A 56,917-nucleotide genomic window follows, 5' to 3' on the forward strand; every position below is an offset into this window, starting at 1 on the left:
TTCCAGTGAATGTTTGTTGTAGAAACAAAATTCTCCACTCCCCACTCATGGGGATTAAGCGATCTTACTGTTTTGTGGAATTACCAGGTGATTTACTTTTTATCGTCATCCGGTATGGGAAGATAGCGAAAAATGTCTCCAGTCTCAAAACTGTCAACAAGCGTTTCAAGCCAATAATAATACTTCTTTGACTCGTGGATCAGCTCAAAATGGCGCTCTGCTTCGGCACGGATGGCTTTATCCACCTTTGTATGCTGAATCACGGTCTGTAAATCCTTCTCCGACATTTCAATGGCTTCCAGATTAAGTCTCAATTCACGCATCCATTTAATACAGAAAAAGTGAATCAGTGATTTGAAAAAGTTTTTTTCCGCTACAAAAACATCCTTGCGTGAACCTTTTTGCCATGTTTTATGAACCACATTAATCTCTTGAAGTGTCCGTACAGCCGTGCTCATACTCGGCTTGCTCATCTTCAGTTCTTCCTTCATTTCATCAAGCGTCATTGCGTTTTCAAAATACATGGTTCCATAAAGTCTCCCTGTTGAAGGAGTAACTCCATAAAGATCCATCGTTTCTGCAATGGAATGGACAATGTTTCCCTTCGCTCGTTCAATAGCTTCCCGAGCCATCTCATTATGATCTTGCATTCCAACCATCCTTATTAGAAAAATTTAATTCGTTAAAAATTTTCCTTACATTACCCTGTGTTACATGAATAAATTCTTATGTCAAATGCTCATAAAAAAATCAGATGTAAATATAGATTACCTACATTATAGGGGGATTTTCATTTTTTATTTCACGAAATCGAGCGAGGCTTGGGGTTTACAAATGAAAAAAGGGACGTTAAATTATATAATGTTCAAAACATTAAATTAAAATTTAATAAACTAAACTTCTTTGTGCAAATCCTAACAACCTGTTTGGAAATGATGAGTGCACTTATAATGTAAAAAACTCCAGTCCGCTTGGACCGGAGTTTTTTATTTTTTACTATAAATATGGGATAATAGATAAAGAAACAAAAAAGTGATCCTTCCTCTTATTAAAAGGGTACCTGTATTTCATAATAGGAAGGAAAGCATTTTTAGGTATTGGACAATGTATGCTTCCTTATTTACAATAGAATTAACCTAGTGATTTGGAGTAACTAAACAATGGAACCCATTACTTTTAAAGATTATTATGATAATACTGTTAAGCTTTCCTTTGATGACCATCCTTTTTCCACTGACCCAAAGCATGTCTGGGTACTGTGCCGTTTTCGCGGGCAATGGCTCCTGACAGAGCATCCGCGGCGGGGAATTGAATTTCCCGGCGGAAAAGTTGAACCGGGAGAAAATGCAGATCAGGCTGCTGTCCGTGAAGTTTTTGAAGAAACAGGGGGACATGTTTCATCCCTTCATTATTTGGGACAGTATAAGGTTGATGGCAAAGGCGGCATCATCATTAAAAACATATATTATGCTACAGTTGATAAATTATTGTTGAAAGATCGTTATTATGAAACTAACGGACCTGTCTTTTTTGAGGAATTGCCGGAATCCTTTGAAGGACAACAAAAGTTCAGCTTCATGATGAAGGATCAGGTGCTCATACAAAGTCTCCAGCATACGAAAGAAAGGTTTTTGTAGAGCCTTCATTGCACAGCCGCATCCCATGGATGTTGGCTGTTTTTTTATTCTGCAAGATTTGTATAGAAATACCACGCGTTGCTAAAGCTGAATTGGGGTACGTGTCCTATAGTGAAAAAAAGGAGGCTTTGACAGTGGATAGTAACAAACAAGAACAGCGTGAAGAAGTAACCAAAATGGTAAAACAGCTGGATCCAAAAAAATTTGAAGTGATCAAACAGACACTTCCGGTTGTTAAAGAACATGGTGAGGCCATTACCAAGAAATTTTATCAGCGGTTATTCGAAAGTCATCCCGAATTGAAAAATATGTTTAATATGACCCACCAGATTACCGGCCATCAGCCAAAAGCACTGGCGGACGCCGTGTATGGAGCTGCAGCAAACATAGAAGACCTCAGTCAGATCATGCCTATCCTGGAGAGGATTGGCCAAAAGCACCGAAGTCTGCAGGTAAAACCAGAGCATTACCCCATTGTAGGTGAACATTTGCTGGGGGCAATCAAGGAAATTCTGGGCGATGCAGCGACTGACGAGATTCTTGATGCATGGGCCGATGCTTACCAGATTATTTCAAGTGCATTTATTAAAATGGAAGAAGGATTTTATAAAAGCGCAGAGACCCAGTCAGGCGGGTGGGCAGGATTTAAGAATTTTATCATTGACCGGAAAGTCAGGGAAAGCGAAGTCATTACTTCGTTTTACCTTAAGCCTGAAGATGGACAAGCATTGCCATCATTCCTTCCGGGACAATATATTACAGTGAAAGTTGAAATCCCCCAGGAGGAATATACCCACCTGAGACAGTACAGCCTGTCTGACCGGCCGGGTCTGGATTATTTCCGGATCAGTGTAAAGCGGGAAGGACCAAAAGGCGAAGACATAGGGCCCGGTGTGGTATCCACGGATTTGCATCAGTTATACAATGAAGGGGATGTACTTCCCATTTCTGCTCCTGCCGGCGATTTTTATTTGGATGTTGACAGTAACAGGCCGGTTGTGCTCATTAGCGGAGGGGTTGGTCTGACTCCGGTTACAAGCATGCTGCATACCATCAATGCCAATCAGCCCGATCGAAAGGTTGTCTATATTGAAGCGGCGCAAAATGGAAGCGTCCATGCTTTCAGGGAAGAAGTCCGCAAGGTAAGTGAACAAAATCCAAATATCACATCCTATTTTATTTATACACAGCCCTCAAACGAGGACCGAGAAAAAGAGTATTTTGACCGTGAAGGCTACATTACCCTTGAATGGCTGCAGGAGGTATTGCCCTCAAAAGATGCCCAATTTTACTTTTGCGGTCCATTGCCGTTCATGCAGGTGGTCAACTCTGCACTGAACCAATGGGAAGTGCCCGAAGAGGATATTCACTATGAATTCTTTGGATCATTCGGGAACCTGGAAGAGGCGTAAATACTTGAACCCCTCCGATCAATGAGGAGGGGTTTTGGTCATGTCCGTAATTTAGTTTAAGCGTAAGGGTTACAGTGTCCGGTTCTTGATCAGCTTTTTTTCGAGAGCTTCCACAAGCTGATACATAAGGGTTGCCAGCAAAGCGATAATCAGAAGGCTCATCAATACGAGGGTAAAATTGAATACCTGAAAACCGTAAATAATCAGATAGCCCAGTCCTTGTTTGGAAACAAGGAACTCTCCAACAATGACCCCAACCCAGGAAAGGCCGACATTTACTTTCAATGCCGAGATAATCGCCGGAAAACAGGCGGGGAGGATCACCTCTTTAAAACATTGATACTTTGAACCTCCGAACGACCGGATGACTTTTACATAGTTGGGTTCTACATTTCTAAATGACGTATAGATTACGATGGTTGTAATAATGACAGAAATTAAGATCCCCATTGCCACAATGGATGTTAGATTGGGCCCGAGAGCTACGATAAGGATAGGGCCAATGGCGACTTTGGGCATGGCGTTTAGAATGACAAGGTACGGATCAAGAACTCTGGAGAGAAAGGGGAACCACCAGATCAGGGCAGCGAGCAGGGTTCCGAATAACGTTCCAAGCAAAAACCCAATCGCTGTTTCTGAAAGGGTCATACCAATATGACCGAAAATACTTCCATCCGCTATTTTCTCAGCAAGCAATGCAAGGATTTTCTGTGGTGAACTAAAGAGAAGGGGATCGATCCATTTTTGGTCTGAGCTGTACTGCCAAAGACCGAAAAAAAGAATGAAAATCAAAAGCTGAGAGAGTCTGACTTTGATTGTTTGTTTGCGCAGGTTCAACAAGTAGTCGGAGTGGGTTTTACTCGGTGTCGTTTTGTTCAATTTGTTCCAACTCCTCCCAAATTTGCTGAAACATCACAGAATAATCAGGATGCTGGCGCGCTTCAAACGGCAGACGCTTTCTCAGATGGCCTGATACCGGAAACGTCCGGAAGATTCTTCCCGGCTTTGTGGAAAATAAAATGATCCGGTCGCTCATGGCAATCGCTTCTCCAATATCGTGGGTGACCAGAATTGCGGTTTTGCCATGTTCACGCAGAGTAGTAGAGACTAAATCTTCAAGTTTTAGTTTGGTTTGATAGTCAAGTGCGGAAAACGGTTCATCCAGCAGGAGGATCTGCGGGTTGGTTGCGAGTGTGCGGACCAATGCCACACGCTGTCTCATGCCGCCGGACAATTCATTTGGGTATTTATCCAGTGTGTCGTATAAGCCAATTTCGCTCATCAGGGATAGGGCATATGAGGTCCGCTCATCGTTCAGACAACCTTGCAGTTTTAATCCTACCAAAATATTGTCTTTGATTGTCTTCCAGGGAAACAGGTAGTCTTGCTGAAGCATATATCCAATTTTCGCATGGGGTTGTGTAATTAACTGATTTTTCAAGGAAACTGTGCCGTTCGTTGGCTGTATTAGACCCGAGATGATGGAAAGCAGGGTGGACTTTCCGCATCCACTCGGTCCAAGAAAGGAAACAAACTCTCCCTCGGAGACAGAGAGTGTAATGTCTTCTAATGCAGTCGTGGCCGTTTGCTTGGAAAAGTACGTTTGACCGATCGATTTTAATTGTAAGAAGGCCACTATGATCCCTCCATCGTAATTTTATGATTTATTTTGTGGCATCACGGGAAAAGGTGGTGTTAACCAGTTTCTTGTAATCGGCTTTTTTCGGAAGCTCTCCCGCTGCTTTCATGACCGACTGCAGGTTATTCCAGGAATCTTGTTCGAGGATCGGATTTACCGCATAGCTGTGCTGACCTTTGTAGCGGTCCACAACCTTTTCAATAAGATCAACGGGTGTGTCTTCAAAATACGGAGCGATCAGTTCCGCCGTTTCCTTTGCCGTATGTGTTTCTACATAAAGCTGCGCCTTATAGATCGCTTTGGTAAAGCGTTTGAGCACATCCCCATTCTTTTTCATATAGCTTTGTTTGGACATATAGGATGTATATGGCAGCTTTCCGGATGCTTCACCGAAGGAGGCCACCACATGGCCGATGCCTTTTTGTTCAAACAGGCTTGCCTGTGGTTCAAACAACTGCACATAGTCCCCGGTACCGGAAGCGAAGGCGTTTGGAATGTTGGCATAGTCGATGTTCTGGATCAGCTTCATGTCTTTATGAGGATCAATTCCGTGCTTCTTCAAGCTGAACTCACCTGCCATCTGTGGCATTCCGCCTTTGCGCTGTCCGAGGAAGGTGCTGCCTTTGAGCTGATTCCAGGAAAAATAATCCGGCTTTTTTCGGGCCACTAGGAAGGTTCCATCCGTTTGGGTAAGCTGTGCAAAGTTAATGACAGGATCGCTCGTTCCCTGGGCACCTACATAAATGGACGTTTCAGAGCCGACTAGGGCAATATCTGCTCCGTTGGACAAAAGCGTGGTCATGGTTTTATCTCCGCCCCATGTGGTCTTTAAGTCCACATCAATGCCCTCGTCTTTAAAGAAGCCTTTTTCAATCGCAACATATTGGGGTGCATAGAAAATGGAACGGGTTACTTCAGCCACCCGAACCTTATCACGCTTTTGTTTTTCCGAGGTATCGGAAGAACATGCCGACAACAGCAGGCATGCCGTCAAGATCAGTGAAAAGAAAAGCATAAGCTGGGCTTTTATACGTTTCAAATGGTTAGCCTCCTTTATATTCGAATGAAGGATAAAGTTTCATGTAATACTTTATATGTGAATGGTAAAATTGTGTGTTGGCCTAAATAAAAAAAGGAGGAATTTATGTGCTGGACAGCAGCCTGATCACTCATGCCCAACGGTATCCTTCTCCACATCCACAGATTACGTTATTCAGAATCTCTTATAAGAGTGAAGGGTTGACCGTAAAAGGGCTTCTGGCCATTCCCAAGAACAGCGGGAAAGACATGCTGCCTGGATTTTTGTATTTGCGGGGCGGCATAAAAAAAGTGGGAATGGTACGGGTTCCGCGGATTATTCAGCTTGCTTCCCAGGGGTTTGTTGTGATAGCTCCTTTTTATCGTGGAAATGAAGGGGGAGAGGGCAGAGAAGACTTTTGCGGAGAAGACCGGCAGGATGCGTTCCATGCCTTTCAAGTTCTTCGTTCTTTATCCATCGTTGATCATGATCAGCTTCATATTTTTGGATTCTCCCGTGGCGGGCCGATGGCCTTCTTTACGGCACTGAAGTATCCAGAAGCACGATCTGTAGTCATTTGGGGAGGGGTTTCAGACATGGCCCTGACCTATGAAGAGCGGGTAGATTTGAGAAAAATGATGAAGCGTGTCATCGGGGGAACACCATCGAAAGTTCCGGAAGGCTACAGGACAAGATCGCCTGTTCATTATTGTGAAGGACTTACTGTCCCGCTTCTTTTGATACATGGCTGCAAGGATGAGAATGTCAGCATTACACATTCGTTAGTGTTAAAAGAATGCCTGGATCCGAAGGGAATGGTGGAAACCTGGTTTTATCCCCAGTATACCCACCACTTCCCGCCCCAGGAAAACAGGAAGATTACCTTTGCGTTTTGTGAGTGGATGAAAACCCGAAATAAAGAAAAGCCGGAGCTGTCACCGTTGTGACAAATCCGGCTCATTTACGTACAGCATGGATTTCAAGCTATTTTCAAAAAGGTCGATCTGCTTGCCTGTTTGCATAAATCCATGAGTCAGAGTAACCGCAGAAATCGCAATTCCGTCCTGAAAGCTAATCATGAACCGGCTGATGTCATCGACGGATACAACAGGATCAAAATATAAGCGACAAAGGTGTCGTTTGCAACCTTTTTATGGAAAATAAAAACCGCTCCCTTAAAGGAAGCGGTACAATCAGATATATTCTTATTAGACGAGCGGGCCTGCACCTTTAATTTCAGCAGGAACATTATTGAACTTTGAAAAATTATCATTGAACTGAGCAGCAAGCTCTTTGGCTTTCAGGTCATATTCTTCCGGGTTGCTCCATGTTTTCTTTGGCTGGAGCACCTGATCAGGAACACCTGGGCAGTGAATGGGGATGTTTAATCCAAAGATCGGGTCGGTTACCGTTTCCACAGATTTTAACTCACCCTGAAGCGCTGCCTGGACCATGGCTCTTGTATAGGAAAGGTTCATGCGCTTACCTGCGCCGTATGCCCCTCCGGACCAGCCGGTGTTCACAAGGTAAACTTCTACTTCATGGTGATCGATTTTTTCGCCGAGCATTTCTGCATAAACCGTTGCCTCAAGCGGCAGGAATGGAGCACCAAAGCAAGTGGAGAAGGTGGCCTGAGGAGACGTAATTCCACGCTCTGTGCCAGCAAGCTTACTTGTGTACCCGGACAGGAAGTGGTACATTGCCTGTTCCTTCGTCAGTTTGCTGATCGGAGGCAATACTCCGAATGCATCAGCTGTCAGAAATATGATGGTGTTCGGGTGTCCGGCAACACTTGGCTGTATGATGTTTGGAATCGCCTGGATCGGATAAGCTGCTCTTGTATTTTCGGTCAATGAGCCGTCATCATAGTTTCCTTCACGTGTCAAATCATCCAGGACGACGTTTTCGAGAACGCTTCCAAATCGGATAGCATCCCAGATTTGCGGCTCTTTTTCCTGAGAGAGGTTGATGGTTTTGGCATAGCATCCGCCTTCGATATTAAAGACGCCTGTATTGGCCCAGCCGTGTTCATCATCTCCGATCAGCGAGCGGTGAGGATCAGCGGAAAGAGTCGTTTTACCGGTTCCGGATAAGCCGAAGAAAAGGGCGACATCGCCTTCCTGTCCGACATTTGCCGAGCAGTGCATGGAAAGTATCCCTTTTTCGGGAAGGATATAGTTCATAACTGAAAAGATCGATTTTTTGATTTCACCGGCATATTCTGTGCCGCCGATCAAAACAATCCTTCTCTCAAATGATATAATAATGAAAGTTTCTGAATTTGTGCCGTCTACCTCAGGATCAGCCTGGAACCCGGGAGCGGAGACCACGGTAAATTCCGCATCCAGTCCCTTTAGCTCTTGAGCTGTAGGGCGGATAAACATTTGCCGGGCGAACAGATTATGCCAGGCGAATTCGTTCACGACCTGAATGGGTAGGCGATAAGCATGATCAGCGCCAGCAAAGCCTTTAAACACAAAAAGTTCTTCTTGCTGGCCTAAGTAATGAAGTACTTTTTTGTAAAGCTTATCAAACTTTTCTTCATTAAAAGGCTTATTGATTTTGCCCCAGTCTATTTTTCCGCTTGAACTGGCTTCGTCCACGATAAACTTGTCTTCTGGAGAGCGTCCAGTGTATTTTCCAGTTGTGGCTCTGAGAGCACCTGTCGAAGATAAAATCGCTTCGTTGCGGAGCAGTGCTTTTTCAACAAGCATAGGTACTGGGAGATTTTCATGAGTAGCTGCGCTGTTTAGAATATCATCTAAAGTCGTCGTTGAATCAACCGTATTCATGTTCGCAAAACCGTCCTTTTAAAGAATATATTAATCACCGTCAACATGACTAAATTTGAAATTAGTATAGCACATTAAAATAAATAATGTATACTATTTTATTTAACATTTTACGATTTGGTTCGAAAATCAGGCATTATCCTCTGATCAGCTCTGGCAAACATTATTATCAGACATAGTGACGCTGAAAATTCCTATCTGGATGAGGAAGGGATGCCATTTCAAGTTGACAGGTTTGTCGAACTGCGCTATTATATTTCGGGAACGGCTACTCTTATTCCGAGTAGGTGGAGGGACAGGCCCTATGAAACCCAGCAACCGACACTTCGTGCCAAAAAATGAAGTGAAAAGGTGCTAACCTGCAAGGTGAACAAGCCTTGAAAATAAGAGGTGAAGGCGTAGATATAAGACCTTTTCCCTCGTGTATGATGATTTAGGGAAAGGCTTTTTTTATGTCTCAAAATGGTTTGAACCTGAATATTTTACAAAAACAAAGTATCCATATAGGAATGAGTACCGTATCTTATAAAAATATTGCTCTATGCGTTAAATAGAGAAGGAGGATCTCAATTGTCTAAAAGTCGTCGTCTTTTTACATCTGAATCAGTTACAGAAGGGCATCCGGACAAAATTTGTGACCAAATTTCCGATGCGATCCTGGATGAAATCCTGGCTAACGATCCAAATGCCCGTGTAGCTTGTGAAACTTCCGTAACAACCGGACTTGTGCTGGTTGCAGGGGAAATTACTACATCCACATATGTTGATATTCCGAAAGTGGTTCGGGAAACCATCAAAGAAATCGGTTACGACCGCGCGAAATATGGTTTTGACTCCGAAACGTGTGCGGTTCTGACATCCATCGATGAGCAGTCTGCTGATATCGCGATGGGGGTTGACCAGGCGCTTGAAGCTCGTGAAGGTTCGATGACGGATGAAGAAATTGAAGCAATCGGTGCTGGTGACCAGGGTCTTATGTTTGGCTATGCCAACAACGAAACACCTGAACTCATGCCGCTTCCGATTTCATTGGCACATCGCTTGTCCCGCCGACTGGCTGAAGTGCGCAAAACGGAAGAAGTGCCATACCTTCGTCCAGATGGTAAAACTCAAGTAACGGTTGAATATGATGAGGATGACAAGCCGGTTCGTATTGATACGATTGTCATTTCAACTCAGCATCACCCTGAAATTTCACTTGAACAAATTCAGGCGGATATTAAAGAACAAGTAATCAAGCCTGTTGTACCTGCAGAATTGATTGACGAAAATACAAAGTACTTCATCAACCCGACAGGCCGTTTTGTAATTGGCGGACCACAAGGGGACGCCGGTTTGACTGGCCGTAAGATTATTGTTGATACGTATGGCGGATATGCCCGTCACGGTGGCGGAGCATTCTCCGGGAAAGACGCGACCAAAGTAGACCGTTCTGCAGCATATGCAGCACGTTATGTTGCGAAAAACATTGTTGCATCCGGTCTTGCTGACAAAGTTGAAGTTCAGCTTGCCTACGCTATTGGTGTAGCTCAGCCTGTATCCATTGCTGTAAACACGTTTGAAACAGGAAAAGTTTCTGAAGAGGTATTGGTTGATCTTGTGCGCAAGAACTTTGACCTTCGCCCGGCAGGAATCATCAAAATGCTCGATCTTCGCCGTCCGATTTACAAGCAGACAGCTGCTTATGGACATTTCGGCCGTACAGACGTTGAGCTTCCTTGGGAAAAAACAGATAAAGCAGAAGCACTTAAAGAACAAGCAAACGCATAATAAAAAAGCCGGTCTTCCATTGGGATTCCCACTGGAAGGGCCGGCTTTATTTTTTGAGCGGCAGATCAGGAGGCTTATGCTCCAGGGATTTTATGAATACAGGAAATTTGAGGATTGTTGGCAGATTGAATCCTGACTGGAAAGTGGGATTTATTTCTTTTACAATCATCAAATCGTGTTCCTGTAGCGCTTTTTTCATGTAACCCCTCCTGAACATTATAAATGGTTGGTAACGAGATAAGAATTAACCAAGAAAACGGAAAAGATTCCTGAACTGATTCCCAGCATCATGCCTGCGAGGACATCTGTGGGATAATGCAAGCCAAGGTACATCCGGGAGATTCCGACAGAGAAGCCCAGCGGAACAAGAATCCAGAGCAGACCGGGGTGGATCAGGGACAACGGGATAATGACGGAGAAGACCGCTGTTGTATGCCCGGACGGAAAGGAATGGTCTTTCAGCGGATGACTGAAGGTTTTTGTACCCGGTATCATGAGGTATGGGCGCTTGCGGGGATAGCATTTCTTGGAGATGGCCACAGGGATATGGCTGAGTACGAGAGACAGGAAACCTGCGGCAGCAAATATTCTTGCATTATCAGGTGCAAAGAGCAGTACGAGAAGAGTGGTAATGATCGTGGCAGTTGCACCTCCAAAGTGGGTAATGGCGTTAAAGTACTTGTCCAACAAACGATGCTGCAGCCTGCTGTTTACCCATTTGAATAACCTGCATTCTTTTTCATAAATCCACCCGGTCACTCTCGCCATAAACATCCTCCTGTCTTAATGCTGATTTCTCCTTAAGCATACAATTGGATGTTTGTCCCGATTTTAAGGAAGTATGAAGAGTTTGTAAAAATAAAAAACCACTGATGAATCAGCGGTTTTAAGAAAGACTGTCAAAAAACGGTTTTTCGGTCGCGTTCTTCTTTCAGAATTTCCACAGCCTCCCGGAACCTCATGGAATGGATAATTTCACGTTCCCTCAAGAAACGGAGACCGTCATTGAGATCCGGATCGTCCGACATGTCAATCAGCCACTGATAGGTGGCGCGCGCCTTTTCTTCAGCTGCTATGTCTTCATAAAGGTCTGCAATCGGATCTCCTTTGGCCTGAATGTAAGAGGCGGTCCATGGAACACCTGCTGCATTATGATAAAAAAGAGCACTGTCATGGTTCGCATAATGGGCATCCAGTCCGGCGTCACGCATCTGTTGAGGCGTGGCGTCTTTGGTAAGTTTTACAACCATTGTGGCAATCATTTCAAGGTGAGCAAATTCTTCTGTGCCTATATCGGTCAACAGCCCGATGACCTTATCGGGAATGCTGTACCGCTGATTCAAGTAACGCAGAGCCGCCGCAAGCTCTCCATCGGCTCCGCCGTATTGTTCAATCAAAAATTTAGCGATTCTCGGATTACAGGTGCTGACTCTAACCGGGTACTGAAGTTTTTTTTCATAAATCCACATGGTCACCCTCCAATAAAATTACATTTACACTTGCCACGGCCAAGGCCCTTTGTTCCAGTCCCATGGTGTACCTGAATAGCTGTTTCCGTACTGCTGCATGGGACCATATTGGGATTCAATGGCTTTTTTCAGTTTTTTTCGCTCCCGTGCATAATGATTAAACTGATTAATGCTTGCGGTGTCATTTGGATGGGTATCAAGGTACAGCGTTAATTCTACCAGAACAAAATCCACAGCCTGCAATTCTTCCAGGAGTCTGTAATAGTCGGCAGGAAGGCTATTTTCCATATGCATTAACTCCTCCGATCATAAGGGTTTTCATAATAATCGTAGAACGCCGGCCAAAGGGTTCCTTTCTGTAATGCTTCCCTTGGGGAAAACTGCGGCAGGTTCGGCGGCTGGAACGTCATATACAGTTGCGGTGGAGTGCGGTAGTACTTTTTGCCGATGGGAGGACAAGGGTCAAACGGACTGTGGTAAGGGGTATAGGATTTTATCGGTTTCAATAAGTTCACCTCCAAAAAAAGGGCTCTTACTACTTTATTGAACAAGAGTAGGAAATATGACTTTAAGGTAAAAGCGGCTTCTGGGGTTTATCCATTTAAATAGGAAATCATCTTGTGGTATGATTTATCCAGAACATGCAATATGTACGGAAAAAATTTTGGGATGAATGGAAGGGGAAGCCATGTACGAAGGAATCCATCACGTTTCACTAGTGGTAACTGATTTGAAGAAAGCGTTGTATTTTTATGAAGGCATATTGGGGTTCAAAGCAGACAAAGAGCGCCCGCAGTTTGGTTTTCCGGGCGTATGGTACAATTTTGGCGCAACTCAGCTTCATTTGATCGTAAACCCGCAGGGAAAAGCATTAAGAGGAACGGATGACCTGGATAGCAGGGATGGCCATTTTGCCATACGGGTGACCGATATTCCGGGGTTATTGAAAAAACTGGATCACTTCAAGGTGCCATATCATAATAAACCCGAGAATAAGACTCCATGGCACCAGGTATATGTATGTGATCCGGACGGCAACTTAATCGAGTTTAACGGCGATCGTCAATCGGATTCGGAAAGCGACTTGTAATACTGCCCTTTTTCCTGATATTCACGGCGAATGCGGTTCATATCGGCGATGTCGTCAGCATTTAATTCCCGAATCACTTTGGCTGGACGGCCAAACGCCAGGGAATTTGGCGGTATCTTTTTTCCTGGGGGAACGAGGCTGCCGGCTCCGATAAATGCGCCTTCGCCAATTTCAGCACCATCAAGGACCAGTGAGCCCATTCCGATGAGCGCATTTTTCCGGATGAGACTGCTATGTAAAATAACACTGTGTCCAACCGTCACTCCATCTTCAAGGATCAGGGGGCGGTTGGGGCTTTGGTGAAGAACCGAGTTATCCTGAACATTTACGCCATTGCCGATAATCGTGGGGGAAACATCTCCGCGTATGACAGTGTTAAACCAGATGGAACTGTTTTCTCCGATGGTCACATCGCCGGTAATGGTTACATAATCTGCAATATAGGCGCTTTTTGCAATGACTGGATTTTTTCCATTGTAAGGGTAAATCAAACGTATCACATCCTGTTTTCAAATAAAATCGGGTTTTTAAACTGTTTTTAGCTTTTCATTCTATTCTATCAAAGGATAATTATTTCGAGAAGGGGATGCTGTTATGTGGAAGTGGGAAACTAAGGATGTAGTTAAAGGTGCCGTTATCATAGTCCATGGCGCGGGGGAATATCACGGCCGCTATGAATGGCTGATTCAGCAGTTTAACGCCACAGGCTTTCATGTCTTAATGGGAGACCTTCCCGGACAGGGAACGACCACCCGCCGCCGCGGGCACATTGATTCTTTTGATGAATATATCCTCACGATAGAAGAATGGATTACAGAAGCTGAGTTGTATTCCCTTCCTGTATTCCTTTTTGGCCACAGCATGGGAGGACTTGCCGCTATCCGTGCGGCAACGGAGAGGAACTTTACCTTAAAAGGCATCATTCTTTCATCACCATGCCTGGGGCTTGCGAGTCCACCAAAGAAGGGAATTGAAACACTTTCCAGGGTCCTGAACACAGTGGCTCCTTCCATCAAATTTTCTGCCAATCTGGATCCTGTCAACAAAACAAGAAATGAACAGGTTCTTCGGCGGGATGCTTCTGATCCGCTGCTGGTGGAGAAGGTGTCGGTAAGATGGTACCGTGAGCTTGTAAGCGCCATGAAAAAGGCTCATCAGGAGACGGACCGCTTTCCGAACGTGCCGCTTTTGGTCATACAGGGAGGAGACGACCGGATTGTGGATAAACGTGCGGTCCGCAGCTGGTTTAACCGGCTTGAACTCCATGATAAAATGTATAAAGAATACCCGGGCTTGTATCATGAAGTGCTGAACGAGCCGGAACGGGATGATGTTTTTAAATTTATGAAATCGTATTTAAATCTTTATTTTTGATTTTGGATGATTGCAAGGGGTGGAAAATTGAAATGAGTGTACCGAATCAACCTTGGGCATTAATGTATCGCATCTATCGCAATGTTCTGCCCGATGTAGCACTTTTTTTAGAGAAATGGCGGGAAAAGGCAGAGACCATCTCCAATGACGAACTTAGAAAACAGGCTCTGATGAGCATTGATACAAAGGAATTCCATTGCCAGGGAGGAGCCATACTGGCTCTTCTGGCAGGTGAACAGCGGCAAAAGGTTATTGAATTTGTGGTAGCCTATCAGACAATCAGCGACTATTTGGATAATCTCTGTGACCGAAGCACTTCACTTGATCCCAAGGATTTTGAAGCGCTGCATGAATCAATGATTCATGCGCTGACACCGGGGGCTGAAAGGAAAAATTACTATCGTATGAGAGAAGACCAAAATGATGGGGATTACCTTTGGAGCCTGGTACAAACGTGTCAGCGCATTCTTTCGGAAATTCCGCATTATTCTTCCATCGCGGATTCACTGCTTGATCTCGCACATTATTATTGTGATTTGCAAATACATAAGCATGTGATGATTGAGGAACGGGTACCGAGGCTGCAGGCCTGGTACCGCAGCCACAAGGATTCGCTGCCTGCCATGAGCTGGTACGAATTCTCGGCCTGTACAGGCTCGACTCTAGGTATTTTTTGCCTCGTCTCCTACGCTTCGCAGGAAAGTTTGACTGCTGAACAGGTTCAGGTCATTAAAAACGGCTACTTTCCCTGGGTTCAAGGTTTGCATATTCTGCTCGATTATTTTGTGGATCAGCAGGAAGATGAAGAGGGGGGCGACCTCAATTTTTGCTCGTATTATGAAAACGGAAATCAGCTTCTGGAGCGGTTTGGCCATTTTGTTGAACAGGCCGACCACAGCATTCAGCGGCTGCCGGACAGCAAATTTCACAAACTCATCAACAGAGGACTGCTTGGTATCTATCTTGCCGATCAGAAGGTTGACCGCCACCCTGGGATAAAGAAGGCGGCCGGCAAGATCATGAAGATGGGCGGAGGAATAACCTATTTCTTTTATATGAACCGAAGATTGATGCAGCGACTCAAGCCTTCTGTATAAAAAGAGCGGATACTGCACATGCAGTTTCCGCTCTTTATCTTTTTTCAATCGCCACAATAAAAGGAGGATTGTTTTTTTGATTAATAAATCCATATTGCAGGACATGGGCTTTTTGCTGATCCAACTGACTGGCATACTCTAAAACAGCATCCCGTTCTTTCTTTCCTTGTTCATGGCCGTGGTAGATGACCAGTACGGCGATTCCCCCGGGAGCAAGCAGCTCATAAAGCTGTTCCAGTGCCTCTATTGTGGAATCGCTTTGTGTAACAATCTCTTTATTTCCACCGGGCAAATAGCCGAGATTAAAGATAGCAGCTTTAATCGACCCGTGGTATTCCGCCGGAATGGCAGATTTCATCGTATGGTGGCCGGCGTGAAAAAGGGTTACATTGTCAAATGCCTGTTCTTCCAACAGACGGCGGGTGGTGTTTTGAATCGCCAGTTCCTGAATGTCAAATCCAAACACACGGCCTCTCTTACCGACCAATCGGGAAAGATAAAGCGTATCATTCCCGTTTCCGCATGTGGCATCGATAACAGCACTTCCATCTGACGCAGCGGCTTCGAGCAATGTTCTTGCAAATGGCAATATTCCTTGTAGATTCATAGCGGCCTCACCGTTTCTTCAGAATAATATTTTCCCTGGTAACTGTTTCTTCGTTCAAGTTCGCTTTCGATCGAGTTGAGGACTTTCCATTTATTCATGCTCCACATCGGGCCAATCATTAATTCAGGGGGCCCATCACCCGTAAGGCGGTGTATCATCATTTCAGGGGGGAGAATCTCAAGCTGGTCACATACGAGATTAACGTAGGTATCAAAGTCCAGAAACTGAAGCATTCCCTTATCGTATTGCTTGACCATCGGCGTTTTTTTTAACAGGTGAAGCAAATGGATCTTGATGCCCTGTACATCCAGCTTGGCTACTTCTCTTGCCGTTTCCATCATCATTTCTGGCGTTTCCAGTGGAAGTCCGTTAATAATATGGGAGCACACCCGAATATTATGTTGACGGAGCTTTTGCACACCTTCTACATAGGTTGGGTAGTCGTGGGCACGGTTGATGAGAAGGGCAGTCCGTTCATGGACCGTTTGAAGACCCAGTTCGACCCACAGGTAGGTTCGTTCATTGAGTTCGGCAAGATATTCAACCACATCGTCAGGCAAACAGTCGGGACGGGTGGCAATGGCCAGTCCGACGACATCCTTTTGCTCCAGGATGGATTCAAACATTTCCCGCAGTTTTTCCACGGGGGCATAAGTATTGGAAAAAGCCTGAAAATAGCCAAGGTATTTCCCTTTTTTCCATTTTCGGTGCATACGTTCTTTTACCGTATGAAACTGGGTGATCAAATCATCACGACGGTCCCCGGCAAAATCCCCGGATCCGCTCTGCGAGCAGAAGGTACAGCCGCCGTATGCTGCTTTTCCGTCACGATTTGGACAGTCAAAGCCGCCATCAAGAGGGACTTTGATAATTTTTTCATCAAAACGGTTTCGTAGATGGGTATTCCATGTATAAAAACGCTTGTCGCCAAAATGGGCGGGAACGCTTAGGTCTGGCAATTAGATTCACTCCTTAACTTAACGAAAATGCTCACTATCGCACTATATGCCATTTTAGCATGGGAGAGTCCATTCTCCAACATTCGGTGAGAGGGGAGGAGGAGGCAGGTTTACAATTGTCAGCACGCAGAAAAAGCACTACAATACTTAGAGGTATTCTTTTGCTGAAATGGGGGGCAAGGTATGCCAAAGTCCTTTGGCTGCTGATTATCGGCATGGTCCTGAATGAACAGGATCAACTTTTTTGTGGCAGGTGAATACGATTTACATACATGGCATCTCGGAAAGTCGCTGACTGCTGCGGGAATTGTGCTCATGATCAATTCGGGCGCCGTGGTGCTGGGCAATCTGGCTGGCGGCCTGCTGTTTGACAGGCTTGGTGGTTACCGTGCCATTCTTGCCCTTGTTCTGTTAGTGTTTTTCTTATTAGCATGGCACTTACGCAATTGTACGACAGAAAGATTGCTGTCCTCGAGCTTTCGCAGAAAAAGACCGTTTGAAATAAGGAGAGTTGAATGGAAAATTTCATGGCTTTTAATTTTCAGGAACTGCCGTTTGTCATCATTTCATTGGTTATTGCATTTACCATTCATGAATTTGCCCACGCATTTACCGCTTATCTATGCGGTGATCCGACAGCAAAGAACCAGGGCCGGCTTACCCTTTCGCCGATTGCCCATCTTGATCCCATCGGCACCATTCTCTTGCTGATTGCCGGCTTTGGATGGGCGAGGCCTGTTCCGGTTGACCGCCGGAACTTCAAGCGCCCTCACTTATATGGAATTCTTGTTTCGATTGCCGGGCCGCTGAGCAATATATTGATCGCTGTTATTGGCATCATTGTTTTTTATTCACTTTTTACAACGGGTGTCGTGGATGGTGTGTCGGAAAAGGGAATTGATTTTATCGACCGGCTGATCAACATGCTTGTCTATTTAAATGTCTTGCTGTTTGTATTTAACTTGCTTCCGGTTCCGCCGCTTGACGGCTATCGCGTTCTCGAGGACCTTGCACCGGATAGAGTCCGGGCGAAAATGATGAAATATGAGCATTTTGGGGTCATCATTTTCCTGGTTCTCGTTTTAACACCGCTCGACCGTTACACCATCTATCCGATTTTCAATACCATCGTGCCTGCTGTCGCCAATACGGTGGATAACTGGATTCGTCCTTTCTTTGAATCTGGTATATAACTAGGAAAATAGGGCTAAGCTACACTTGACAATTTGCTTTGGTATTCATACAATACAAGTTAAATATGGTAAATTACGATGATAAGGACTAGTAAAAAAGCAGAAGGAAGCAGAGAGTTGACGGATGGTGCAAGTCAACCCCAAACCTTTTTGAACTCGCCTTGTAGTTGCGGAAGTGAACATTTGTAGCTTCTGTCGTGCAACCCGCGTTAAGGGTCCAATGAGAGAGCGTGGCACGTTTGCACGCTAATGTGGGTGGTACCGCGGCAGGTTAATAAGTATACACAACCTTTCGTCCCTGAATGTGTTTTAGGGGCGGAAGGTTTTTTATTTTGTCTTTATTACTTTAAAGGGTGAATGATAGTAACAGGGAGGAAAAGACAGTATGCATTACGATCATCGAAATATCGAGCCGAAATGGCAGAAATATTGGGAAAACAAAAAAACATTTAAGACCGAAGAGGATTACTCAAAAAAGAAATTTTACGCCCTGGATATGTTTCCTTATCCGTCCGGTGCCGGACTTCACGTTGGCCATCCGGAAGGCTATACAGCCACTGACATCCTTTCACGCATGAAGCGTATGCAGGATTACAATGTACTGCACCCTATGGGGTGGGACGCATTCGGCTTGCCGGCCGAGCAGTATGCACTTGATACAGGAAATGATCCGGCTGAGTTCACCGAAAAGAACATAAATACCTTCCGCAGACAGATCAAAGAACTGGGCTTCTCCTATGACTGGGACCGTGAAGTCAACACGACTGATCCAGAGTATTACAAGTGGACCCAATGGATTTTTATCCAGCTGTATAAAAAAGGTTTGGCGTATGTTGACGAAGTACCTGTGAACTGGTGTGAGGCGCTGGGGACAGTCCTTGCGAACGAAGAAGTCATCGATGGAAAAAGTGAACGCGGAGGCCATCCGGTTGTCAGGAAACCGATGAGACAGTGGATGCTGAAGATTACAGCCTATGCCGATCGCCTTCTTGAAGATTTGGAAGAGCTCGATTGGCCGGAAAGTCTGAAAGAAATGCAGCGCAACTGGATCGGCCGTTCGGAAGGTGCTGAAGTTCATTTTGACATTAACGGATATGACAAGCAAGTAACCGTGTTTACAACACGTCCGGACACCCTGTTCGGAGCGACCTATCTTGTGCTTGCTCCTGAGCATGCATATGTCAATGAGATTACTACAGAAGCCCAAAAGCAGGCTGTCGAGCAATACAAAAATGAAGTGGCTACTAAGTCTGATCTTGAACGCACCGAGCTTTCCAAGGAAAAAACAGGTGTCTTTACCGGTGCTTATGCGGTCAATCCGGTTAATGGCAAGCGAGTGCCAATCTGGATCGCCGACTATGTGCTGGCGACTTATGGCACGGGTGCCATTATGGCCGTACCGGGACATGACGAGCGCGATCATGAATTTGCGATGAAATTTGAATTGCCGATCATCGAGGTTGTAGAAGGCGGAGATGTGAGCAAAGAAGCTTATGCCGGCGACGGAAAGCATGTGAATTCCGACTTCCTGGACGGCCTTGATAAAGAGGAAGCCATCAATAAAATCAACAGCTGGCTCGAAGAAAATAAAAACGGCGAAAAGAAAATCACGTACCGTTTGCGTGACTGGCTGTTCTCCCGTCAGCGCTATTGGGGTGAGCCGATCCCGATCATTCTGTGGGAAGACGGAACAATGACTCACGTTCCTGAAGAAGAACTTCCTTTGCAACTGCCTGTGGTGGAAGAAATCAAGCCATCAGGTACAGGAGAATCCCCGCTCGCGAACGTATCAGAATGGTTGAATGTAGTGGATCCCGAAACCGGCAAAAAAGGACGCCGCGAAACCAATACAATGCCGCAATGGGCAGGAAGCTGCTGGTACTATTTACGGTACATCGATCCAAAAAACAGCGAAATGATTGCCGATCCTAAGAAAATTCAGCACTGGCTGCCGGTTGATATTTATATCGGCGGTGCAGAACATGCGGTTCTTCACTTGCTCTATGCCCGTTTTTGGCATAAGGTGCTTTATGATCTTGGGATTGTTTCGACAAAAGAGCCGTTTCAGCGGTTGTTCAACCAGGGAATGATTCTTGGCGAGAACAATGAAAAAATGAGCAAATCCAAAGGCAATGTGGTAAACCCGGATGAAATCGTAGCTTCGCACGGTGCAGATACTCTCCGTATGTACGAGATGTTCATGGGACCGCTCGATGCCTCTATCGCATGGAGCACGACGGGGCTTGACGGATCCCGCCGTTTCCTTGACCGTGTGTGGCGCCTGTTTGTCGCAGATAACGGAGAGCTTAATCCTGCAATCACAGATGAGCAGGGAACAGATACCTTTGAGCGGGTTTATCATCAGACCGTGAAAAAAATAACGGAGGACTTTGAGGGACTTCGGTTTAACACTGGTATTTCTCAATTGATGGTGTTCGTGAACGAAGCCAACAAGCAAAAGGTTCTTCCGAAGTACGCGATGGAAGGCTTTGTGAAGCTTCTTTCTCCAATTGCTCCACACATCACGGAAGAGCTTTGGGAAAAGCTTGGCCACAGCGGAACGATTGCCTATGAAGCTTGGCCGGTATGGGATGAAGCCAAATTGGTGGATAAAGAGGTCGAGATTGTAGTACAGATCAACGGTAAAGTAAAAGCTAAGCTCAGCGTACCAGCTGACATTACACGGGAAGACATGGAGCAGGCAGCAATGGACAGTGACGCGGTTCAAAGCAGCATTGAAGGAAAAACAGTCCGCAAAGTCATTGCAGTTCCAGGCAAGCTCGTGAATATCGTTGCCAATTAATCCGCAAAGAGGTGAAATGAATTGACAGAGCATATTGAAACGATTACTCCTGAAGAGGTGAAAGCTAAGCTGAAAAAGGGTGAGGCCATCTCCCTCATTGATGTTCGCGAGGATGCGGAAATTGCTGCGGGAAAGATTCCTGAAGCGAAACACATCAAGATGATGGAGATCCCTGATCGATTGGATGAGATAAATCAGGACGAAGAGCATATTATCATCTGCCGTTCCGGGAGTCGAAGTGAGAACGTATCTTACTTCCTTCAGGATCATGGATATAAAGTTAAAAACATGGTCGGCGGCATGCTGGCTTATGAAAGAGATTCCGAATAAATTAAGACCCGGTTGTCAAAAAATGCGCAGCCGGGTTTTTTTATGGATTGTTTTAAACTGCAAAACTAGTGGGATTTTTACAAAGGATTCGACGAAACCGGGAGGGAATTACTTAGACAGGAGGTGGGGTATGTTAAAGATCAAATTATTTGATGAAGAACATGAAGAAGACCTGGAAGAAGCGGTTAATGCTTTTCTGGAGAATATTCCTGAATCCAAAATCAAAGATGTTAAGTACCAGGTTTCTATCAGTGACAGTTTGAGAGCAAAAGAGGAACCGACCATATACTCCTATTCCATCCTGGTAATCTATAGCGAGTAAACAAAAAGGCTGAGAGGCAAGTGTTTTCACTTTCCTCTCAGCCTTACTGATTTTATAACACGGCGGCGTTCGTTCCCGCCAGGTGCCCGGTAACAAAAGCAACAGTAATATTGAATCCCCCGGTATACCCGTGAAGGTCGAGTACTTCTCCACAGAAATACAACCCCTTTTTCTTTTTGGAAGCCATACTTTTTGGCTCGATTTCCTTAATCGATACGCCTCCGCCAGTAACAAAGGCTTTTTCAATGGAGAGTGTTCCGTTTACTTCCAATGGAAAACGTTTAAGGAGTGAAGTGAACTTGCGAAGACTTTGCTTGTTCAGATTCTCACCCGTTATCTCAAGCGGTATTTCTGCTTTTTCCAGCAAAAACAAAAGATACCGTTCGGGAACCAACCCTTTTAAGACATTCTTTATGGCCTTTTTTGGATCATTTTTCAATAGGTTGTTTACTTGTTGAAACAGTTTTTCCTCGTTCAGGTCAGGAAAGGCATCAACACTCATCGAAATGGTTTTCGTATTAAATTTTTTGAGAGCTTTTACTACATATTGGCTGGACCTGAGAACAGCGGGTCCTGAAATGCCAAAGTGGGTAAAGATCATATCCCCTTTATGGGATTTGATCAGCTTGCCCTTTGGATTCCAGACAGACAGCTCCGCCTGGCGCAGTGAAAGGCCCTGCAAAGTTTTTGATTTAATAAAAGGTTCAGAAGACGTGATGGGAACCTCAGTCGGATAAAGTTCGGTGATGGTGTGGCCCGCTTTTTTTGCCCAGGCATAGCCATCTCCGGTTGATCCTGTATGCGGTACCGATTTTCCTCCGACGGCAATGATCACTGACTTGGCGGGAATGATGGTGCCGTTTTTCAAAACGATTTCTTTTACCGCCTCTTCGGTATAGTTAATGGTTTCGACGGGAGAGTTGGTCCAGATTTTCACACCGAGGGATTCAATTCTCTGTAACAATGCCGCAACCACATCGCCGGCCTTATTGCTGACAGGAAACATTCTTCCATTGTCTTCTTCTTTTAACGCAATGCCCAGTCCCTCAAAAAAAGAAATGATATTCTCGTTATTAAAGATGGAAAACGCACTGTATAAAAAACGCCCGTTTCCGGGAATGTGTTTAATGATTTCATCAATGGGAAGCCTGTTGGTGACGTTGCACCGTCCTCCGCCTGAAATGGCCAGCTTTCTGCCAAGCTTGTCCCCTTTATCGATGAGCAGCACTTTTCTGCCCTTTGATGCTGCTGCGACTGAGGCCATAAGTCCTGAAGGCCCTCCGCCGATGACAACCACATCATATTTCATTTTTGCACCTGCTTCCTTTTCTGCGTGGCTTTTCAGCCAGGTCTTCAAAACACGATCATTTGATATAAACAAAAAGATACCACAAATTTTATCAAATTAAAAATTCTGTTTCATTTGATTGCTTGTGTTACAATACTAATGTTGTTTTAAGAGAACACATAAAAATTGCCTGGTTGCAGCATTTAATAGTAGGAGATGGATTCATGTCTCGGTTATTGCGAGGAACGTTAATTTTAACAGCAGCAACATTTTTTTCAAAGTTTATCGGAATGCTATACATTATCCCTTTCAATGCGCTTGTCGGCACGAAGGGGCTTGCGTTGTATGGGTATGCCTATAATCCCTATACGGTGCTATTAAGCATCGCAACGATGGGAGTTCCGCTGGCGGTTTCAAAGTTCGTATCGAAGTACAATACGCTCGGTGACTATGAAACCGGAAGAAGATTATTAAAATCGGGACTTTGGATTATGACGGCCACCGGCTGTATCGCTTTTCTTATTCTGTACTTAATGGCTCCCGGCCTGGCTTCAAATATCCTGGGAAAACATGACGGTGTCGGAAATTCGGTCGAGGATATCACGTTTGTCATCCGAATGGTAAGCACCGCCTTGATCTTTGTTCCTTCCATGAGTTTGATCAGGGGATATTTTCAAGGATTTCAATCCATGGGACCTACGGCGGTTTCGCAGGTCATTGAACAGATTGTCCGTATTTTGTTCATTTTGATCGCCAGCTATATTGTCATTAAAGTGATGCATGGTGATTTAACGACCGCTGTCGGACTGGCTACGTTTGCGGCAACTGTCGGTGCAGTCGGCGGTTTGCTTGTTCTGCTCTGGTACTGGAACCGCAGACGGCCGTATCTGAAAAAACTGTATTCAGAATCAAAGGTGGAGTCCACGGTGTCGCTGCCTGCGATCTATAAGGAAATCGTCTCGTATGCCGTTCCATTTGTAGCGGTTGGACTTGCCATTCCGCTTTATAAAAATATTGATCAGTTTACCGTGGTCAGTACATTGCAAAATGCGGGGTACAGCTTAAAAAAAGCAGAAGCCGTGTTTGCGATGGTAACCCAGACTTCCCACCAGCTTGTCATGATTCCGGTGTCGCTTGCCACCGCCTTTGCGCTGACGCTGATCCCGGTGATCACGAAGTCTTATACTGAAGATGACAGAGAAAGCTTGAACAAACAGATCACCCAGTCCTTCCAAATTACCTTGTTCCTGACGGTGCCGGCGGCCATCGGGCTTTCGGTTTTAGCTTATCCGGCGTATGGAACGCTCTTTACCCTGGGGGACATCAAGCTGGGAGGACAGATTCTCGAGTGGTATTCCTTGTCTGGCATCTGGTTTGCCATGTTCACTGTAACAGCAGCCATTATGCAGGGGCTTAACCGCCAAAAATTTGCGCTTTTCAGCATGCTTGTAGGAATACTGTTTAAGTTGTCATTGAACATTCCCCTCGTTCTTTTGTGGCAGGGGATCGGCTCCATCATTGCCACTAATATTGGCTATACGGTTTCGATTTTAATCAACCTGTATGTTATTAAGAAATACGGTGAATTTTCATATAAGTGGGTCATTCGCCGTTCCATCTTGATCCTTGCTTTTGGTTTGGCAATGGCCCTTGTCGTTTACCTCGTAAAAGCGCCGATCGAACACTCTTTTGATGGCGTGTATACAAAAGCAAGAGGCGTAGTGGTGCTCACTGCAGGCATTATTTCGGGAGGACTTGTTTATTTCATCCTCTCTTACCGTTCGGGGCTGATTGGCCTTGTGCTTGGCCAGAGGTTCAAGTTCCTGAAACGAAAAAATCAAAAAGCCACATAAAAAGAAGGTCCTTTGAAAGGACCTTCTTTCTGCAATGATTGCTTGGCAAATCGCGTGTAAAACGCCGGATTCACTTTGAAGCTTCGTTTTGTTCATCATACCACTTTAACTGGTTGCCAATGCTGTATCCTTGCAGTGGAACCTCAAAATGGTATCCCGCACGGGTGAGTGCAGGCTGGAGATGTTCCCGATATACCCAGCCACCATGGAGGAAAACCGTGGTTTCTTCCGGTTTTTCATGCGTGAGCAGTTCATCAATGACCTTTCTTGCCCATTCCTGCTTTTCCTTCGATGAAAAATTTTTGATGGAAACATTATAGGGCTCAATCCGCTCATCCTGAGTGAGAAACCCTTCTTTTGCACTGTAAAAATAAAACGCATCGTAATGTTCCTTGGCATAGTGAACCGATTTTACAAACAGTGGGCTTATGTATAATTCGATCGCAGTTGCGGGATGGTGCAGTTTTTTTCTGGCAGTAGCCAGCAGGCCAATTTTCCGCTTCATCACATAATCTCCTCCTATAGTACTAAAATACCCGCGTTTCATAATTATAAAGCAAAATTTTGAAATTATATAGGAAAATATACTTAAACAGAAATGAGGCCGCGCCATGATGCGTATTGATAAATTGTTAGCCAATATGGGCTTTGGAAGCCGGAAAGAAGTAAAGCAATTATTGAAATCAGGTGTTATTAAAGTGGATGAAGCGGTTGTAAAAGACAGCAAAACAAAAGTGGATCCGAACGTGCAGAAGGTTACCGTTCATGGTGAGGAGGTGGTTTATCAGGAAACCATCTATCTGATGATGAACAAGCCGCCGGGAGTCATTTCTGCAACGGAGGATCATGCTCTGCAGACGGTAATTGATCTTCTGGAAGAGAAAGACAGGATTCTTTCTCCATTTCCAGTGGGGCGGCTGGATAAAGATACAGAAGGGCTGCTCATACTTACGAATGACGGACAATTGTCCCACTCGCTTTTATCCCCAAAAAAGCATGTACCTAAAACCTATTTTGCAAAAATAGACGGCTGTGTTACGCAAGAAGATGTGGATGCGTTTAAACAAGGTGTAACGCTTGAGGATGGCTATCACACCAAGCCAGGAACTCTTGTCATTCTTCAATCAGGAGAACATTCCGAAATCCGGCTTACGATTACCGAAGGCAAATTTCATCAGGTGAAAAGGATGTTTGAGGCGGTCGGAAAAAAAGTAACCTACCTGAAACGAATCCGGATGGGGGGACTTGACCTTGATAAGGGATTGAAATTGGGGGAATACAGAGAGCTGACGGAGGATGAATTAAACAAACTGCAGGATGGAAAGGTTTTTTCTGACTGATATTGGGGTAAATCTACCAAAAGGAGGAATGTTTCATGCTAATAAAAGGAACAGATTTACTCGATAAAAAAGTACGGCATGCCGAAGCGAATGAAGATAATATTGAATTAAATGGCATTCTTCTAAATAAATATGACTTTTCACTGTGCTACCTTACGTTTGAAGAAGCCGTGCCTGCGGACCCGGGAAATGATAAGTCATTTGATGCTGTAGACAGGAGTGTCCTGGACATGCAGGCAGCGACAAGCGGGATTGGCTCACAGAGTACACCAATAAGCGGAACAGGCTATCCTGTTACCACAAAAACAAGGATCAAAGAAACGTATTATATTCCTTGGCATGAAATTGTTTCATTGGATGAGGATATCGTCTATCAAGGGAACGAACGCCAATTGGATGAACCGGAAGAATGTTTGGAATCCACCATATTTAAGGGATGGACCGTGGAAACCACTGAAGGAGATAAAATCGGGAAAATTCATGATCTGATCTTTGATACCATTGCCAAGAAAGCAGTGGCTCTTGAAATGACCGAAGGATTTTGGTCAAAGCTGATGGGAGAAGGCAACAAGTATTTGCCTATTGCAGGAGAACCTCACTGGGCAGAGGAGAAATGGATTGTAGAACCTGAGCTCAAAGATCATCTGGTGAATACAAAGGATGAAATCCAGCCACTGTTTTAAATCAGAAAACAAAAACCCCTGTCCAATGCGGGCAGGGGTTAACTTATGGAAGCAAGAAAATCTTTTCTTGCTTAAGAAACTTTTACTTTTTTAGAAGTTGCCTGCCACAATCCGCGGCTTGGGCTTGTCACCAGGTTGTTATACGCCAAAACATTTAAGTCTCTTTGGATCGTACGCTGCGTAGTCCCAAATTCTTCAACCAATTCTCGTGTTGTAACAGTCCCTTTCTTTTTGATAAAAAGATACATGGATTTTACACGGTTCAACATACGGTTAGTTGAAGGACTCAAAAAACCACTCCCTATACAGTATTGTTGTTCATAATAAATTATAGTGGAAGTTCTTTAATTTATTATGATGAATTGTTTAAGTTTTCTTTAAATACGAGAATGAACATAAAAAGCGAAGACTCCACTTTCTGGTTCTTCGCTGCTTGGCCATGATCTTAAGTATCATGTTTCTCTATATCTCGGATGATTGGCGGCTTTGCAGCATAGAATGGCCACTGTTTCAGTTGCAAAAACAGGCATTCATTTGTACGAATATAACAACCACACCTCCTATTTACGCGATATTATACTTCATTTTTTTGAAAAAAGCAAACAAGTCGGCTATTTTCCGAACAATTTTATAAAATTTTCACCTTTTCGACTCAATCGGCTAAAATAGAAGAAGGTTTTGATCATGATCAGGATGTACCATCCGGAAATGGTAAAACATACATATATATCCAGAAGAAAGGTGAATCATAACATGAACCATATAGATTGGAAAATCGAAGTTGAGAAAAGAAAAGATTCTTTTCTGAACGATACACAGGGACTACTTCAAATCAGAAGTGTTTTGGATGAAGGGAATGCAACCAAGAATGCGCCATTTGGTCCTGATATCGCTGCAGCTTTGGAATATATGCTATCGCTCGGCGAAGACGCGGGGATGGCTGTCAAAAATGTGGATGGATATGCTGGCCATATTGAAATGGGGGCCGGGGAGGAACTGATTGCAGTTCTAGGGCATTTGGATGTTGTTCCTGAAGGCGACGGGTGGACGGTGGATCCTTATGGCGGAGAAATCAAGGACGGCAAAATTTTTGCCAGAGGAGCCATCGATGACAAAGGCCCCACGATGGCGGCATGGTATGGGATGAAAATCATTAAAGAATTAAATCTCCCTTTATCAAAGCGCGTAAGGCTGATTCTTGGAACAGACGAAGAAAGCCAGTGGAGATGTGTCGACCATTATTTTAAGCATGAAGAAATGCCTGCGGCTGGCTTTGCTCCTGATGCGGATTTTCCAATCATTCATGCAGAAAAGGGCATGATGAATGTAACGATGAAACAAGAAGTGGTCACTAAGGAGGAGGAGTCAGAGGCTGTTTTACATTCCTTTCAGTCGGGTTTACGCTTAAATATGGTTCCAGACCGGGCCGAAGCTCATCTGATAACGGCAGAAAAATGGGAGGACCGTTTTCAGGACTTTTTGAATGAAAACCACTTAACGGGTGGAATAGAGGAAGAAGGAGACATGCAGCGTTTTTATCTGACAGGAAAGTCCGCCCATGGCAGCACACCTGAATTTGGCGTGAATGCTGGGTTCATGCTCGCGAGTTTTCTGTCTCAGCTTTCTTTGGATCACCAAGGTTTGTCATTCCTTCATTTTATAAAAGAACACCTGATGGACAGCTCGGGAGATAAATTAGGCATCAAGGTGGAAGATGAAGTGAGCGGGATGCTGACCGTTAATCCTGGTGTGTTTAACTATCACAAGGAAGATGGGGGTTCTTTAGGACTCAATATCCGGTATCCGGTAACACACTCTGGTAATACGGTAATGGAGATTCTCGGAAAACTGGCGGAAAGAGAAGGGTTTACGATTGACGTCACCAAGCACACGACCCCTCATTTTGTGGATGAACAGCATACCGTCGTTCAAACGCTGAAAAAAGTATATGAAGAACAAACGGGGCATTCCGGAAAACCGATTGCCATAGGGGGAGGAACGTACGCCAGATCGCTTGAAGCAGGAGTAGCGTTTGGTGCCCTGTTCCCCGGAAGGGAAGACGTTGCCCACCAGAAGGATGAATATATGTTTTTGGAAGATTTGTTCAGCGCTGCTGCTATCTATGCAGAGGCTATTTATGAACTGGCTAAATAAAGCAAAAAAAGGTGTCCTCACCCGCTTGCTGCGGATGAGAGCCACCTTTGCTGAGTATATTAAAATTGAAACAAATCAGAGGACAGATAGCGTTCTCCTGAATCACATGTCATGCAAACGACAATATCATCCTTGGAAAGTTTTTTAGCCACCTCGATGGCTCCGTGAACGGCAGCTCCGGATGAAGGGCCGACCAAAATGCCTTCCTCAGCCGCAAGCCTTCTCACAGCTGTATAGGCCGGTTCATCATCTACCCTGATAATTTCATCGTACACCTTCTGGTTGAGAATGGAAGGGATAAAACCAGGGCTGGTTCCCACAAGTTTATGTTTTCCAGGCTTGCCTCCTGATAGTACAGGCGATCCCGCAGGCTCAACCACATGCACGGTCATTTCAGGAAAAGCCTTTTTTAACGGTTCGCCAGTACCTGTAATCGTACCGCCTGTGCCTGCTGGAGCAATAAACGCGCTTAGCGGCTTATCGAGTTCTTTCATAGCCTCAATGATTTCAACGGCGGTTGTGGTGCGGTGTGCATCTGGGTTGGCTTCATTTTCAAACTGCATCGGCATGAAGCTTGTATCCGGATTGGCTGCCAGCAGTTCCTTCGCTTTGTTGATCGCTCCCGGCATCTTTTCATCACCAGGAGTAAGAACAACTTTCGCTCCATAGGCTTTCAAAAGATTGATTCGTTCAGCTGTCATGGTGTCCGGCATCACAATGATCGTCTTATATCCTCTGGCAGCTGCATTCATGGCCAAGCCGATTCCTGTGTTGCCGGAGGTCGGCTCGATGATTGTATCCCCGGGTTTTAACTGGCCGGATTGTTCAGCTTGAACCAGCATATTATACGCAGCTCTGTCCTTCAGGCTTCGGCTTGGATTATAGAATTCGAGTTTTACATAAACGGCTGCTCCTTCAGGATCGGGCAGACGGTTTAAACGGACAAGAGGGGTATCACCGATCAAGTCCGCGATGTTTTGAACAACTTTCATTGATTTGCACACATCCCTGTCTTTTACTGTTTATGAATAAAAGTATATCAAATGAAGCTTTTGATTGAAAATCTTCCGGCTTATTGGGGTTTCTGATCCTTCTTTTTGGTAAAATTAAATTAATTCCTGATAATGGAGATGGTACCATTTGAACAGACATGTTTTTGCCGCGGTTCCTCTGCCTGTACATATAAAAAATGCCATTCATGATGTTACCCTTCTGTTAAAAGATAAGGTTCCTTTTAAACAGTGGGTTCATCCGGAGGATCTTCATCTGACCCTGTCTTTTCTTGGACAGGCAGACATAACAAAACTGAATTCGCTGAGAGAAATGTTGCATCGGGAGCTGCTGGAAAGTGCTGCTTTTTCGCTGACTCTTTCCACTTCCGGTTTTTTTGGAAAAAAACAGCAGCCACGTATTTTCTGGCTCGGTGTAGAAAAGGAGCCGGCCTTGATCGAACTGCAAAAAAAGGTGCATACCTCCTGCGAACAAGCAGGATTCACGCTCGAATCAAGGGTTTATTCTCCACACATTACGCTGGCCAAACGGTGGAAGGACACTGAGACTGCCATAAATGAAGTGTTTGACGGGCAAGAGCTTGCTTCACTGGCTGGACAGTCTTTTGATGTGAAAGATATCGTTCTTTACGAAACTCATTTGGACAAAGTTCCAAAATATCAGGTGATAGAAAAAATTCCTCTAAAAGGGGACCGTAATGATTCATGAAAAAAGGTTACTTTTTTATTATTAATTCAAAAAGCAAGAAAGCCAGAAAAATCTGGAATGTGGTAAAGGAAATCCTTGCAGCAGAAGGAGTACCTTACCGCTCTTTTTTTACGGAAGGTAAAGGACACGCCCAAAAGCTTGCGGAAACGGTCCACAGCATCCACGGCGAGCAGGCGGAGGCCATTATTACGGTGGGTGGAGACGGTACCATTCATGAGGTGATTAACGGGCTTCACAAAAAGGATATACCGGTTGGGTTTTTGCCCTGCGGTTCCGGCAATGATATTATGCGCGGGCTTGGTATACGAAAAAAAGAACGTTTGGACCGGTTAATCAAACACCTTTTAAGCTCCAGAACCAACGTGCGGAAAATAGATGTTGGATGTTTGCAGAGTGCAGGTATAGGAAGATTCCGAAGAAGATTTGTCAGTGTTGCGGGAATTGGATTTGATGGGGAAGTAACCAAACTGACGAACGCCTCCTGGTATAAAGATTGGCTGCAGCGGTTCGGACTCGGGGGTCTCGCCTATACAATCAGTACGATTCGGCTGCTTTTTACCTACCGTCCTGTGGATGTAATGGTGAAGGTTGATGGCAGAACCCATGAGTTTACTTCGGTCTGGCTGATTGCAGCCGGCAATCTGCCCTATTATGGGGGCGGGATGAAAATTTGTCCATCGGCTTTGCCTTATGACGGAAAACTGGATATCTGTATTGTACATAATCTGAGTCCTTTGCATTTGCTGTTTCTTTTTCTTACTGTTTTTTACGGTCGCCACACAAATAAAAAAGGGGTCACGATGCTCACCGGCACCAATCTCAGCATTGTCAGCCATACTCCCCTCACTGTACAGGCCTACGGGGAAGTCATTGGCTCTACGCCTGTGGATTGCGGTGTGCTGCCTTCCATGCTGACCATAAAAATGTAGTTCCCATATAAAGTTTCAAAAAGCCAATTCTGTTTTTTATATCTTTGGATAAAATAAGTAAGAGAGAATGGTTTCAAACAGGCTTGTTTAAAGGTAAATAACAATCATGAGCAGGCAATACATAAACGCTGGGATTGTTTAATGAAGCCATGGTTGAAACTGGGGGTGCAGTATACTGGATACGGAAAAGAGAATCATTAATACAGATCAAATTGAAGCTTATCTGGATACCTTCACGATGATTACGCTCGTGATATTTACTGAGGTATCAAGGGAAGCCCACTTTGACGTGACGGATAATGAAAAGGTTTACCCGCTCAAAAAAATCTCGGAGCAACGGCTGGAGGATCGTCTTCTTTTTCATATGGTGCTCGATCAAAAAATACCTCTTTACCGTGATTATTGGGTGGTTTGCCCGGACGGCAGCAGGATTCCCCTGAAAACGGGTGCTGTTGTAAGGACCAAAGAGTTCGATGAATTATTTGCCTACGATAAGTGTGATTTAGGAGCCGCTTATTCACCGGAACGGACCATATTCAAGCTATGGGCTCCAACTGCTTCCTCTGTCCGTTTAAAACTGTTTACCAGTTCAAGCACAGCCTTTGAATATCCCATGAACAGGGAGGATAAGGGCGTTTGGTCTGCAGAGCTTGAAGGGGATCATCATCTTCATGAATATACCTTTCTCGTGCGTGTAAATCACAGTGTGAATGAAGCGGTGGATCCGTATGCAAAAGGCGTTACGGTAAATGGAACAAGGGGAGTCATTGTGGATATGGATAAAACCCATCCGCCGGGGTGGGACGAAACGGCAATGCTCCCTCCTATTAAAAAGACCGACAGCTTGATCTACGAAGTTCATGTCAGGGATTTTTCCATTCATCCGTTAAGCGGAATACAATATAAAGGAAAGTTTATGGGATTTACGGAAAGCGGGACTACAGGCTCCGGACCGTTCAGCACAGGGCTCGACTATTTATCATCACTGGGTATAACCCATGTGCAGATTTTGCCTGTGAACGATTATGGCAGCATTGATGAATTAAAGGCTGACACCGAGTATAATTGGGGTTATGACCCCTTGCATTTCAATGTACCCGAAGGATCTTATGCCACGGACCCGACTGATCCGGTTACCAGGATCAGAGAATTTAAAACGCTCATTGCTGCCCTCCATAATAAAGGGCTGCGTGTGATTATGGACGTGGTGTATAATCATGTTTTTATCCGTGAAACCTCTGATTTTGAAAAAATTGTTCCCGGCTATTATTTCAGGTTCGATTATGGCGGGAACCCGGTTAATGGGACGGGTGTGGGAAATGATACCGCCTCAGAACGATACATGATGAGAAAGTTTATGCTGGATTCGGTACTTTATTGGAAAAGCGAATATCAAGTGGATGGCTTTCGGTTTGATTTGATGGGCATCCACGATATTGATACAATGAACCTCCTGTTTACAAAGCTGTCTTCTGAAGATCCGTCCATTTTCCTGCTGGGGGAAGGATGGAAGATGGACACTTGGCTTGATGAAGACCAAAAAGCCTGTATTGATTCTGCTGTCCGAATGCCTGGCATCTCTTTTTTTAATGACCGTTTCCGTGATCACGTGAAAGGCAACATTTTTAATGAAGCCCAGGGCGGGTTCATCAACGGGAATGCGGCTATGCTGGGTGGACTATTTGAGAATGTTTCCGGCAACAGCGGTGATCATGGACTGTTTAAAACTCCAGGCCAAAGCATCAATTATATTGAGTGTCATGACAACCATACCTTATGGGACCGTCTTAAGATCCTCCATCCCCAAGAGGACGAATCCGTTCTCCGCAGGCGCCATTTGCTGGGAACTGCACTGGCTCTTTTTTCACAGGGAGTCCCTTTTATCCATGCGGGGCAAGAATTTTTCCGTACAAAGCAAGGCGATGGAAACAGCTATCGGTCGGGAGATCTGATCAATCGTCTGGATTGGGAACGGCGGGCGAAATTTGCTGCAGATGTTCAATACGTGCAGGAGCTGATCCGGATCAGACAGCGTCATCCGGCCTTTCGAATGGATCATCCAGCAGACATCGCGGCCCATATGTCCCTGCTTGGGGAACTGCCTGATGGTGTGTTCGGGGTTATCCTTAAAAGCGTGGAAGAGATGGACGCATGGCAGGATATTGTTTTATTGTTCAATGGTCATCTTGAAGAAAAATATGTATCTCTTCCTGAGCCGGGAAAATGGCGGGTAATCGCAGAAGACATGGAAGTAAAAGAGGATGGTCTGTACGAGACCGAAGCAGGAAAGCTGTTACTGCCGCCTCTTGGATTTACAATGGCCGTACAGGATTCGTTGTAAAAACCTGTGAAAAGGCACGATGTCACATAAATATGTACGAATTTTCATAGAGCTGTGTTAAAATAATGTATTCGTAGAGGTTTTTATAAAATTGTGTACGGTAAACATGGGAATCGACCGATATATATAAGGACATAATTTTCCGCATGAGATTGAAGGTGAACGTTTTGGAACATATACTAGGCAAAGGCTGGCAAATCATGCCTGCCGGAGGAGCAACAGGAGAAGCATACCAAGCTAAATATGAAGATCAAACCCTTTTTCTAAAGCGCAATTCATCACCTTTTCTTGCAGTACTCTCTGCGGAGGGAATTGTTCCGAAATTGTTATGGACAAAGAGATTGGGCAACGGAGATGTCATTACCGCCCAAAAATGGCTGAACGGCAGGGAACTAAAGGCTTCGGAAATGAATAACGATGCCGTCGGAAGACTCCTTGGCAGAATACACGGTTCTTCTGAACTGCTTGATATGTTAAAGCGTTTGGGAAAAAAGCCGCTTACTCCGGAACTGATTATTGATGAGATTGAAACCAATATCCAATCGGAGCAGGAATGCCCGCCTAAAATCAAAGAAGCTGTTTCTTATTTGAAGATGCAGAAAAACGTGATTCATCATGATAAAAAAGTTGTCTGTCACTGTGACGTGAATCATAACAACTGGATGGTGAGCGAAACGAATGAGCTTTTCCTGATTGATTGGGATGGAGCGATGATTGCCGATCCTGCACTGGATCTCGGATTATTGTTGTATTGGTATATCCCGCGGGACAATTGGGCGCAGTGGCTTTCTGTCTATGGCGTTGAATTGACAGTTGACCTTCAGCGGAGAATGCACTGGTACATTGTCGCTCAAACCATCCAGTCTGTTTTCTGGCATGGACAGCGAAAGCAAAATGCCGAAAAAGAGTACTGGTATAATTTTTTAAAACAAATTTTGAGAGAAAGCTACTATATTAATTAAGTTTCGACATTTTTTCCATTTATTGCCCGGGGAATCCATGTGTTTTTATGGTCAGCCCTGGGGAGCCTGAATGGTATTCAGCCAGGTTTCAATATGCATCTTGTGATCCGTTATATGCTGTTGCAGATTTTCATGGGTAGAGCCATCATGGCTGTAAGTGTTGATCAGTCCAAGTACGTTTTTTACGTCACTGTTCACACTTCCGTGCTGCATGAGATGATTGGCCAGGCGTTCTAATTGGGCACATTCCTGCGGGGTGCCATTGCAGTCTGTATGGTGATCCTGAAGTATATCACGAAGCAGTGTTAACTGATGAGTATAATCAAGAGGCATGTTGTTCACATCCTTTTTTTAGTGGGTGATCCAAGTAAATATAGGGTATGGAAAACCCCTGAATTTATCCATGGCTGAACTCGGTTAGAGTTCTTTTTTTTGGAAGGAAAACCAGCAGGGAGCGGCTATCTCTTTTTATATACTTCATGGTAAAATGTCGGAGTTATGAACTGGCACTGAGTTAAGAAAGGAAGATTATAATGCGTCAGCGTTTTAAACCGTGGGCAAAAGAAAAGCTTCAAGAGTACCCCGCAATTGTTGCCCAAAATCCTGCCGAATTAAAAGGCAGATGGCACGAGTACTTTGGAAATAACAATCCCATCCATATTGAAGTGGGAACAGGCAAAGGGCAATTTGTCACGGGTATGGGAAAAGCCCACCCGGACATTAATTATATTGGAATGGAAATTTACGATAGCATTATCGTTTCTGCATTGGAAAAAATCGTTGTAGAAGACATCGGAAACGTTAAAATCATCCGTGAAAATGCACAAAAGCTGACTGACTTTTTTGAGCCGAGTGAAGTGGACAGGGTGTATCTGAACTTTTCTGATCCATGGCCGAAAAACAAGCATGAAAAACGCCGGTTGACTCATGAATTTTTTCTCGCCATATTTAAAACCATACTTGGGGAAAACGGCGAAATCCATTTTAAAACCGACAACCAGGGGCTGTTTGAATACTCGCTTCACAGCTTTTCAAAATACGGCATGGTTTTAAATCAGGTTTGGCTTGATTTGCACAATAGTGATTATGAAGGAAATATTATGACGGAATATGAAGAAAAATTCTCTTCCAAAGGCTTCAGGATCTATCGCACAGAAGCCCAATTCCGATCAAAGAACTAACCCGGGCCATGTTGCCGGGTTTTTTGTTGTTTGATTTTGTATTTCCTCATTGACGGTTGATGGAGTGCAAGGTGCGAGACTCCAGCAGGAAAAGCGGGACAGATGAGACCAATGAGGCTCTTGCGTCGTTACCGCAGGAGCTTTCGACGAGGAAGTAGGCGTTAACGCCGGTCAGGCTCAGCGCCCTCCTGCGGAAAGCGAGCGACCTGGAACGAAATTAACCACTGAAAATTTGTCTAAAAATGTTGTCGGACGGGAAATACAAAGTATGGTAAACTAAATTCAGACTATTGTTAATACTGCTAAAGGAGTGTGAAGGAATTGGATCAATGGAAAATAGGAGGTCTCACATTAACCTGGCTGGATGGCGGTGTCACTCATATGGACGGAGGCGCCATGTTCGGAGTCGTCCCCAAACCGTTGTGGAGCAAAAAGTATGCGCCCAATGAATTGAATCAGATTGAGTTGAGAACCGAGCCGATCCTGGTCCAGGGGTTTGGAAAAAATATTCTGATTGAAGCTGGAATCGGCAGCGGCAAATTAAGCGAAAAGCAAAAAAGAAATTATGGCGTACATGAAGAGGCATCGATCGAAACAAGCTTGAATGAGCTTGGATTGACTGTGAAGGATATCGATATGGTTTTAATGACGCATATGCACTTCGATCATGCTTCAGGACTAACCCGGAAAAATGGGGAAGAATTCGTTTCTGTTTTTGAAAACGCTGCCATACATACCTCTGCGATTGAATGGGAGGAATTGAAGAACCCGAATATCCGCTCCCGAAACACGTATTGGGAAGAAAACTGGAAACCAATTGAATCTCAGGTATGCACATTTAGCGAAACATTTGAACCTATTAATGGAATAAAAATGGTCCATACCGGCGGGCATAGCGATGGTCACAGTATTATCGAAATACATACGGACGGGCAGACGGTGTATCATTTAGGTGATATTATGCCAACTCATGCCCATGAAAATCCCCTGTGGGTGCTGGCTTATGATGATTATCCAATGACCTCCATTTATGAAAAGCAAAAATGGATCAAGCCGGATACCTGGTACTTTTTTTATCACGATGCTGTGTACCGGGCGGTGAAATGGAATGGGGAGGGGGCGATTTCAGAAAGTATTAAGCGAAGGGCAAATCTTTAACGTTGTCAAATTTTCGTCACATTATTTCCAGATTCAAGTAGGTAAACAATAAGGAGATCTATGATATGATGGAAGAGATTAGGACTGAAAGCAAGGAGGATTATTTATGAAAAAGAAGATTTTTGCACTATTTTCCGTTTTTACTCTTGTTTTTTCCTTTGCTTCGATTGCTTCCGCTGCTGGAGCAACTGCAGAAATGAAAGCAGCTATTGAAAAAGGATTAAAAGATGCCCACTATGATTACAAAAAAGGCAGCATTGAAATCAGTGATGTTCAAACGGTGCCCAATGAGGACAAGAAGCTGAATACGTCAGAAATTGTTGTCGGCATGGGATCCTACAAAACAAAGAGAGACAATATCTTTTCTTTCACGCACAAAGAAATTGTCTTCTACAATCCAAAAGACAATAAGATGCTGACGGAACAGGAAGTGGCCAAGGCCGGTCCGGAGCTTCAAAAGTACAAGAAAGACCATGAAAGCGAGACAGGAACCAAAATGGATTATGTGGTTGTTCTTCTGCTACTTGCTCTAGTATTGCTTGTACCTTTATACCTCCTTACGATTTGGGAAAAAGGACAGTACCTTACTACTAAGTTCAAAATTAAAAACAACTTGTATAATCACACCAAAGAATTTAACTAAAAAGAAAACACCGCTTGCTCAAGCGGTGTTTTCTTTTTGGCCCTTTTAGACAGTAGCAGCCACTTTATCTCCATGTTTTGAAATATCAAGTATACTCCCGGTTTTAGCATCAATCGTGAAATCGTATTGTGTCAATTTGGAATGAAGTCTGCTTGACAGACCTCCTTTATATACGGTGTAGGGAAGCCCGAAACGCTTAACCTCTTCTGGATGAACATTGATCCAGGAACCGGTGATCTTAAATTCATCCCTGGTCTGGTCTTTAACGAGGTTTAATGCTTTTTCAGGAGTCAATGTCTGCGGTAAACGTTTCGCAGCGACATATCCTGCCGCAAATCCTGCAACTCCGGCAAGAATCCATTTGCTTGCTTTCATGTTCAGCATCTCCTTTTTTGTGTGAGCTTTTTCCCATACAGTATAACAGAAATAAACCCATGAACAAAAAACAGGCGCCCAGCTGTCAGGCGTAATAGCAGCTTGCGTATTTCGGGGTGTTTTTGCTATGCTAAAAAAGCGTTAGTACGAGGGTTCGAAATTCCCGCCCCTCATTAAAAAAAACTAGGGAGCGTGGAAAACCATAAACCTTTCACTCTCTCCCGATCGTTTGTTGACAGGGAGCTTTTTTATGGTTTTTTTCATGTTCTTGGAAGGATGTTGAAGATAAATGGAATTCGAAATTCCAAAAAAGGTGCAAAAAATAGATGAAGATATTCAGCGCGAAAAGCTGAAATACCATAATAAGCGGGTAGCTGTAACAAAAGAATTTACGTTTGATGCGGCTCATCATCTCCATTGCTATGAAGGAAAGTGCAAGAACCTGCACGGCCATACGTACAGGCTGGTCCTGACCATCAGTGGGTTTGTAGATCCGGTTGGCATTTCCATGGATTTTGGGGATATAAAGAAAATTTATAAAGAGGCGATCGAAAGCAGGCTGGATCATCGTTATTTAAATGATGTGCTGCCGCCAATGAACACGACCGCAGAAAATATGATTGTATGGATCTGGGAAGAGTTCGATCAAAAACTGGATGATTATCAATGGAAAGAAAAAGGCTTCCTCCTAGAGGAAATCGTACTTTATGAAACACCAACTAGTTATGCAACCATGAAAAGGGAGTGGATGGATCATGACGAATCACTTTGAGCTTCCTTCATCTGATGTGTACTCCCAATGGAAGCTTCCCATGGTTGAAATTTTTGAAACCATAGAAGGAGAGGGAATGGCTGCAGGCTTTCCAACCATTTTTGTCCGCGTGTTTCATTGCAATTTGCGATGCACCTGGTGTGATACACCGTACAGTTATGCTCCTGCCAAACCTGAATTTGAAGCAACAATTGAGGAGATTATTGAACGCATTAACACGTTCGCCTCTAAGCGCATCTGTTTTACCGGCGGAGAACCGTTAATTCACAGAGAAAAGTCCGCTGCTCTTTTAAAGGCAATGGCGGGCATCGAGCGAATTGAGGATATTCATGTGGAAACCAACGGAGCGATTGCTCTGAAACCCTTTCAGCTTTTGCGTGAAAGCGACCCGGTGCTGAGTAGTAAAGTACGATTCGTTATGGATTACAAGCTGCCGGCTTCCGGTGAAATGGACCGCATGATTCATGAAAACTTTGTTGTCTTGAAGCCGCATGATGAGATTAAATTCGTGATTGGAACTGACGAGGATTTTGACATTGCTTCGTCAGTACTGGAGCAGCATCACAAACAAGGTCTGGCCTTATTCAGCCCGGTCTGGGAGACCATGCCTCCTGAAAAACTGGTAAACAAAGTATTAAGTGCACGCATGTCAGATGTCAAAGTCAGCATGCAGCTTCATAAAATCATCTGGGATCCGGAGAAAAGAGGGGTATAAACATGAAAAAAGCAGTGATTGTTTTAAGTGGAGGGCTTGACAGTACGACCTGCATGGGAATTGCAAAACATGAAGGGTATGAACTCTATCCTTTGACCTTTAACTACGGCCAAAGACACAGCCGTGAAGTGAATCAGGCAAAAAAAGTTGCTGAGTATTTTGATGTAAAGGAACACCGCATTGTGGACATTGCTTTCCTGAACCAAATTGGAGGCAGTGCTCTTACGGACGCTTCAATCGATGTTCCAACGGAAAAAGAAGATAAGGAAGAGATACCGTCGACCTATGTTCCGGCCCGCAACATGATCTTTTTATCTCTGGCTAGCGCCTATGCGGAAGTAATAGGGGCGGAGGCCGTCTTTATTGGCGTGTCTGCTGTCGATTACAGCGGTTATCCTGATTGCCGGCCTGAATTTATCAAAAGTATGAACGAAACGATTAATCTTGCAACAAAAGCCGGCACGACCGGAGAGCAAATTGCCATCTGTGCTCCGCTTATGCATTTGACAAAAAAGGAAACCATTCAAAAAGGACTGGAACTTGAGGTGCCTTATCATTTAACCACTTCCTGTTACAACGGAGAAGAAGAAGCATGCGGCGAATGTGACAGCTGCAAGCTCCGCTTAAAAGGATTTGAGGAAGCGGGCGCAAAAGATCCAATTCCATACAAATAATAAGAACTGTCCCCTATTGAAGGTTGGTAAATTTTGATTGCCAGCGGTACAATAGGGGTATTACATATATCCGTTTTTTGAAAGGAGAACCAATGAATACTGATACATTGCGGTTGTTTAAAACATTAACAGAGCTTCCCGGTGCACCGGGATTTGAGCATGACGTCCGTAAATTTGTACGAAAAGAAATTGAGCCGTTTAGTGATGAAATCATCCAGGACGGAATGGGCAGCATTTTTGGAGTCAGACATGGAGAAGGTCCAAAAGTGATGGTTGCCGGCCACATGGATGAGGTTGGATTTATGGTGACCCGTATTACCCGGAATGGCATGATTCATTTTGAAACACTTGGCGGCTGGTGGAGTCAGGTCTTGCTTGCCCAAAGAGTTCAGATTATTACAGAGCACGGTCCGGTGATTGGTGTTATCGGTTCAGTTCCGCCGCATCTTTTAGGTGAAGATCAACGAAAGCGGCCAATGGACATCAAGCATATGTATATTGATATCGGAGCTGACAGCAGACAGGATGCAGAGAAGTTCGGCATTCGTCCGGGACAGCAAATTGTTCCGATTTGTCCGTTTACCCCGATGGCGAATCCCAAAAAGATTATGGCAAAAGCATGGGATAACCGGTATGGTGTTGGACTGGCCATTGAGCTTCTAAAGGAATTAAAAGATGTGAAGCTGCCAAACCAGCTTTATTCTGGAGCAACGGTTCAGGAAGAAGCTGGCTTGAGAGGTTCAAAAACGGCGGCCAATTTGATTGAACCCGATATTTTTTATGCCCTGGATGCAAGCCCGGCTAACGACATGACGGGAAATGAAAATGAATTTGGACATCTTGGGAAAGGGACGTTGCTTCGGATTCTGGACCGCACGATGATTACGAATAAAAATCTGCGCGAATTTATTCTGGATACCGCCGAAACAAACAACATTCCTTATCAATATTTTGTTTCTCCGGGCGGCACGGACGCGGGCAGTGTTCATCTTTCAGGAAAAGGCGTTCCCTCTGCTGTTGTGGGCATCTGTTCCCGTTATATTCACACTCATGCTTCCATTGTTCATGTGGATGACTATGCCGCGGCTAAAGAACTGCTGATCCAGCTTGTTAAAACGACAGACCAATCCATGCTGGATAGCATCCTGAACGACTGAGATTTGGTAGGTGATTAAATGAAATATGCAATTGGTTCCGCGAATCCTGCAAAAGTAAAAGCAGTGGAACAAATGATAAAGGAGCCGGTCCAGCCATTGGACGTTCCTTCAGGTGTATCCCCGCAGCCTTTATCTGACGAGGAAACTCGGCTTGGCGCAGTTAATCGTGCAAAAGCGTGTGTAGAAAAAGGAGCGGAGCTTGGATTCGGCCTCGAAGGAGGCGTTACTGATATGGAAGGAACGCTCTATCTTTGCAACTGGGGAGCACTGGCGGATCAGGACGGCCACCTGGTCGTTGCGAGCGGGGCAAAGATTCCTCTGCCCGATGAGATCGCTGCTCCTATCCGAAAGGGAAGTGAACTGGGAGAGGTGATGACCAGTTTTACATCCGACAAAGATATTCGAAAAAAAGCAGGGGCCATCGGGGTTTTGACAAATGGCGAGCTGGCACGGGATGAGATGTTCATGCACATCGTCAAGCTCCTCTATGGACAATATAAATTTCAAAAGTGATAGAAATGAAAAAAGCTCCTTTCGGGGAGCTTTTTTCATTGGGGTTTTTGTTTGGGGATTCTAGGAAGCAGCTCCTTCTGCTTCCATAGATGCTGAGGCTTCAAGCAAGCTGTCTTGGAGAGCGTCAGGCGTCTCGTTTGTACGCTTTGAATGAGTTTCTCCGAGATGAAACTGCTGAACTTCGTTTTGCAGGTTAAGGGCGATTTCCTGAAGTTCATTGGCAGCGTCGTTCACCTCATTAATGGCTTGTTTATGATGGATGCTTGATTCGCTGACCTGCTCGCTTGTTGCGACGGACTCCTGTGAGATGGCGCTCACTTTATGGAGTTTTTCTGAAAGTCCCACATTGGCCGCTCCCACATGTTGAATCGATTGCTGAATACGGCTGATTTTGCTGTGAACCGCAGTTACATTTGTAACGATTGATTCAAATGCCTCTCGGGTCATGGACACGGATTGCAGCTGTTCATTTCGATATTCTTGAAAACTTGCGGCTTCCTGGGTGAGGTTTTCCATTTGTTTTGCCATCATTTTAACCAGATTCTGAATTTGTTCCGCTTCATTCTTTGAGCGTTCCGCAAGCTTACGGACTTCGGCGGCAACGACGCCAAATCCCCTGCCGGCTTCTCCGGCTCTTGCAGACTCGATGGCCGCATTGAGTGCAAGCAGATCGGTACTTCTCGTAATCTCCTGAATGGTATGAACAATCGGCTGTATCTGTTTTGATTGTTCGCTCGCTTGCTGAATTTGGGCAATAAGGTTGTTTGCGAGAGCAATAAACTTTTCAGAATGATGATTGAGCTGCTGGACCGTTTCCATACCCGATTTTCCATCTTCTTCTGCACGCAATGTATCATCAGCGATTTGTTCGCTGAAAGCAGCTGTTGCCTCGATAGCCTCGGTTACCTCATTCAGCAGCTCGGTGCTTTCGTGTAAATGGTCTGCCTGATTCTGCGCCCCGAGAGATACCTGATGTGCAGCTTCTGAAACTTCTTCAGTCTGAGCCGTTGTCTCTTCGGAAATGGCGGCGAGATGCTGTGATGAAGCTGCCAATTGCTCAGAAGCTTTTTGTACCTCACTGAGCGATCGCTGCATTTTTTCAGCCATTCCGTTAAAGGTTTCAGCCAGAGCACCCATTTCATCATTGGTCGTCACCTTTACACGGTAATCCAGGTTTCCGTTTCCGATAATTGTGGCCCCTTCTTTAAGCAATGAAATGGAACGGACGATCGAACGGGTCAGCCAGACTCCGGCAAAGCTGAGACCGGCAATAATCACAACTGCCATCCCAATCATGAGCCAGGTGAGCAAGGATTTTAATCCTGACTGCTGGTTTGCAAGCTGGGCCCGTTTTTGATCGTTTGATTTTTCGATTGTCATGATGGAAACATCCACCTTGTCGGCGATCGTTTCAAATTCGGCGTTAATTCCCTTGATTTGTTTGGACACGTTTTGAATATTACCTGCAGATGATGTATATTTCAGCAGTTTGGTTTTGAAGTCGTCTTTTTCCTTCTGGGAAAGGGAAGTCTGGTCAAGCTGATTTTCGAAGGATTGGGCGGCCTCCTCAAATTTGGTGATATTTTGGTCATTCAATTCTAAATAGAATTCTTTTTCATATGTGCTCATGATCAAGAAGCGGTTGTACAGCTTTTCATCCTTTAAATCTTTCACTCTTTTTTCAAAGTCCGCTGATGTATCGGACATCAATTTTTTTAGTTCCATAATTTGTACGGTCATCGCTGAAGTAGAAGTAAACGCTGTTTTGTATTGACCGATTTTATCAAGAATACTTTTGTATTCGTTTTTTAAGGAAGAATTGTTGGCTTTCTTCGAATAGTTTTTTACTTTCTTTTGCAATGTAAGAACAGAAGAATCAATTTCGCTGGCTTTTTCTGTAGAAGGCGTTCTTAAATATTCTTGCTCCTTCTTTCGGATGGCTGATAATTCGCTGTAAATTTCCTTGCTTTGGATGCTGTTTTGCTGCAGCTGGTCTTTTTCTGCATCCATTTTTCCGTTCAGCCAAATATAGGCTGCCATAAAGATGGTCATGACAAGCAATCCGCACAAACTGATCAATAACATGGTTCTGACTCTGTTTCGAATGGACATATTCATTTTGCTCCCCTCCAATTTTAATATCGGAAGAATCTTCTTTTTGTTTATATCTGAAATTTTAAGCAATTTTTTATGGTGTCTTTACAGATGTTAATCCTCCTGTATAATAAATAGGTTACAATGTGCATTCTACATACGATGATAAAGGAGAATGGGTGTGGTTCAATTTTTGGCAAGAAAGGGAGTAACATTATCCCCGAAAGTATATTTCATTACAGGGTTCAGCTATTTTGCGCTTGGATTAATGTCCTCGTTGGTGATCGGACTTATTTTAAAAACGATTGGAGAACAGGCGGGATGGCCGTTTTTTATTAAAATGGGGACAATAGCCATGAGCATGCTTGGACCGGCTATTGGGGCAGCTGTCGCCTATGGGCTTGAAGCACCTCCGCTCGTGTTGTTTGCGACCGTAGCTGCAGGTGCGGCAGGGGCTGAGCTTGGAAGTGTGGCAGGCAGTTTTGTGGCGTCCCTTGTAGCGATAGAAGCAGGAAAGCTTGTTTCAAAGGAAACAAAAGTGGATATTCTCGTTACACCTGCAGTCACTGTTTTTGCGGGCTTTACGGTCGCCTATTTTGCGGGGCCGGGGATCGACCAGTTTATGAAAGGATTTGGCCATCTCATAATGTGGGCCACCGACCAGCGTCCTTTGGTCATGAGCATTCTTGTTGCAGTTTTGCTTGGGCTTGCTTTGACTGGCCCGATCTCAAGTGCGGCCATTGGTATCATGCTCGGCCTTGAAGGGACAGCAGCGGGTGCAGCGACCATCGGGTGTGCGGCACAGATGATCGGGTTTGCCACAATCAGCTTCAGGGAAAACGGTTTTGGTGGTTGGATTACGCAGGGGATCGGAACTTCAAAGCTTCAGTTTCCTAACGTGGTTCGAAATCCGAGAATCATTATCCCGCCAACGGTTGCCGGCATGATCCTGGCGCCGATTGGGACTCTCGTTTTCCAGATGGTGAACATACCGGCAGGCGCGGGAATGGGGACCAGCGGCTTGGTCGGACAAATCATGACGTTTCGAACGATGGGCTTTGGCTGGGATGTTTTTTTGTATATCGTACTGCTGCATATTGCTGGACCAATTGTGATCAGTCTGGTACTTTCAGAATGGATGAGAAAAAAAGGTTATATCGCCTTTGGTGATATGAAAATAAATCAATAAGAGGAGCGAATCTTGATGAAAACTGTACAAACGATTGAAGAGTTTAAAGAGACCACAGGAACAGGAAAAACCCTCGCTGTTTTTTCAGCGGACTGGTGTCCTGACTGTGTGTTTATCAAACCATTTCTTCCGGAGCTGGAGCAGGAATTCAACGAGTTTACATTTGTGTATGTGGACAGGGATCAGTTGATCGAATTGTGCCAGGAACTTGATATTTTCGGGATACCGAGCTTTGTCGCCTTTCAAGACGGAAAAGAGATTGGACGGTATGTTGACAAAGACCGTAAAACGAAGGAACAAATTTCATCGTTTATAAATAATTTGCCTGTTCATGCCAATGAATAGTAGAAGTATGTTAAACTCAAAATAGTACGTGAATACGTCGAGCATCATATTAAGAAAGGGCGTTAGCAATGGCAAAGGTAGAAGTAAATCATCAGAAATACGAAGGAATTCGTTTTGATATAGAAGATGAAAGTGTTATTTTGGTAGACATTCTTGAAACCATTCCTTACGAGTATGTCGGCAAGGATACAATGGTTACCATCCCTACAACAGAATTCACCTCTGTTTGCCCATGGTCAGGTCTTCCTGATTTCGCGGATATTATCATCAGCTATATTCCAAACGAGGACCTAGTGGAAATGAAGTCGTTAAAATATTATTTAACCTCTTACCGCAACGTAGGCATTTATCAGGAACATGCAACCAACAAAATTAAGGAAGATCTCGTTAATCTTCTTAAACCGAAGTACCTTAAAATTGTCGCAACCTGGAATGCTCGCGGAGGGTTGGGTACAGAAGTGGTTGTAGAATACAAACAAGACTAATAAAAAAACCTCCGTCCAGGAGGTTTTTTATGCTTTTATTAATGGAGGGATTTTCGCATGAGTACAAGTCTGAAGCTGAAAAAGGCGCTCGAGGACCGGCTGAAACGTCCGGAATGGGATCTATCCTATGACCGGGAAAATGAACAGCTTAGAATTGAACACAAGGACATTGGAAAGGGAATGACCCTTTCTCTTTCAGGATTAACAGTGGAATGGGAAAAAAAGAAGGATGCGTTTTTGGATGAACTTGTTTACCATGTCGAAGAAGCATTGAAAGCCATTGAAGAAACTCCTGCCAGTAAAGCGGAGAATCAAATCTTCCCAGTCATCCGCTCCACTTCTTTTCCAAAGGAATCACCCGAGGGAGACGCGCTGATTAACGAGGAGCATACGGCAGAAACGGCGGTCTTTTATGCGCTGGATCTGGGAAATACTTATCGGTTAATCAGTGAAAAGATGCTGGAAGAAATGAATATGACGAGGGAGCAACTGAAGGAAGTGGCCCGCTTTAATGTGAGATCACTGGACACCTCGATGAAAAAAGATGAGGTCGCTGGCAACACCTTTTACTTTATCAATCACAATGACGGGTATGATGCGAGCAGAATATTGAATGCCTCTCTGCTGGATCGAATGGTACAGGAAGCATCCGGTACACTCGCAGTTGCCATTCCGCATCAGGATGTCCTTATTCTGGCGGATATCCGCAATAACCAGGGCTATGATATTTTGGCTCAGATGGCGATGCAATTTTTCATGAACGGCCGTGTTCCTGTAACTGCATTACCTTTTTTATATGAAAAAGGAGAGCTTGAACCCATTTTTATTCTGGCGAAAAACAAGCCGGTGGACGAATCATAAAAAAATCATGAAATTGTTGGTAAAAATGTGGCGAAAAAAGTCATAAAAGCCATCGATGGACCGAATTTTTATGATAGGGCATGTCCGTACCATTCCCTTTGTGAAGTTTGCCGATGAAGCTGTTTGGATATCAGAAATGAGCTTGTGTTTTCATAACCGCTAGAGCAATCTAGTGGTTTTTATATTTTTTACTTTCGATGGCAAATTTTTCTTAAAGTATGGCCCGAATTCCGCTACAATATAAAGACAGACCCAGAGAAAAAGAAGGTGAAGGCAATGTCGTGGTTTAAAAAATTGATGAATTTAATGTTTGATGATGAACCTTCTGAGACAGAAGAAACAATAGATCCAGCCCTACATAAAAATGAGAAAACAGAACCCGTAAAAGGACGTACAGTCGGCCGGTTTCAGAACCATCAAAACAGCTCTGCAGCCAGAATGGTAAGCCGTTATCCGGTAGAAGGGAAATTTCGATTCCCGTTGATTGATGATCAAGAAGAGATTGGAAGACATACCCCGGCAAGAAAACAAAGCTATGCGAAAAAACAAACAGGTAGAGAAGGACAAGAGACAGCGAGATACACACGGGAGCGTCAGAAAGAAAACCTGTCCAAGGAAGAGCCAGCAAAGCCACCTCTTAAAGAAGAGAAAACACAACCCTTTAAGCCATCTGAAATCCCATCACCCATTTATGGGTTTGGCAGCCGAAATGGAACCAATCAAGTTGGATCTGGACAAGCTGGTGAAAACCGGTATAGCGCGCAAGATTCTAACAGCAAGTTTCGGCCTTCGGAAATTCCATCTCCTGTTTATGGATTTGGCGGCCGTGACAAAAGTGGGCAAAGTCCTTCGAAGAAAACGGAGGAACGTCCAAAGGGAGGCTTCATGCCTTCCCAGGTCCCATCACCGATTTATGGTTATCGTGAACGGAAACCAGATACGATTGTCAATCCGGGATTATGGAAGCTATCCGAAATTCAGAAAAAAAAGATGCCGGATCCGGCCTTGATGGAAGAACTGCTAAAAGAACCCGTATCAGGCAAAGAACCCGTCATTCTGAGTGAAGAAGAAGGCAGAAACCTTCCTGTAGCGCAAGAAAAAATGGAAGATCCCATTGAGGAACCTATTCCTCAGATGCAAATGAAGAAGGAGCCTGTGCTTCTCATTGATGAATTCAGAAAAGAAACCATTGAGCCGGCACAAGCAGAATTGCTGCCAGAACCACAGCTGGAACTGCCTGCTGAACCATCTGAAGCACGCGGGAATGAGCTTCATGTTGCTCAACTCCCCGGTGATGAAGTGATTTTTGAGTTGCCGCCTGAAAGGATGGACCTTAAAGAACCTGAAGACGAACAAATCGAACAAGTACAAGTTGTTGCAGAAGTTGAAGAGCCAACAGCTTTGGAGCCTGAAGAAGAGGAAGCATCTGCGGTTAAGAATCGTACCGTGACCGATCAGGAAGATGCAAACTTAATAGCAGAACCTGCTTTGCCAGAACCGTCATTAAAAGAAGAAGTTGTTACCCGCCGGGAGCCTGAGAAAAAACCAGGAGGCTCTTACATTCCTTTTAATGTGCTGATGCTCAAAAAAGACCGGAAAAGTACTGCCAATCATACGGGTGACAAAAAGACGCCATCTCCTGTTGAAACAAAAGCAACAGTAAACGAGGTTACTCCGATTTCGGCAGAGGAAGCTGATCTTTCTTTTCCGCCGCTCGAGTTACTTCAGAATCCCCCGGTACAGGAGGAGGATGATAGTCTTTGGATGGAAGAACAAAGAGATCTGCTCCAGCTGACACTCGATAACTTTAATGTTAATGCCAAAGTAGTCAACATGACAAAAGGGCCGTCGGTTACCCGTCTCGAAGTACAACCGGCACCTGGAGTAAAAGTGAATAAGATAACCAATTTAAGCGACGATATTAAGCTGAGTTTATCAGCAAAGGATATACGAATCGAAGCACCCATCCCGGGGAAAAACACAATCGGCATTGAAGTGCCCAACCTATACAGCCAGCCTGTTTTCTTACGGGAGATTCTTCAGACCGAGGAATTCCGCAACAGCAGTTCACCACTTACCGTTGCGCTGGGATTGGATTTATCCGGTGATCCGATTGTGACCGATCTGCAAAAAATGCCTCATGGGTTGATCGCAGGAGCCACAGGCTCCGGAAAAAGTGTATGTATCAATTCCATTTTGATTTCATTGATGTACAAAGCATCTCCGGAAGATGTACGCCTGCTTCTTGTTGATCCGAAAATGGTGGAATTGGCTCCGTACAATGCCATTCCTCATTTGGTTACACCGGTCATTACCGATCCAAAGGAAGCGACTACGGCTTTGAAATGGACAGTCGAGGAAATGGAGCGAAGGTATGAAGCCTTTGCAAGACATGGCGTGCGTGACATTAAGCGGTTTAACGACAAAATGAAACGCGAGCAGCTGTATGCCAACAAAATGCCATATATCGTTGTGGTCATCGATGAACTTGCAGACCTGATGATGGTATCGCCGCAGGACGTGGAAGAAGCCATTTGCCGGATTGCCCAAAAAGCTAGAGCATGTGGCATTCATTTGCTGGTGGCAACCCAGCGGCCTTCCGTGGACGTTATTACCGGTCTGATTAAAGCAAACATCCCGACAAGGACAGCCTTTGCTGTTTCTTCTGCGGTCGATTCCCGTACGATTATCGACATGAGCGGTGCGGAACGCCTGCTCGGCAGAGGCGATATGCTGTTTCTTGAAAATGGATCAAGCAAGGCGGTCCGTATTCAGGGGAATTTTGTATCGGATGATGAGATCGAACGGGTTACTGCGTTTGTCAAAGAGCAGCATTCAACCAATTACTTATTCAGCAGAGAAGAATTGATCCAGTCCAATCAAACGGTTGAACAAGAAGATGATCTGTTTGAAGAAGCCTGCTATTACGTACTCGATATGGGCGCTGCATCTTCCTCAAGCATCCAACGACGTTTCAGGGTTGGTTACAACCGAGCTGCGCGTCTTGTAGAAATGATGGAGGCATTCGGCCTTGTTTCCGAAGCCATGGGCTCAAAGCCCCGTACAGTTCTCATGACCAATGAAGAATTTCAAAGCAAGCTTTACAGTGAAGCAGAAGTATAAAGCAGTTGATTGGAGTGTGACGTGCGAGACTCCTTGAAAATGAACTTCACATTTTCTTCGTGCGATATGTTGCTGCCGAAGCCTTCCTTGTCCGGCAGGAAATGCGGGACAGGTGAGTATGCCGGTAAAAGCGAGCAACCTGAAGACGGAAATCAACCCTCCAAGTAGAATTAGACAGTTCATTGCCTGGCCATGGAGCCAGACAATGGGTTGTCTTTTTTTATGCAAAAGATTTTGAAGTGCCCGCTGTTTCACTTTCTCTTGTTTTCTGAAGAGTACTTCTATATGATAGTTAAGGATGAGTCCAAAGGGCCCATTTTAAACGACAGAAAGAAACCATGAATTTCTTGACCAGGTGATGAGGAGTTTATATGAAAGAAATAGAATTAAAGCTGCAGGGTAAAATCAAACGCTTGACCAATCTAACATTCAAATTTGATGAAAGGGCAGGCGATGGCTGGTTTTCAGCTGTTTATTTTCTGAAAACGTGTGAAATCGTAAAAAAATTCAAACCTGACAATATAGTAACCATGCAATTTTTCCAAAAAAACGATGCCGTACTTTGCGGAACAGACGAAGCAATCGCCTTGATCAAGACATTTGCCAAAAACGCAGATGATCTGGAGATTCACTCGTTGAAAGATGGAGATAAAATTTCTCCATTTGAAACCGTCTTTACCATTACTGGCCCTTATCAAAATTTTGGCTTTTTGGAAGGAATGCTTGATGGCATTTTGGCCAGAAGAACATCCGTGGCAACGAATGTTTATAATGTTGTCAAAGCGGCGAGTATTTCCGGTGTCCAAAAGCCGGTCATCTTTATGGGCGACCGGGACGATCACTTCGCCCAGCAGGCAGGGGATGGTTATGCGGCTTATATCGGCGGCTCTACCGCACAGGCTACCCATGCGATGAATGAATGGTGGGGCAAACAGGGGATGGGCACGATGCCGCACGCCTTGCTCCAGATGTTTAATGGAGACATTGTTGAAGCGACGAGGGCGTATCATGAGACGTATCCTGAAGACGAACTAATGGCACTGGTGGACTACAATAATGACACTATCACCGATGCCCTTAAAGTGGCCAGAGAATTTGGAGATGTTTTAAAAGGAGTCAGAGTGGATACCTCAAGGACGATGGTTGACCAATACTTCTTCCGTAATCCAGAGGTGCTCGGCAGCTTCGACCCCCGTGGTGCGAATCCTGAGCTTATTTTTGCGCTGCGTAAAGCTCTCGACCAGGAAGGGTTTGGGCATGTGAAAATCGTCGTCAGCGGCGGTTTTACCGAGGAGCGGATCACCGATTATGAAAAACGCGGTGTACCTGTTGATATTTATGGAGTAGGCAGCAATCTTCTTAAAATTAACATCGGGTTTACCGGAGACAATGTAATGATGCACGGAAATCATCAAGCCAAAGCGGGACGGGTCTACAGACCAAATGCACGTCTCGAAAAAGTAGAATAGTGGTGATTATCCGGAAGTAATCCGGAAGTAATGGAGTTAGACTTCATTTTTTGCTATAATGGAAAAATGAGTCGGTGCAGCTTGCTCGATTATCACTCTATCGCAGCAGGCATATACTAACAGAAAATAGGCCTTGAAAAGTGGGTTGCCTAAAAAGGTGATTCTTGAGAAGGTTTTTGATTGTGGAGGTCTTTATATGACACATTATCACTTTGTGGGAATCAAAGGTACAGGGATGAGTGCCTTGGCACAAATACTTCATGACATGAAGCATGAAGTTCAAGGATCGGATGTTGAAAAGTATTTCTTTACCCAGCAGGCTCTAGACGAGCGCGGGATTACAATACTGCCATTTGATAAGAATAACATTAAACAGGGCCAGACCATCATTGCTGGAAACGCGTTTCCAGATGACAATGAAGAGCTGGTAGCAGCGCGTGAACTTGGCCTGCCGATTTACCGTTATCATCATTTTCTTGGTGACTTTGTGAAGAAGTATACCGGAGTTGCGGTGACAGGTTCTCACGGAAAAACATCAACAACAGGATTGCTTGCCCATGTAATTGGCGGAGCCGAGCCAACTTCGTTCTTGATCGGAGACGGGACCGGACGAGGAGTGGCAGACAGCACGTATTTTGTATTTGAAGCATGCGAATACCGCCGTCACTTCCTTTCTTATGAGCCTGCGTATGGAATTATGACGAATATTGATTTTGATCACCCTGACTATTATAAAGATATTGACGATGTTATCAGCGCATTTCAGCAAATGGCGATGCAGGTTACAAAAGGAATCATCGCATGCGGTGATGATCAATATCTTCAGCAAATCCATGCAAATGTACCTGTCGTATTTTACGGACTTGGAGATCATAATGATTTTCAGGCGTCGAACATTCAACGGGACGAGAACGGGACTACATTTGATGTATTTGTAAGAAATACGTTCTACCACACGTTTACGATCACAGGATACGGAACACACAACATTCTTAATGCTCTGGCCGTTATCGCCCTTTGTCATTACGAAAATGTAGATGTGGACGTTATTGCCGATCGTTTAAAAACGTTTGGCGGAGTTAAACGGCGTTACTCTGAAAAGCCATTCGGAGACCAGGTGCTGATTGATGACTATGCTCATCATCCAACTGAAATCAGTGCAACCATTGAAGCGACCAAATACAAGTATAAAAATCGCGATGTGGTCGCTATTTTTCAGCCCCATACCTTCACAAGGACGAAAACGTTCCTTCATGAATTCGGGGAGAGCTTAAGAAAAGCTGATTATGTTTATTTATGCGATATTTTTGGATCGGCACGTGAAAATGCCGGCAGTCTTTCCATTGAGGACCTGCAGAAACAAATTCCAAATGCAATGCTGTTGAGCGAAGAAGAAGTAGGGATTCTCGAACAGCATAAAGATGGAATTCTTTTGTTCATGGGAGCGGGGGACATTCAAAAATTTCAAAAATCCTATGAAAAGACCGTGGAAGGTCATCAAGGGAAAAGCACACAAATTGGATAGAAGCAAAAAAGGAGGCTCAAAATGAGTCTCCTTTTCAATAAGTCTAAAAGAAAAAAACGCCGGGTGCGAACCGGCGTTTTTGGGTTTTATTTAAGGTTTTCAGGATTAAGCACGTTAAGTTCAGGAAGAACGAAACGACCGTCTTTACGGATAAGAACATCATCAAAATAGATTTCCCCGCCGCCGTAATCCGGCCGCTGAATCATGACCATATCCCAGTGAATGTTGGACTCATTGCCGTTGTAGGCTTCTTCGTACGCCTGTCCTGGTGTAAAGTGGAAGCTTCCGTCAATTTTTTCATCAAACAGAATGTCTTTCATCGGGTGCTGAATATAAGGGTTAACGCCAATCGCAAACTCACCAATATATCGGGACCCTTCATCGGTATCAAAAATTTTGTTGATTCGTTCGGAATCGTTGGCTGTTGCGTTTACAATTTTCCCATTTTCAAATGTCAGGGACACATTTTCAAATGTAAAGCCCTGATAAGGAGATGGTGTGTTATAGGTGATGGTTCCGTTTATGGAATCTCTGACAGGAGCTGTGTATACTTCACCATCCGGGATGTTCGCTTCTCCTGCACATCGTACAGCAGGAATATCTTTAATGGAGAAGGTAAGATCAGTTCCTGGTCCCTTCAAATGGACCTTATCCGTGCGGTTCATCAAATCTTCAAGAGATTTCATGGCTTCATTCATCTTGCTGTAGTCAAGGTTACACACCTGGAAATAGAAATCTTCAAACGCTTCGGTGCTCATGCTGGCAAGCTGTGCCATGGCTGCATTCGGATAACGAAGAACAACCCATTTTGTTTTCTTGATGCGAATTTCACGGTGCATGGCAAGCACCGTTTTTTCATATAATGCCATCTGTTCACTTGGAACATCGGACAATTCATTAATATTGTCGCCTGAACGAAGTCCGATATAGGCATCCATTTGAGCCATCAGGTCACCTTCATGCTTGGCGATGATTTTCATCTGTTCTTCTGAAGCGTTCATGTACTGCTGGCGCATAACGGAATGGTCTTTCAGCAATACGAACGGAAAACCACCGGCTGCATAAGCTTCCTGCACGAGTGCATTCACAAGCTCTTTTTGAAAGCCAAAGTTTTCAATCAGAACTTTTTCTCCTTTTTGAAGATTAACAGAATATGTAATTAAGTTTTTAGCCAATTGCTGGATACGTGGATCTCTCACTGCAATTTCCCCCTTCTATATGGTGAATAAGCCTAACGTATTTATTCTAACGTAATTTAAATAATTTGTAATCTTCTAACCCTTGTCCTTAGCAGGAATTCTGAAAATAGTATAGAATATAGCATACATGTTTAGTTTTATTGGCATAGGGTAATTTTAAAAGCATCTAACTCAGGAGGTGTCGTGGAAACATGAACATACTTATACCCATCAGTGTACTCATCATTGCCCTAGCTTTTGTCGTCCTAGTAATCTTCTTGGCACGTACGCTAAAATCACTTACAGTAACGCTTGATAACGTGGCTAAGACTGTAGACGGCCTTGAAACTCAATTGAATGGTGTTACATCAGAGACGGCTCAATTGCTTCACAAAACCAACAAATTGGCAGAAGATGTACAAACGAAAGCTGCTTCATTGAACACTGTGTTCTCAGCAGTGCAGGATCTTGGCAGTTCCATTCATAATGTCAACGAATCTGTACGCAAGGTCACAGAGAAAATCACAACAGGTGCTGAACGGCAGTCAGAAAATATTTCCCAGGCGGTTCAATGGGGAAATGTAGCCATCAACTTGTGGGAAAAGTGGAAAATCAAGAAAGCCGGCGTTGATTCTACGCAGCAAACATCCCAAAGAAGACAATATCAATAAAGGAGGAGTTTAGAATGAGTAACGAAAACAATAATCAAAACATCAACAGTAAAGATTTTATTATTGGAGCTCTAGTTGGCGGAATTGTAGGTGCAGCCTCCGCCCTCCTCATGGCGCCCAAAAGCGGCAAAGAATTGAGAAATGATCTTTCTGATCAAGCAGGTACGATCAGGGACAAAAGCACAGAATGGTCTTCAATGGCAAAAGACAAATCCTCTAATATTGCCCGCACCGTTTCTGAACAGTCCAATCAAGTAGCCGGCAAAGTGAAAGAACTTTCGACCAGCATACGCCGTGATTTGAACAATTGGAGAAACAAAGGACAGGAGGTACTCGATGAGAGCGTTGATGCGTATGGTGAAATTACTACTCAAGTGGAAGAAGAAGCCACACGCCAGCCGGATCCTCTTGCAACGGAAGATGATTTGGTAAAAAATAAGTATTGATTACACAAAATCAGATGAAGATAAACGAAGAAGCATCCTTCTTCGTTTTTTCATGGATTTATGATTCACCCAGGGAGGAATTACATATGTCACTCGTTAAACTTTCAACTTCAGAGGAATTTAAACAGGCAGTTAGTGAAAATGAAAAATTGTTTTTATTAAAGAACAGCACAACATGCCCAATCAGCCATGCTGCGTTTCAGGAATACCAAAAGTTTGCCGCAGAGCAGGATAACCCCATTTTTTATTTGAACGTTCAGGAAGCCCGTCCGCTGTCTAATGAAATTGCGGAAAATTTTGGGGTGAAGCACGAATCACCTCAAGCCCTTCTTTTTGAAAAAGGTGAGGTGAAGTGGGATGCATCTCATTATTCCATTACCTACTCATCGCTCAGTGAGCAGTTGGGCAAATAATCGCTTTTATAGCTCTTTTCTTAAGCTTTACAATGTTGCTTTTTGAGTAGTTGATTTCCTGTTCCAGTATGCTCGCTTTCACCGGCGTAAACACCTGCTTTCGCAGGGCACCCTGCACTCCAATCAACTAGATCGATGATGAAACTTAAAAGAATCTTCTCTTGGCAACAATCTTTTAGTTAAACCCCGGGGCGACTCGGGTTTTTTTTTATGGGTGCAGATGGTTTTCAAACGAAGGTCATAGGATTATAATGAAATTGCATGACCCAAATTGTTTACAGAGCAGAGGAGAGATTAGATGAGACAGAATACGTTAGATGAGCTGAGAGACCAGTTGGATGATCTGGATTTGCAGTTGATCGATCTTGTGAATCAACGAGAGATCCTGCTTCAAAAGAATAAGGATTTACGGCCGGAAAGGGCAGATAAGGTGCTTGAACGAATGAATCTCCATTCAAAAGGTGCATTAAGCAAGGAAACTCTGATCGGCTTGTTCAAGCTGCTGGATCAGATTGGACCGGCCGGGAAGCCTGCTAAATTACCCGAACTTCTCGTATCACGAAAAAACAAACCGGAAAATACCGTCGTAACTGTTGCTGGAAAAGAAATTGGCGGTGGACAACCACAATTGGTTGCCGGCCCGTGTGCTGTGGAAAGTGCAGAGCAAGTGGACGCGGCAGCCGGGGCAGTCAAGGCCCGGGGCTTGCATTTTTTGCGGGGCGGAGCGTTTAAACCAAGAACATCGCCATATGATTTTCAAGGGCTCGGTGAAGAAGGCCTGCGGTTATTAAAGCAGGCAGGCAACCGACACGGGCTAGCTGTGATCAGTGAGATTGTGGATCCGAGAGATCTTGAAATGGCTGCCGGCTATCTGGATGTGATTCAGATTGGTGCCAGAAACATGCAAAACTTCGAGCTGCTGAAAGAAGCAGGGAGGACAAAAAAACCGATTTTACTAAAAAGAGGACTTGCCGCTACGATCGATGAGTTTATTCATGCCGCGGAATACATTATGGTCCACGGTAATGATCAAATCATTCTTTGTGAACGCGGTATTCGAACGTATGAAAAAGCAACCAGAAATACGCTTGATATCACCGCCGTGCCCCTTCTAAAGCAAGAAACCCATCTTCCGGTGATGGTGGATGT

At 44.4% G+C, this 56,917-nt stretch carries 60 protein-coding genes, 1 pseudogene, 1 riboswitch and 1 other annotated feature (1 of these 63 only partly in view); of the genes and pseudogenes, 39 read left to right on the forward strand and 22 right to left on the reverse strand.

All coding sequences use genetic code 11. The annotated features are described in order from the left end of the window. Nucleotides 1–92 precede the first annotated feature (92 nt). Nucleotides 93–650 (reverse strand): choline uptake/conversion transcriptional regulator CudC, encoded by a 558-nt coding sequence (gene cudC, locus AS030_RS13595; protein WP_061972416.1) that lies wholly within the window; start codon nt 648–650, stop codon nt 93–95. 510 nt (nt 651–1,160) lie between these two features. Between cudC and ytkD the strand changes: the two genes are divergently transcribed. Then, a complete protein-coding gene (gene ytkD / locus AS030_RS13600) occupies nt 1,161–1,637 on the forward strand; it encodes an RNA deprotection pyrophosphohydrolase (RefSeq protein WP_061972417.1) in 477 nt (158 codons plus the stop codon). 176 nt (nt 1,638–1,813) lie between these two features. Beyond that, the gene (gene hmpA, locus AS030_RS13605) at nt 1,814–3,049 is read left to right on the forward strand and encodes an NO-inducible flavohemoprotein (RefSeq protein ID WP_061973000.1); all 1,236 of its coding nucleotides are present in this window, start codon (nt 1,814–1,816) and stop codon (nt 3,047–3,049) included. Between the two features lie 69 nt (nt 3,050–3,118). Here the strand turns inward: hmpA and AS030_RS13610 are convergent, their stop codons facing one another. Genes AS030_RS13610 through AS030_RS13620 form a run of 3 tightly spaced genes read right to left on the reverse strand, consistent with a single transcriptional unit; the run spans nt 3,119 to nt 5,727 of the window. Continuing rightward, a complete protein-coding gene (locus tag AS030_RS13610; protein ID WP_061972418.1) occupies nt 3,119–3,928 on the reverse strand; it encodes an ABC transporter permease in 810 nt (269 codons plus the stop codon). Then, nucleotides 3,906–4,685, reverse strand: a complete 780-nt coding sequence (locus AS030_RS13615) for an ABC transporter ATP-binding protein (protein WP_061972419.1) — start codon at nt 4,683–4,685, stop codon at nt 3,906–3,908. Before AS030_RS13615 ends, AS030_RS13610 begins: the two co-directional genes overlap by 23 nt. A gap of 28 nt (nt 4,686–4,713) precedes the next feature. Next, a complete protein-coding gene (locus AS030_RS13620; RefSeq protein WP_061972420.1) occupies nt 4,714–5,727 on the reverse strand; it encodes an ABC transporter substrate-binding protein in 1,014 nt (337 codons plus the stop codon). Between the two features lie 122 nt (nt 5,728–5,849). Here AS030_RS13620 and AS030_RS13625 point away from each other — a divergent pair, with 122 nt between their 5' ends. Continuing rightward, nucleotides 5,850–6,653: an alpha/beta hydrolase family protein gene (locus AS030_RS13625; RefSeq protein WP_061973003.1), complete on the forward strand. Its 804-nt coding sequence runs from the start codon at nt 5,850–5,852 to the stop codon at nt 6,651–6,653. Here AS030_RS13625 and AS030_RS23685 read toward each other — a convergent pair. Beyond that, nucleotides 6,642–6,785, reverse strand: a complete 144-nt coding sequence (locus AS030_RS23685; RefSeq protein ID WP_156412584.1) for a hypothetical protein — start codon at nt 6,783–6,785, stop codon at nt 6,642–6,644. The genes AS030_RS13625 and AS030_RS23685 overlap by 12 nt on opposite strands. A gap of 129 nt (nt 6,786–6,914) precedes the next feature. Beyond that, a complete protein-coding gene (gene pckA / locus AS030_RS13630) occupies nt 6,915–8,498 on the reverse strand; it encodes a phosphoenolpyruvate carboxykinase (ATP) (RefSeq protein ID WP_061972421.1) in 1,584 nt (527 codons plus the stop codon). Nucleotides 8,499–8,769: 271 nt separating this feature from the next. Beyond that, nucleotides 8,770–8,888, forward strand: a riboswitch (SAM riboswitch). A gap of 180 nt (nt 8,889–9,068) precedes the next feature. Between pckA and metK the strand changes: the two genes are divergently transcribed. Further along, complete coding sequence (gene metK / locus AS030_RS13635) at nt 9,069–10,268, forward strand: methionine adenosyltransferase (protein ID WP_061972422.1); 1,200 nt, start codon at nt 9,069–9,071, stop codon at nt 10,266–10,268. A 46-nt stretch (nt 10,269–10,314) separates the two neighbouring features. On the opposite strand, the gene AS030_RS23690 is transcribed toward metK, so the two are convergent. From AS030_RS23690 to AS030_RS13655, 5 genes are all read right to left on the reverse strand, one after another. After that, entirely contained in the window at nt 10,315–10,467 is a 153-nt protein-coding gene (locus AS030_RS23690; protein ID WP_156412585.1) for a hypothetical protein, read from the reverse strand. 17 nt (nt 10,468–10,484) lie between these two features. Continuing rightward, nucleotides 10,485–11,036 (reverse strand): phosphatase PAP2 family protein, encoded by a 552-nt coding sequence (locus tag AS030_RS13640; protein ID WP_061972423.1) that lies wholly within the window; start codon nt 11,034–11,036, stop codon nt 10,485–10,487. Between the two features lie 131 nt (nt 11,037–11,167). After that, complete coding sequence (locus AS030_RS13645; RefSeq protein ID WP_061972424.1) at nt 11,168–11,737, reverse strand: manganese catalase family protein; 570 nt, start codon at nt 11,735–11,737, stop codon at nt 11,168–11,170. 24 nt (nt 11,738–11,761) lie between these two features. Further along, nucleotides 11,762–12,025 (reverse strand): spore coat protein CotJB, encoded by a 264-nt coding sequence (locus tag AS030_RS13650; RefSeq protein ID WP_061973006.1) that lies wholly within the window; start codon nt 12,023–12,025, stop codon nt 11,762–11,764. A gap of 5 nt (nt 12,026–12,030) precedes the next feature. Continuing rightward, nucleotides 12,031–12,243 carry a spore coat associated protein CotJA gene (locus AS030_RS13655; RefSeq protein WP_420889651.1) on the reverse strand — a complete coding sequence of 71 codons (213 nt, stop codon included), beginning with the start codon at nt 12,241–12,243 and terminating at the stop codon, nt 12,031–12,033. 182 nt (nt 12,244–12,425) lie between these two features. Here AS030_RS13655 and AS030_RS13660 point away from each other — a divergent pair, with 182 nt between their 5' ends. Further along, the gene (locus tag AS030_RS13660; protein WP_061973011.1) at nt 12,426–12,827 is read left to right on the forward strand and encodes a VOC family protein; all 402 of its coding nucleotides are present in this window, start codon (nt 12,426–12,428) and stop codon (nt 12,825–12,827) included. Here AS030_RS13660 and AS030_RS13665 read toward each other — a convergent pair. Beyond that, complete coding sequence (locus AS030_RS13665; RefSeq protein WP_061972425.1) at nt 12,800–13,318, reverse strand: gamma carbonic anhydrase; 519 nt, start codon at nt 13,316–13,318, stop codon at nt 12,800–12,802. The genes AS030_RS13660 and AS030_RS13665 overlap by 28 nt on opposite strands. A 103-nt stretch (nt 13,319–13,421) precedes the next feature. Between AS030_RS13665 and AS030_RS13670 the strand changes: the two genes are divergently transcribed. Both AS030_RS13670 and AS030_RS13675 read left to right on the forward strand, forming a co-directional pair. Beyond that, nucleotides 13,422–14,201 (forward strand): alpha/beta hydrolase, encoded by a 780-nt coding sequence (locus AS030_RS13670; RefSeq protein ID WP_061972426.1) that lies wholly within the window; start codon nt 13,422–13,424, stop codon nt 14,199–14,201. A gap of 32 nt (nt 14,202–14,233) precedes the next feature. After that, on the forward strand, nt 14,234–15,298 hold the full coding sequence (locus AS030_RS13675) for a tetraprenyl-beta-curcumene synthase family protein (RefSeq protein ID WP_061972427.1): 1,065 nt from the start codon (nt 14,234–14,236) through the stop codon (nt 15,296–15,298). Between the two features lie 34 nt (nt 15,299–15,332). On the opposite strand, the gene mnmM is transcribed toward AS030_RS13675, so the two are convergent. After that, the gene (gene mnmM, locus AS030_RS13680; RefSeq protein ID WP_061972428.1) at nt 15,333–15,905 is read right to left on the reverse strand and encodes a tRNA 5-(aminomethyl)-2-thiouridylate-methyltransferase MnmM; all 573 of its coding nucleotides are present in this window, start codon (nt 15,903–15,905) and stop codon (nt 15,333–15,335) included. Next, a complete protein-coding gene (mnmL, locus tag AS030_RS13685; protein ID WP_061972429.1) occupies nt 15,902–16,864 on the reverse strand; it encodes a tRNA modification radical SAM protein MnmL/YtqA in 963 nt (320 codons plus the stop codon). The genes mnmM and mnmL overlap by 4 nt, the downstream gene beginning before the upstream one ends. A gap of 215 nt (nt 16,865–17,079) precedes the next feature. Here mnmL and AS030_RS24330 point away from each other — a divergent pair. The 5 genes and pseudogenes from AS030_RS24330 to AS030_RS13705 form a co-directional block, all read left to right on the forward strand. Next, a pseudogene (locus AS030_RS24330) lies at nt 17,080–17,293 on the forward strand (MFS transporter); the annotation flags it as partial. Between the two features lie 86 nt (nt 17,294–17,379). Then, entirely contained in the window at nt 17,380–18,057 is a 678-nt protein-coding gene (locus AS030_RS13690; protein ID WP_061972430.1) for a site-2 protease family protein, read from the forward strand. A 69-nt stretch (nt 18,058–18,126) separates the two neighbouring features. Continuing rightward, nucleotides 18,127–18,360: a binding site (T-box leader), on the forward strand. A gap of 82 nt (nt 18,361–18,442) precedes the next feature. Further along, on the forward strand, nt 18,443–20,860 hold the full coding sequence (gene leuS, locus AS030_RS13695) for a leucine--tRNA ligase (protein WP_061972431.1): 2,418 nt from the start codon (nt 18,443–18,445) through the stop codon (nt 20,858–20,860). A 21-nt stretch (nt 20,861–20,881) separates the two neighbouring features. Then, entirely contained in the window at nt 20,882–21,190 is a 309-nt protein-coding gene (locus tag AS030_RS13700) for a rhodanese-like domain-containing protein (protein ID WP_061972432.1), read from the forward strand. A 130-nt stretch (nt 21,191–21,320) separates the two neighbouring features. Next, the gene (locus AS030_RS13705; protein WP_061972433.1) at nt 21,321–21,512 is read left to right on the forward strand and encodes a sporulation protein Cse60; all 192 of its coding nucleotides are present in this window, start codon (nt 21,321–21,323) and stop codon (nt 21,510–21,512) included. Between the two features lie 52 nt (nt 21,513–21,564). On the opposite strand, the gene AS030_RS13710 is transcribed toward AS030_RS13705, so the two are convergent. Next, on the reverse strand, nt 21,565–22,821 hold the full coding sequence (locus tag AS030_RS13710) for a BaiN/RdsA family NAD(P)/FAD-dependent oxidoreductase (protein WP_061973014.1): 1,257 nt from the start codon (nt 22,819–22,821) through the stop codon (nt 21,565–21,567). Nucleotides 22,822–23,024: 203 nt separating this feature from the next. Here AS030_RS13710 and AS030_RS13715 point away from each other — a divergent pair, with 203 nt between their 5' ends. Continuing rightward, a complete protein-coding gene (locus AS030_RS13715; protein ID WP_061972434.1) occupies nt 23,025–24,653 on the forward strand; it encodes a putative polysaccharide biosynthesis protein in 1,629 nt (542 codons plus the stop codon). Nucleotides 24,654–24,723: 70 nt separating this feature from the next. Here the strand turns inward: AS030_RS13715 and AS030_RS13720 are convergent, their stop codons facing one another. Beyond that, entirely contained in the window at nt 24,724–25,158 is a 435-nt protein-coding gene (locus tag AS030_RS13720; RefSeq protein WP_061972435.1) for a DUF6884 domain-containing protein, read from the reverse strand. A 106-nt stretch (nt 25,159–25,264) separates the two neighbouring features. Here AS030_RS13720 and AS030_RS13725 point away from each other — a divergent pair, with 106 nt between their 5' ends. Next, nucleotides 25,265–25,993, forward strand: coding sequence for a pseudouridine synthase (locus tag AS030_RS13725; RefSeq protein WP_338082332.1), 729 nt, complete (start codon nt 25,265–25,267; stop codon nt 25,991–25,993). A 35-nt stretch (nt 25,994–26,028) separates the two neighbouring features. Further along, nucleotides 26,029–26,676 carry a PRC-barrel domain-containing protein gene (locus tag AS030_RS13730; RefSeq protein WP_061972436.1) on the forward strand — a complete coding sequence of 216 codons (648 nt, stop codon included), beginning with the start codon at nt 26,029–26,031 and terminating at the stop codon, nt 26,674–26,676. A gap of 71 nt (nt 26,677–26,747) precedes the next feature. Here the strand turns inward: AS030_RS13730 and AS030_RS13735 are convergent, their stop codons facing one another. Continuing rightward, nucleotides 26,748–26,966, reverse strand: coding sequence for a DeoR family transcriptional regulator (locus AS030_RS13735; protein ID WP_074440559.1), 219 nt, complete (start codon nt 26,964–26,966; stop codon nt 26,748–26,750). Nucleotides 26,967–27,429: 463 nt separating this feature from the next. Here AS030_RS13735 and pepV point away from each other — a divergent pair, with 463 nt between their 5' ends. Continuing rightward, nucleotides 27,430–28,830, forward strand: a complete 1,401-nt coding sequence (pepV, locus tag AS030_RS13740) for a dipeptidase PepV (protein WP_061973018.1) — start codon at nt 27,430–27,432, stop codon at nt 28,828–28,830. A gap of 59 nt (nt 28,831–28,889) precedes the next feature. Here the strand turns inward: pepV and cysK are convergent, their stop codons facing one another. Continuing rightward, nucleotides 28,890–29,822 (reverse strand): cysteine synthase A, encoded by a 933-nt coding sequence (gene cysK / locus AS030_RS13745; protein ID WP_061972438.1) that lies wholly within the window; start codon nt 29,820–29,822, stop codon nt 28,890–28,892. 148 nt (nt 29,823–29,970) lie between these two features. Between cysK and thpR the strand changes: the two genes are divergently transcribed. From thpR to AS030_RS13765, 4 genes are all read left to right on the forward strand, one after another. Further along, nucleotides 29,971–30,549 (forward strand): RNA 2',3'-cyclic phosphodiesterase, encoded by a 579-nt coding sequence (gene thpR, locus AS030_RS13750; protein WP_061972439.1) that lies wholly within the window; start codon nt 29,971–29,973, stop codon nt 30,547–30,549. After that, on the forward strand, nt 30,546–31,478 hold the full coding sequence (locus AS030_RS13755; RefSeq protein WP_061972440.1) for a diacylglycerol/lipid kinase family protein: 933 nt from the start codon (nt 30,546–30,548) through the stop codon (nt 31,476–31,478). The genes thpR and AS030_RS13755 overlap by 4 nt, the downstream gene beginning before the upstream one ends. A gap of 223 nt (nt 31,479–31,701) precedes the next feature. Beyond that, complete coding sequence (gene pulA, locus AS030_RS13760) at nt 31,702–33,819, forward strand: type I pullulanase (RefSeq protein ID WP_276203864.1); 2,118 nt, start codon at nt 31,702–31,704, stop codon at nt 33,817–33,819. A 167-nt stretch (nt 33,820–33,986) separates the two neighbouring features. Further along, nucleotides 33,987–34,781: a phosphotransferase family protein gene (locus AS030_RS13765; RefSeq protein ID WP_061972442.1), complete on the forward strand. Its 795-nt coding sequence runs from the start codon at nt 33,987–33,989 to the stop codon at nt 34,779–34,781. A gap of 51 nt (nt 34,782–34,832) precedes the next feature. On the opposite strand, the gene AS030_RS13770 is transcribed toward AS030_RS13765, so the two are convergent. Then, on the reverse strand, nt 34,833–35,114 hold the full coding sequence (locus AS030_RS13770; protein WP_061972443.1) for a YtzH-like family protein: 282 nt from the start codon (nt 35,112–35,114) through the stop codon (nt 34,833–34,835). A 200-nt stretch (nt 35,115–35,314) separates the two neighbouring features. Between AS030_RS13770 and trmB the strand changes: the two genes are divergently transcribed. The 3 genes from trmB (at nt 35,315) to AS030_RS13785 (ending at nt 37,763) form a co-directional block, all read left to right on the forward strand. Beyond that, nucleotides 35,315–35,962 (forward strand): tRNA (guanosine(46)-N7)-methyltransferase TrmB, encoded by a 648-nt coding sequence (trmB, locus tag AS030_RS13775; protein WP_061972444.1) that lies wholly within the window; start codon nt 35,315–35,317, stop codon nt 35,960–35,962. A gap of 321 nt (nt 35,963–36,283) precedes the next feature. Further along, entirely contained in the window at nt 36,284–37,120 is an 837-nt protein-coding gene (locus tag AS030_RS13780; protein ID WP_061972445.1) for a YtnP family quorum-quenching lactonase, read from the forward strand. A gap of 106 nt (nt 37,121–37,226) precedes the next feature. Beyond that, complete coding sequence (locus AS030_RS13785; RefSeq protein ID WP_061972446.1) at nt 37,227–37,763, forward strand: hypothetical protein; 537 nt, start codon at nt 37,227–37,229, stop codon at nt 37,761–37,763. A gap of 45 nt (nt 37,764–37,808) precedes the next feature. On the opposite strand, the gene AS030_RS13790 is transcribed toward AS030_RS13785, so the two are convergent. Beyond that, entirely contained in the window at nt 37,809–38,138 is a 330-nt protein-coding gene (locus AS030_RS13790) for a PepSY domain-containing protein (protein ID WP_061972447.1), read from the reverse strand. 289 nt (nt 38,139–38,427) lie between these two features. Between AS030_RS13790 and queD the strand changes: the two genes are divergently transcribed. The 5 genes from queD to AS030_RS13815 all read left to right on the forward strand — a co-directional run bounded on the left by queD (nt 38,428) and on the right by AS030_RS13815 (nt 41,969). Next, the gene (gene queD, locus AS030_RS13795) at nt 38,428–38,910 is read left to right on the forward strand and encodes a 6-carboxytetrahydropterin synthase QueD (protein ID WP_061972448.1); all 483 of its coding nucleotides are present in this window, start codon (nt 38,428–38,430) and stop codon (nt 38,908–38,910) included. Then, nucleotides 38,894–39,625, forward strand: coding sequence for a 7-carboxy-7-deazaguanine synthase QueE (locus AS030_RS13800; protein WP_061972449.1), 732 nt, complete (start codon nt 38,894–38,896; stop codon nt 39,623–39,625). Before queD ends, AS030_RS13800 begins: the two co-directional genes overlap by 17 nt. 2 nt (nt 39,626–39,627) lie before the next feature. After that, nucleotides 39,628–40,299, forward strand: a complete 672-nt coding sequence (queC, locus tag AS030_RS13805) for a 7-cyano-7-deazaguanine synthase QueC (protein WP_061972450.1) — start codon at nt 39,628–39,630, stop codon at nt 40,297–40,299. Nucleotides 40,300–40,391: 92 nt separating this feature from the next. Further along, complete coding sequence (locus AS030_RS13810) at nt 40,392–41,456, forward strand: M42 family metallopeptidase (RefSeq protein WP_061972451.1); 1,065 nt, start codon at nt 40,392–40,394, stop codon at nt 41,454–41,456. Between the two features lie 18 nt (nt 41,457–41,474). Further along, nucleotides 41,475–41,969, forward strand: a complete 495-nt coding sequence (locus AS030_RS13815; RefSeq protein WP_061972452.1) for a DUF84 family protein — start codon at nt 41,475–41,477, stop codon at nt 41,967–41,969. Nucleotides 41,970–42,029: 60 nt separating this feature from the next. Here the strand turns inward: AS030_RS13815 and AS030_RS13820 are convergent, their stop codons facing one another. Then, nucleotides 42,030–44,087 carry a methyl-accepting chemotaxis protein gene (locus AS030_RS13820; RefSeq protein WP_141687089.1) on the reverse strand — a complete coding sequence of 686 codons (2,058 nt, stop codon included), beginning with the start codon at nt 44,085–44,087 and terminating at the stop codon, nt 42,030–42,032. A gap of 151 nt (nt 44,088–44,238) precedes the next feature. Between AS030_RS13820 and AS030_RS13825 the strand changes: the two genes are divergently transcribed. From AS030_RS13825 to murC, 7 genes are all read left to right on the forward strand, one after another. Then, nucleotides 44,239–45,252, forward strand: a complete 1,014-nt coding sequence (locus AS030_RS13825; RefSeq protein WP_061972454.1) for a PTS sugar transporter subunit IIC — start codon at nt 44,239–44,241, stop codon at nt 45,250–45,252. A 15-nt stretch (nt 45,253–45,267) separates the two neighbouring features. Beyond that, on the forward strand, nt 45,268–45,597 hold the full coding sequence (locus AS030_RS13830; protein WP_061972455.1) for a thioredoxin family protein: 330 nt from the start codon (nt 45,268–45,270) through the stop codon (nt 45,595–45,597). Nucleotides 45,598–45,665: 68 nt separating this feature from the next. After that, entirely contained in the window at nt 45,666–46,082 is a 417-nt protein-coding gene (gene queF / locus AS030_RS13835; protein WP_061972456.1) for a preQ(1) synthase, read from the forward strand. A 57-nt stretch (nt 46,083–46,139) separates the two neighbouring features. After that, nucleotides 46,140–46,943 carry a DUF1444 domain-containing protein gene (locus tag AS030_RS13840; RefSeq protein WP_061972457.1) on the forward strand — a complete coding sequence of 268 codons (804 nt, stop codon included), beginning with the start codon at nt 46,140–46,142 and terminating at the stop codon, nt 46,941–46,943. A 276-nt stretch (nt 46,944–47,219) separates the two neighbouring features. Then, nucleotides 47,220–50,066, forward strand: coding sequence for a DNA translocase FtsK (locus tag AS030_RS13845; protein WP_061972458.1), 2,847 nt, complete (start codon nt 47,220–47,222; stop codon nt 50,064–50,066). 371 nt (nt 50,067–50,437) lie between these two features. Then, a complete protein-coding gene (locus AS030_RS13850; protein WP_061972459.1) occupies nt 50,438–51,535 on the forward strand; it encodes a nicotinate phosphoribosyltransferase in 1,098 nt (365 codons plus the stop codon). Nucleotides 51,536–51,731: 196 nt separating this feature from the next. Beyond that, nucleotides 51,732–53,060, forward strand: a complete 1,329-nt coding sequence (murC, locus tag AS030_RS13855; protein ID WP_061972460.1) for a UDP-N-acetylmuramate--L-alanine ligase — start codon at nt 51,732–51,734, stop codon at nt 53,058–53,060. Between the two features lie 86 nt (nt 53,061–53,146). On the opposite strand, the gene AS030_RS13860 is transcribed toward murC, so the two are convergent. After that, on the reverse strand, nt 53,147–54,259 hold the full coding sequence (locus AS030_RS13860; RefSeq protein ID WP_061972461.1) for an aminopeptidase: 1,113 nt from the start codon (nt 54,257–54,259) through the stop codon (nt 53,147–53,149). Nucleotides 54,260–54,450: 191 nt separating this feature from the next. Here AS030_RS13860 and AS030_RS13865 point away from each other — a divergent pair, with 191 nt between their 5' ends. The 4 genes from AS030_RS13865 to AS030_RS13880 all read left to right on the forward strand — a co-directional run. Continuing rightward, a complete protein-coding gene (locus tag AS030_RS13865; RefSeq protein WP_061972462.1) occupies nt 54,451–54,909 on the forward strand; it encodes a DUF948 domain-containing protein in 459 nt (152 codons plus the stop codon). A 14-nt stretch (nt 54,910–54,923) separates the two neighbouring features. Beyond that, nucleotides 54,924–55,355 carry a YtxH domain-containing protein gene (locus AS030_RS13870; RefSeq protein WP_061972463.1) on the forward strand — a complete coding sequence of 144 codons (432 nt, stop codon included), beginning with the start codon at nt 54,924–54,926 and terminating at the stop codon, nt 55,353–55,355. Nucleotides 55,356–55,441: 86 nt separating this feature from the next. After that, the gene (gene ytxJ / locus AS030_RS13875) at nt 55,442–55,768 is read left to right on the forward strand and encodes a bacillithiol system redox-active protein YtxJ (protein ID WP_061972464.1); all 327 of its coding nucleotides are present in this window, start codon (nt 55,442–55,444) and stop codon (nt 55,766–55,768) included. 298 nt (nt 55,769–56,066) lie between these two features. Continuing rightward, nucleotides 56,067–56,917, forward strand: the 5' portion of a protein-coding gene (locus AS030_RS13880) for a bifunctional 3-deoxy-7-phosphoheptulonate synthase/chorismate mutase (RefSeq protein ID WP_061972465.1). The gene runs 211 nt beyond the window's last position; 851 of the gene's 1,062 nt are visible here — the first part of the coding sequence; it begins with the start codon at nt 56,067–56,069; the stop codon falls past the right edge of the window.

It is taken from the genome of Fictibacillus enclensis, from assembly GCF_001457035.1.
GTDB classification, from domain to species: domain Bacteria; phylum Bacillota; class Bacilli; order Bacillales; family Fictibacillaceae; genus Fictibacillus_C; species Fictibacillus_C enclensis.

Excerpts from the sequence above, each read along its gene's own strand:
- ytxJ (WP_061972464.1), top strand. The coding sequence starts at position 55,442 with ATGTCACTCGTTAAACTTTCAACTTCAGAGGAATTTAAACAGGCAGTT.
- hmpA (WP_061973000.1), top strand. The coding sequence starts at position 1,814 with ATGGTAAAACAGCTGGATCCAAAAAAATTTGAAGTGATCAAACAGACA.
- AS030_RS13830 (WP_061972455.1), top strand. The coding sequence starts at position 45,268 with ATGAAAACTGTACAAACGATTGAAGAGTTTAAAGAGACCACAGGAACA.
- murC (WP_061972460.1), top strand. The coding sequence starts at position 51,732 with ATGACACATTATCACTTTGTGGGAATCAAAGGTACAGGGATGAGTGCC.
- AS030_RS13810 (WP_061972451.1), top strand. The coding sequence starts at position 40,392 with ATGAATACTGATACATTGCGGTTGTTTAAAACATTAACAGAGCTTCCC.
- AS030_RS23685 (WP_156412584.1), bottom strand. The coding sequence starts at position 6,785 with ATGATTAGCTTTCAGGACGGAATTGCGATTTCTGCGGTTACTCTGACT.
- AS030_RS13690 (WP_061972430.1), top strand. The coding sequence starts at position 17,380 with ATGGAAAATTTCATGGCTTTTAATTTTCAGGAACTGCCGTTTGTCATC.
- AS030_RS13720 (WP_061972435.1), bottom strand. The coding sequence starts at position 25,158 with ATGAAGCGGAAAATTGGCCTGCTGGCTACTGCCAGAAAAAAACTGCAC.
- trmB (WP_061972444.1), top strand. The coding sequence starts at position 35,315 with ATGCGTCAGCGTTTTAAACCGTGGGCAAAAGAAAAGCTTCAAGAGTAC.
- queD (WP_061972448.1), top strand. The coding sequence starts at position 38,428 with ATGGAATTCGAAATTCCAAAAAAGGTGCAAAAAATAGATGAAGATATT.
- AS030_RS13705 (WP_061972433.1), top strand. The coding sequence starts at position 21,321 with ATGTTAAAGATCAAATTATTTGATGAAGAACATGAAGAAGACCTGGAA.
- queF (WP_061972456.1), top strand. The coding sequence starts at position 45,666 with ATGGCAAAGGTAGAAGTAAATCATCAGAAATACGAAGGAATTCGTTTT.
- AS030_RS13715 (WP_061972434.1), top strand. The coding sequence starts at position 23,025 with ATGTCTCGGTTATTGCGAGGAACGTTAATTTTAACAGCAGCAACATTT.
- AS030_RS13785 (WP_061972446.1), top strand. The coding sequence starts at position 37,227 with ATGAAAAAGAAGATTTTTGCACTATTTTCCGTTTTTACTCTTGTTTTT.
- AS030_RS13660 (WP_061973011.1), top strand. The coding sequence starts at position 12,426 with ATGTACGAAGGAATCCATCACGTTTCACTAGTGGTAACTGATTTGAAG.
- AS030_RS13865 (WP_061972462.1), top strand. The coding sequence starts at position 54,451 with ATGAACATACTTATACCCATCAGTGTACTCATCATTGCCCTAGCTTTT.
- mnmM (WP_061972428.1), bottom strand. The coding sequence starts at position 15,905 with ATGAATCTACAAGGAATATTGCCATTTGCAAGAACATTGCTCGAAGCC.
- leuS (WP_061972431.1), top strand. The coding sequence starts at position 18,443 with ATGCATTACGATCATCGAAATATCGAGCCGAAATGGCAGAAATATTGG.
- AS030_RS13730 (WP_061972436.1), top strand. The coding sequence starts at position 26,029 with ATGCTAATAAAAGGAACAGATTTACTCGATAAAAAAGTACGGCATGCC.
- cudC (WP_061972416.1), bottom strand. The coding sequence starts at position 650 with ATGCAAGATCATAATGAGATGGCTCGGGAAGCTATTGAACGAGCGAAG.
- AS030_RS13870 (WP_061972463.1), top strand. The coding sequence starts at position 54,924 with ATGAGTAACGAAAACAATAATCAAAACATCAACAGTAAAGATTTTATT.
- AS030_RS13725 (WP_338082332.1), top strand. The coding sequence starts at position 25,265 with ATGATGCGTATTGATAAATTGTTAGCCAATATGGGCTTTGGAAGCCGG.
- cysK (WP_061972438.1), bottom strand. The coding sequence starts at position 29,822 with ATGAAAGTTGTTCAAAACATCGCGGACTTGATCGGTGATACCCCTCTT.
- ytkD (WP_061972417.1), top strand. The coding sequence starts at position 1,161 with ATGGAACCCATTACTTTTAAAGATTATTATGATAATACTGTTAAGCTT.
- AS030_RS13755 (WP_061972440.1), top strand. The coding sequence starts at position 30,546 with ATGAAAAAAGGTTACTTTTTTATTATTAATTCAAAAAGCAAGAAAGCC.
- AS030_RS13850 (WP_061972459.1), top strand. The coding sequence starts at position 50,438 with ATGAAAGAAATAGAATTAAAGCTGCAGGGTAAAATCAAACGCTTGACC.
- pckA (WP_061972421.1), bottom strand. The coding sequence starts at position 8,498 with ATGAATACGGTTGATTCAACGACGACTTTAGATGATATTCTAAACAGC.
- AS030_RS13820 (WP_141687089.1), bottom strand. The coding sequence starts at position 44,087 with ATGAATATGTCCATTCGAAACAGAGTCAGAACCATGTTATTGATCAGT.
- AS030_RS13815 (WP_061972452.1), top strand. The coding sequence starts at position 41,475 with ATGAAATATGCAATTGGTTCCGCGAATCCTGCAAAAGTAAAAGCAGTG.
- AS030_RS13790 (WP_061972447.1), bottom strand. The coding sequence starts at position 38,138 with ATGAAAGCAAGCAAATGGATTCTTGCCGGAGTTGCAGGATTTGCGGCA.
- AS030_RS13645 (WP_061972424.1), bottom strand. The coding sequence starts at position 11,737 with ATGTGGATTTATGAAAAAAAACTTCAGTACCCGGTTAGAGTCAGCACC.
- AS030_RS13675 (WP_061972427.1), top strand. The coding sequence starts at position 14,234 with ATGAGTGTACCGAATCAACCTTGGGCATTAATGTATCGCATCTATCGC.
- AS030_RS13825 (WP_061972454.1), top strand. The coding sequence starts at position 44,239 with ATGGGTGTGGTTCAATTTTTGGCAAGAAAGGGAGTAACATTATCCCCG.
- pepV (WP_061973018.1), top strand. The coding sequence starts at position 27,430 with ATGAACCATATAGATTGGAAAATCGAAGTTGAGAAAAGAAAAGATTCT.
- AS030_RS13770 (WP_061972443.1), bottom strand. The coding sequence starts at position 35,114 with ATGCCTCTTGATTATACTCATCAGTTAACACTGCTTCGTGATATACTT.
- AS030_RS13845 (WP_061972458.1), top strand. The coding sequence starts at position 47,220 with ATGTCGTGGTTTAAAAAATTGATGAATTTAATGTTTGATGATGAACCT.
- AS030_RS13670 (WP_061972426.1), top strand. The coding sequence starts at position 13,422 with ATGTGGAAGTGGGAAACTAAGGATGTAGTTAAAGGTGCCGTTATCATA.
- AS030_RS23690 (WP_156412585.1), bottom strand. The coding sequence starts at position 10,467 with ATGAAAAAAGCGCTACAGGAACACGATTTGATGATTGTAAAAGAAATA.
- AS030_RS13840 (WP_061972457.1), top strand. The coding sequence starts at position 46,140 with ATGAGTACAAGTCTGAAGCTGAAAAAGGCGCTCGAGGACCGGCTGAAA.
- AS030_RS13640 (WP_061972423.1), bottom strand. The coding sequence starts at position 11,036 with ATGGCGAGAGTGACCGGGTGGATTTATGAAAAAGAATGCAGGTTATTC.
- AS030_RS13710 (WP_061973014.1), bottom strand. The coding sequence starts at position 22,821 with ATGAAATATGATGTGGTTGTCATCGGCGGAGGGCCTTCAGGACTTATG.
- AS030_RS13650 (WP_061973006.1), bottom strand. The coding sequence starts at position 12,025 with ATGGAAAATAGCCTTCCTGCCGACTATTACAGACTCCTGGAAGAATTG.
- queC (WP_061972450.1), top strand. The coding sequence starts at position 39,628 with ATGAAAAAAGCAGTGATTGTTTTAAGTGGAGGGCTTGACAGTACGACC.
- AS030_RS13800 (WP_061972449.1), top strand. The coding sequence starts at position 38,894 with ATGACGAATCACTTTGAGCTTCCTTCATCTGATGTGTACTCCCAATGG.